Origin of the sequence: Nocardiopsis synnemataformans (assembly GCF_965343085.1) — a bacterium.
In the GTDB taxonomy this organism is placed as follows: domain Bacteria; phylum Actinomycetota; class Actinomycetes; order Streptosporangiales; family Streptosporangiaceae; genus Nocardiopsis; species Nocardiopsis alborubida.
In genome coordinates, this window is the sequence record NZ_CBDRFA010000029.1 from 1 (window position 1) to 56,327 (window position 56,327).

Below are 56,327 nucleotides of genomic sequence, written 5' to 3' on the forward strand. Positions count from 1 at the left end.
GCGGGGTCTTGGTGTGCCCTCGAGAAGCGGAGCGGCCCCCGCCGTCCTCTCGGGCTGCGGGGGCCGCTCTCGTCTGCGCTGGGCAGCCGCGAAGGCTAGGCGTCGAGCGGGATGCTCGGGCCCATGGACGTGGAGACCACGGCCTTCTTGATGTAGCGGCCCTTGGCGGCGGACGGCTTGAGGCGGTTCACCTCGTCGATCGCGGCCTGGTAGTTCTCCAGGAGCTTCTGCTCGTCGAAGGAGGCCTTGCCGATGATGAAGTGCAGGTTCCCGTGGCGGTCCACGCGGAACTCGATCTTGCCGCCCTTGATGTCGGTGACGGCCTTGGCGACGTCGGGGGTGACGGTACCGGTCTTCGGGTTCGGCATCAGGCCGCGCGGACCGAGCACGCGGCCGAGGCGGCCGACCTTGCCCATGAGGTCCGGGGTGGCCACGACGGCGTCGAAGTCGGTGAAGCCCTTCGAGACCTTCTCGATCATCTCGTCGTCGCCGATGATGTCGGCGCCAGCCGCGAGAGCCTGCTCGGCACGCTCACCGGTCGCGAAGACCAGGACCCGAGCGGTCTTGCCGGTGCCGTTCGGCAGGTTCACGGTGCCGCGGACCATCTGGTCGGCCTTGCGCGGGTCGACGCCCAGGCGCAGGGCGACCTCGACGGTCGCGTCGAACTTGACGGTGGAGGTCTCCTTGGCGAGCTTCACGGCCTCGGCGGGGCCGTAGAGCTTGTCACGGTCCACCTGCTGGCTGGCTTTGCGGTGGTTCTTGCTGCGCTTCACTCTGTTCTCCTGAGGAACGTGTGGTCACCGGGCCAGCGCCTGGCCCTGCCACGGTGGTTCTTGAACGTCGAGCGTCCCCGGTCGCTCCGGCCTCCTCGGGCCGGTGCCACCGTGCGGGGGCTACTTGACCTCGATGCCCATCGAGCGGGCGGTACCGGCGACGATCTTGGTGGCGGCCTCGATGTCCTCGGTGTTGAGGTCGGGCAGCTTGGTCTGCGCGATCTCGCGGACCTGCTCGGCGGTGATGGAACCGGCGGTGCTGCGGCCCGGGTCGGTGGCGGCCTTGTCCAGACCGGCGGCCTTCAGGATCAGCTTCGGCGCCGGAGGCGTCTTGGTGACGAAGGTGAAGGAACGGTCCTCGTAGATGGAGATCTCTACGGGGATGACGTTGCCGCGCTGGGACTCCGTGGCAGCGTTGTACTGCTTGCAGAAGTCCATGATGTTGACGCCGTGCGGACCGAGCGCGGTACCGACGGGCGGCGCCGGGGTCGCCTGACCGGCGGGGAGCTGCACCTTGACGAGTGCGGCAAGTTTCTTCTTCGGAGGCATATCGGGTCCTTTGCCTGATCTGCGTTGTGTTCTGGTCCCGTTGCCTCCCTGACGGCACCGCGCGGCCGAGGAGGCCGGGGAACCGCTGCCGAAGGAGGCGGGAACCCCGCGCACGACGGGCGCGGGGCGTCGGCCCGCCGGGGCCGGGCGGACCGGGGGCGCGTCCCGCCGGGGCGGGGCACGCGAGTGGGCCCGCCACGGGGCGGACCCACCAAGTCTATGCCGCTCTTGAGGGTGGACGTGCTAGATCTTGGCGACCTGGTTGAACGACAGCTCGACCGGCGTCTCGCGGCCGAAGATCGACACCAGCACCTTGAGCTTCTGGGTGTCGGGGTTGATCTCGCTGACCGTCGCGGGCAGGGTCGCGAACGGACCCTCCATGACGGTCACGGACTCGCCGACCTCGTAGGCCACGTCCATACGGGCCTCTCCGACGCCGCCCGCGGCACGGGCCTGCCGCGCCTGCTCCGGCTCCACCTCCGGCTCGGGGGCGAGGAGCTTGGCCACCTCGGTCAGGCTCAACGGCGCGGGCTTGTTGGACAGGCCCACGAAGCCGGTGACGCCCGGGGTGTTGCGGATGGCCGACCAGGACTCGTCGGTCAGGTCCATGCGGACGAGCACGTAGCCGGGCAGGACCTTCTCGGTGACCTGCTGGCGCTTGCCGCTCTTGACCTCGGTGACCTCGTGCTCGGGCACCTCGACCTGGAAGATGTACTCCTCCATGTTGAGGGACTGGGTGCGGCTCTCGACGTTGGCCTTGACCCGCTTCTCGTAACCGGCGTAGGTGTGCACGACGTACCAGTCGCCGGGCAGCAGGACGAGCTCGTTCTTGAACTCCTCGACGGGGTCCAGGCGGGGGGCCTCCTCCTCGGCGGCCTCACCCTCCTCCTCGGAGTCCTCCAGGACGCCCTCGTGGTCGTCGGCGGCGTCGGACTCGTCGGCGTCACCGGTCAGCTCCGGGCTGTCGGTGTCGGCCGCGTCGGTCGCGTCCTCCGGCAGCTCGCCCGCCAGGCCGGTCTCTTCCGCCGACGACTGAACCGGCTCCTCTTCGGGGAAGTCGTCAGAGGTCAGTGGGGACTCGGACACGGCTGCTCTTTCTCTCGTCGGATTCGCTCTCGGGGCGACGCACACGAGGCAGCGCTGTACGTCGAACCCGGTTCTGCCAGCTTACGGTCTCTCCGGGCGAACCGGGACCAACGCGCGGACGAGTGAGGCCGCGTCCCGACTCCTGCGGGAGAGGCGGCGCGGAAGGGGTGGTCAGACGCCCTGCGGGGTGCCGAACGTGCCGTACAGCCAGGTGACCGCCTCGCCGAAGCCCCAGTCCACGAGGGAGACGTATCCCAGGACGACCAGCACGAAGACGAGGACCACGATGGTGTAGGTCACCAGCTCGCGGCGCGTGGGCCAGCGGACCTTGCGCAGCTCTCCGGCGACCTGCTTGGTGAACGTCACCGGACCGGTACGACGCTTGGGCTCCTTGTCGGGCTTGGCGTCGGCGTCAGTCTGAGTCACCTGGGGTCCTTAGGGTCGCGGGCTGCTACTTGTCCCCGTAGTTTCGGTGCCCGTGACGGTGCGGCACCCGCCGGGGCGCCGCACCGCACGCGCGAAGGTGCAGGGCAGGAGGGACTCGAACCCCCAACCGCCGGTTTTGGAGACCGGTGCTCTGCCAATTGAGCCACTGCCCTTAGCGGAAACTGCGATCCCACCATAGCCGGTTCCGGTGCGCTACGCACACCGTGCGCCAGGTAACACCTGGGCCACGACCGGCCGACCCGCAAGAGTGTACGCGCTCGGGACGCCGTGACCAAACCGTTCGTCCCGCCGGGGAGGGGAAACGACCCCCTCGTCCGGTTGCGCCCTCCTTCCCGCCCGCCCCCGGACCAGGGGCGCATGACAACATGGGACACATGACTGATCGACCCCGTCTCTCTGCACGTATCAGCGCGATCTCCGAGTCCGCCACCCTGGCCGTGGACGCCAAGGCCAAGGCCATGAAGGCGGAGGGCCGTGCCGTCATCGGCTTCGGCGCGGGAGAGCCCGACTTCCCGACGCCCGACTACATCGTCGAGGCCGCCGTCGAGGCCGCCCGTGAGCCCCGGTTCCACCGCTACACGCCCGCCGGCGGCCTGCCCGAGCTCAAGAAGGCCATCGCCGAGAAGACCCTGCGCGACTCCGGCTACGAGGTCGACCCCGCCCAGGTCCTGGTGACCAATGGCGGCAAGCAGGCCATCTACGAGGCCTTCGCCGCCATGCTGGACCCGGGCGACGAGGTCATCGTCATCGCCCCGTACTGGACCACCTACCCCGAGTCCATCAAGCTCGCGGGCGGCGTCCCGGTCTTCGTCGTCACCGACGAGAGCACCGGCTACCTGGCCAGTGTGGAGCAGTTGGAGGCGGCGCGCAGCGAGCGCACCAAGGTCCTGGTGTTCGTCTCCCCGTCCAACCCGACCGGCGCCGTGTACCCGCGCGAGCAGGTCCGCGAGATCGGCCGCTGGGCGAACGAGCACGGCCTGTGGGTGCTGACCGACGAGATCTACGAGCACCTGGTCTACGGGGACGCCGAGTTCTCCTCGCTGCCCGTCGAGGTGCCCGAGATCGCCGACCGCACCGTCATCGTCAACGGCGTGGCCAAGACCTACGCGATGACCGGCTGGCGCGTGGGGTGGATCATCGGCCCCAAGGACGTGGTCAAGGCCGCGGGCAACCTCCAGTCGCACGCCACCTCCAACGTCGCCAACGTCTCGCAGGCCGCCGCCCTGGCCGCGGTCTCCGGCGACCTGGACGCCGTGGCGACGATGCGCGAGGCCTTCGACCGCCGCCGTAAGACCATCGTGCGCATGCTCAACGAGATCGACGGCGTGGTCTGCCCCGAGCCGCAGGGCGCCTTCTACGCCTACCCCTCGGTCAAGGGCGTGCTGGGCAAGGAGATCCGTGGCCGGACGCCGCGGACCTCCACCGAGCTGGCCGAGCTCATCCTGGAGCAGGCCGAGGTCGCCGTGGTGCCCGGTGAGGCCTTCGGCACCCCCGGCTACCTGCGCCTGTCCTACGCGCTCAGCGACGAGGACCTCGCCGAGGGCGTGAGCCGCATCCAGAAGCTGCTGGCCGAGGCCAGGTAGGCCGCACGGCCGTCGGACGCGCCCCGGGGACCGGTTCCCCGGGGCGCGTCCGCGTGTACGGGGCCGGTCCCCGCGCACCGAAGTGGGGCGTCCTGGCACCGGAGGCGCGCCGTATACGGCAGGCTTACGTCATGGAGACACCGACCAGCGCCCGCCGGTTGGACCGGCTGCCCAAAGCACACCTGCACCTGCACTTCACCGGGTCGATGCGCCATCCCACCCTGGTGGAGCTGGCCGCCGAGCACGGCATCCACCTCCCCCAGGCCCTGGTCGAGGAGTGGCCGCCCAAGCTCCGCGCCACGGACGAGCGCGGCTGGTTCCGCTTCCAGCGCCTGTACGACATCGCCCGATCGGTGCTGCGCAGACCCGAGGACGTGTACCGGCTGCTGCGCGAGGCGGCCGAGGACGAGCGCGCGGCCGGGTCCGGCTGGCTGGAGATCCAGGTGGACCCGAGCGGTTACGCGTCGCTCTTCGACGGGCTCACCGCCACCCTGGAACTGTTCCTGGACGCGGCCCGCGCCGCCGAGCACGCGACCGGCGTACACGTCGGCCTGATGGTGGCGGCCAACCGCACCAGGCACCCGCTGGACGCCAAGGTGCTGGCCCGCCTGGCCCGCCAGTACGCGGGCAGGGGCGTGGTGTCGTTCGGCCTGAACAACGACGAGCGGCGGGGCCGCGCACTGGAGTTCGAGGGAGCGTTCCGGATCGCGCGCCGGGCCGGGCTGCTCTCCGCGCCGCACGGCGGCGAACTCCAGGGACCCCGCAGCGTGCGCGAGTGCCTGGACGTGCTGGACGCCGACCGGATCGGACACGGGGTGCGGGCCGTGGAGGACCCGCGGCTGGTGGAGCGCATCGCCGAACGCGGGGTGACGCTGGAGGTCTGCCCGACCTCCAACGTGGGCCTGGGGGTGTACGACGACCTGGGGCAGCTGCCGCTGCGCACGCTCTTCGACGCCGGGGTGCCGGTCGCGCTGGGCACCGACGACCCGCTGCTGTTCGGGCCGCGCCTGGTGGAGCAGTACCGGATCGCCCGCGAGGTACTCGGGTTCTCCGACCCGGAGCTGGCCGAGCTGGCGCGGATGTCGGTCCGCGGCTCGGGCGCGCCGGAGTCGCTGCGCAAGGAGCTGTTGGCCGGGGTGGACGCGTGGCTGGCCGCCGAACCGGAGCCCGTCGGGGGCTGAGCCGCCCCGGCTCCGGTCGCTCGCGGCGGCCGAGGCCGTCCAGGGCGCGGTCCCGTGCCCACGGCCCGGCTCAGGGCTCAGGGCTCAGGGCTCAGGGCTCAGGGCTCAGGGCTCAGGGCTCAGGGCTCAGGGCTCAGGGCTCAGGGCTCAGCCGAGGAGCATCCAGGCGCCCTGGCCCAGCATGGCCGCGCCCGCGACGAAGAACAGGACGGCCGCACCGATCTGGATGGCGCGCTCGGGCAGCTTCTTGCCGAGCACGGCACCCAGCGCGATGGCGATGGCGTCGGCCGCGACCATGCCCACGGTGGAGCCGATCCACACGGGCAGCCAGTGGTGCTGGGTGCCGACGGTGATCGTGGCGAGCATGGTCTTGTCACCGAGTTCGGCGACGAGGAAGACGACGAAGACGGTCGCGAACGCGGAGCGGATGCGCCGGGAGGCCGCGCGGGCCTCGTCCTTGTCGCTCATCTCGTCGCCGCGCAGGGTCCACGCGCCGAAGAACAGGAACGCGACACCGGCGGCGAGGGTGAGCCAGTCGGTGGGCAGCGCGGCGCCCAGGACCTCGGACAGCAGAACGCTGCCCGCGTGCACGACGGCGGTGGCGGCGGTGATGCCGAGGATGACCGTGAGGGCCCGGTAGCGGGTGGCCAGGGACATCGCCACGAGTTGGGTCTTGTCGCCCATTTCGGCGATGAAGATGGCGAAGGCGCTGAATACCAGTCCGGCGGTGAACCCCGTCATGTTTCCCCTTCCGTCCGACGATGTCTGGGCAGAAGGCGGCGGACGCCACTTCAACCCGGTCTTTTCCGGGTCAAAGGTCTCATCCGCTCCTGGCTCGGCGCGTCTGGCCTTGCCGGGCTCGTACGACCGGGCCGCGGGGCGGCCAGTGTGTCGATCGCACGCATTGGGGACTACTCCCCTTCGACGTCTCCGACTTTATGGCAGAACGGAAGGGGAATGCAATTCATGGCTTTACTGAATTGTTTTATCAGCCAGCCCTGAAAAACAAGTTCGCCGCGCCCAACTTCGAAATTGGGCGCGGCTGGGGGCGGGGCGGAACGCCCCGGGTCAGAGCGAGACGCCGACCATCACCGGCTCGTTGACCAAGCGGACCCCGAAGGCCTCCTCCACGCCCGCCCGCACCTCGCGGGCCAGCTCCAGGAGGTCCTCGGTGGTGGCGCCACCGGGGTTGGTCAGGGCGAGGCTGTGTTTGCCGGAGATGCGCGCGGAACCGTCGCCGTACCCCTTGGTGAACCCGGCGCGGTCGATCAGCCAGGCCGCGGAGAGCTTGACGTCCCCCCGCGCGTCGGGGTGGCCGGGCACCTGCACGTCGGCGCCCAGGCGGGCGGCGGCCCGATCGCGCACGGCCGCGAACTCCTCGGCGGTGACGACGGGGTTGGTGAAGAACGACCCGGCGCTGCGGGTGTCGGGGTCGGCGGGGTCCAGGACCATGCCCTTGCCCCTGCGCAGCCCCAGGACGGTCTCGCGTGCCTGTTCCAGCGGCACCCGGGCGCCCGCCTCGGTCCCCAGGGCGCGGGCCACCTCGGCGTAGGCGACGGGACGGCTGAGCTTGGATCGGCGCAGCGCGAAGACCACCTCGCACACCACGTGGCGGTCGTCGCCCTTGAAGACGCTGTCGCGGTAGCTGAAGCCGCACTCGGCGTTGGTCATCCGGCGCCGCTCGCCGGTGCGCCGGTCGTGGACGAGCACCTCGCGGATGGTCTGGCTGACGTCCTGGCCGTAGGCGCCCACGTTCTGGATGGGGGTGGAGCCGACCCGGCCGGGGATGCCCGACAGGAACTCCAGCCCGCTGAGGCCCTCGGCGACGGCGCGCTCCACCAGCGGGTCCCACTCCACGCCCGCTTCGGCGCGCAGCAGCACGACCGGTTCGCCCGCGTCGTCGGTGCCCGCCTCCTCGAAGGAGACCCCCTTGGAGTCCACGAGGACCACGGTTCCGGGGAACCCGGCGTCGGAGACCACGAGGTTGCTGCCGCCGCCCAGGACGAGGACGGGCTCACCGGCGGCGTCGGCCCCGGAGACGGCGGCGACCAGCTCGTCGGTGGTGCCCGCGACCCGGAAGGTCCGCGCCGGGCCGCCCAGGCGCAGGGTGGTGTACTCGGAGAGTGCGGTCACGTCTACCTCGCCAGGCGCACGGTGGCCTTGGACTGCACCAGGACCTTGGCGCCGCCCGACCGCGCGGTCAGCAGCACCGTGACGGTGCCGTCGTCGTTCTTGGTCTTGACCTTGCCGCCGACGGTGATCTCGGCGCCCTCGTCGTCGTCGGGGACCACCACGGGCGCGGAGAAGCGCACCGAGTAGTCGACGACGCAGCCGGGGTCGCCCGCCCAGTCGGTGAGCACCCGCGCGGCCTCGGCCATGGTGAACATGCCGTGCGCGATGACGTCGGGCAGTCCGACCGACTTGGCGAAGCGCTCGTTCCAGTGGATCGGGTTGAAGTCGCCCGAGGCGCCCGCGTAGCGGACCAGGTCCAGGCGGCGGACCGGGAAGGTGCGCTCGGGCAGCTCGGTGCCGACCTCGACGTCGGCGTGGCGCAGCCTGCTCATTCCTCTCCTCCTCGCGCGACCAGCATCATCGTGGCGGTGACCACGTGCTCGCCGTCGGCGTCGTGGGCCGCGGTCTCCAGGGTGATCAGCTCGTTGCTGCCCAGGACCCGGATGGCCGTGATGCGGGTGACACTGCTGAGGACGTCTCCGGCGTGCAGCGGACGGCTGTAGCGGAAGCTCTGGTCGCCGTGCACGACCCGGGAGAAGTCCAGGCCGAGGCCGGGGTCGGCGATGGCCTGCGCCGAGCCGGCCATCCCCAGGATGACCGGGAAGGTGGGCGGGGCGACCACGTCGGGGTGCCCGGCCGCCCGGGCCGAGGCCTGGTCGGTGTAGACCGGGTTGGGGTCGTTGACCGCCTCGGCGAACTCCCGGATCTTGCCCCGGGTGACCTCGTAGGCCTCCGGCGCGGGGTACTCCCGGCCGAGGTAGTCAGGGTTGATCGCCACGCTCTCTCCTGTCGTGAAGGGGCCCGGACACGCGAACAGCCCGGTGAGCGGATCGCTCACCGGGCTGGAAGCCTTCGAGAACTGCCTCTGCGACGTCGCGGCGGAGACGATCGCGCTCGACAGGGACGCTCGCGCGGGACTAACGGGTCTCGCGGTGCTCGTTGTGCTTGCGGCAGTTCGGGCAGAACTTCTTGATCGCGAGACGGTCGGGGGTGTTCCGACGGTTCTTGCGGGTGATGTAGTTCCGGTGATTGCACTCCTGGCAGGCCAGGGTGATCTTCGGCCTCACGTCGGTGGCAGCCACTTCGGAGTGCCTTTCTCGCTGGAAACAGTGGTAAACGCCCGCGACGACCCCTGAGATGTGGGCTCAGGGGTCAGCGGGTTGGTAGCGGGGGCCGGACTTGAACCGACGACACAGCGATTATGAGCCGCTTGCTCTACCGACTGAGCTACCCCGCCCCGATCAACGGGTACAACCCTAGCAGGGCTGTGACCCGGTGCAGGCCGGCGGATGCTCCCTCCGGCCACCCACCTGAGTGGACCGTACCCCGTCAAGTGGTGGAGCCCCTTTACGGAATCGAACCGTAGACCTTCTCCTTACCATGGAGACGCTCTGCCGACTGAGCTAAAGGGGCGCGCTGGTGGGGCTTTCTCTCGTCCGCCCCGGGGGTGCTGCCCCCTTGCGCTGGTCATGACTATACAGGGATCCGGGGGTGCTCTGCCAAATCGAATGCCCCCGGCCCGCGCCCGGACTCCGAAACCCCTGTTCACAGCGGGTTCGGCACCACGGCTGTGACTCAGACCGCCTCGACCCACACGTTGGACATGGCGTCCCGGTTGATCGTGCGGATGTTCGCGGGCAGGCCCAGCCTGCGCAGGGCGTCGGACAGGCGGGTGTCGTGGGTGAACACGATCAGCTGCCGGTGCCTGCCCACCTCCGCCAGCACCGCGGACAGCCCCTCCACGGTCTCGGTGTCCATCGCCTGGACCGGGTCGTCCAGGACCAGGAAGCCGAAGGGGTTGCCCTCCACCAGGGTGCGCGGCAGGCAGATGGACAGCGCCAGCGCCTGGAACTCGCCCTGGCTCAGGAGTCCGGGCGCGCTGGTCTGGTCCCCGACGCCGTCGACCGACACGTCCACCTCGACCCGGCGCCTGGCGCCCCGGCCGATCAGCCGCATGCCCTGGAGGTCGATGTGGCGCTCCTGGCGCAGTCGGTACCAGACCTGCTCGGCCTGTGCGGCGACCGGTCCCAGCCGCTCCTCGCGCAGGATCCTCGCCTGCTCCGTCAGCCAGGTCAGCGCGGCCTCGGCCCCGTTGAGGGCGTCGCGCGCCGTGAGGGCGTCCTGGGCGTCGTCCAGCCACCCCGAGAGCTGCTCGGCCAGCTCCGACCAGCCGCCGGTCGGGTCCTCCAGCCGCTCGCTCGCGTCCCGGCGGGCGCTCACCGCGGCCGCGCGCAGCCTGCGGCCGACCGCCTCGACGTGCTCGGCCAGCTCGGCCAGGTCGTCGATGTCCGCGCCGGACTCCCACAGCGACCACACCTGGCCCAGTTCGCTCTCCGGCGGCAGCCAGCCCGGCGCCGGTGACATCAGGAAGCGGGCCTGGTCCCTGGCCGCGTCGGCGCGCTCGTAGGCGGCCGAGACGACGGCCGCCTGCGGCTTGAGGGCGCGCAGCTGGGCGTTGGCCCGGCGCACCCAGTCGGCGCCCAGCGGCGCGGTGCACGTGGGGCACTCGGTCTCCGAGGGGTGGCGCTGGTGGTGTTCGAGGGCCTGTTCCAGGAGCCTGACCACCCCGTGCGCACGGTCGCCCTTGCTGCCCGCGGCCATGGCGAGCTCCATGGAGGCGCCCCGGAGCTCGTTGACCACGTCGGACATCAGCGCCCGCTCGGGCACGGCCAGCCGCCGCAGGCGGCGCAGGACCGTGTGCAGCTCGGGGTCGCTGGGCCCGGTGTCGGACGCGAGCCTGCGCAGGGCGTCCATGTCGAAGTAGGAGGCGGTGAGGAGCTGGACGGCCTGGGCGGACCTGGGGTCGTCGGAGGCCCGGAGCGCGTCGAGCAGGTGCCGCAGCTCCCGCGAGGGCCGGTCGCGGCGCTTGGCGAGTCCGTCGCACACCTTGGCCAGGCGGCGCTCGGCCTCCGCCAGGCCGCTGAGCCCGAGCAGGCCGGTGAGCGTGTCGTACAGCTCGGCCGAGCGCCCGGTGACCGTGCGGCCGAGTTCGTCGTAGGACAGGAACGGGCGGTAGCGCACGAGGTTGTCGCCCCAGTCCATGGTCCTCAGGGGGGAGACCTCGCCGTCCGGGTGGACGACCTCGCCGCGCGCGGAGCGGACGCTCTCGCCCGTCCACCTGCGGCTGATGCGGGTGGAGCCCGCGTCCCCGGCGACGCGGACGTCGACGGTCGCCTCGGTGCGCTCGTCGTAGTGGAGGTTGCGCCAGCCGTCGCGCCAACCCGTGGGCATGGCGTCCCACCGGGGGTTGCGGCCGGTGAGGGCGGCCTCGGCCGCCTCGGCGAAGCTGGACTTGCCCGAGCCGTTGCGCCCGACGATCACGGTGAGCCCGGGGCCGGCGTCGAAGGTGAGTTCGGCCGGGCGTCCGATGCCCCGGAAGCCCTGGACCCTGATCCCCGTGAGGTAGGTCCGCCGGACCCTGCCCGCGGGCGGTTCGGCCTCGGGTTCCGGCTCGGGGACGCGCTCGCCCCTCAGACGGGCCTCCAGGGCGTCCTCGCCCCACAGGGCCGCGCTGACCCAGGAGCTGACCTCCCGGGGCAGCCCGGAGCGCGCCAGAGCGTCCAGGAGCGCCGTCCCACCCTCGAACGTCTCGGCTACCCGAGTCACTTCGTCACCCCGCTCATGTGTGGTCTCTGTACAAGCAGACTAGGGCGTGTCCGCCGGACACGCCCTGGGACAGGATGGGAGGAAGCACTCGCCGAATGCCGGTCTCCGTTGTGGGAGGAGACGACTGTCCTCCTCCCCCGCCGCGGACCCCCTACACCCCCACCAGGCGTCTCCTGCTCCCGTCCCACGTGAAGTGCAGGGTGGCGATCCCGGGTACGTTCGGGTCCCGCAGGCACTCGTAGATGTTCAGGCTGGGGACGCTGGCGAAGCAGCCCCACACCCGTTCCGAGGTCAGGACGAAGTCCAGGTCCAGTTCGACCAGCAGGCCCAGCAGGCGCCCGTGCGTGGGCTCGTCGACCTTGGCGAAGGCGTCGTCGAGCAGGATCAGCCTCGGCGCCCACGGCGCCCTGGCCGCCAGGGCGTCGAAGTGCGCGGCGGCGGCCGCGAACAGCACCAGGTAGGCCACCACGCGCTGCTCGCCCTGGCTGAGCGCCGTGCGGTGCCCCAGGCGCCGCTCGTCGCCCGCGCCGTCGGTGACGTACACGGTGAAGGTGAACCAGGAGCGGTAGTCCAGGGCCGCGCGCAGCTGCGCGCCCCCCGTGGCGCTGGGGTCCAGGCGGCGGATGGCCTCGATGCAGCGCCGGAGCGCGTCGCGCAGCCGGGTCGTCTGCACGCGGGTCCGCTCCCGGGCCGGGGTGGCCAGGAGCGGCACGACCGCCTCGATGTCCGCGCCCGCGTCGGGGGCCAGCCGCCAGTCCAGGCGCACCCCCAGTCCGGCCGAGGTGGTGACGTCCTTGAGGACGTCGTTCATGGTGGCGATGAGGGCCCTGGCCTCCTCGACCTGGCGCGCCAGGTGGCCGGCCAGCTCTCCGAGCAGGTGCCGCTCGAAGGCCTCCTCCTCCGCGATCGCGACGCTCTCCTCGGCCCCGGCGACCGCGGCGGCGATCCGCTCGGCGTAGGCGGTGACGTCGTGCGCGCCGTCCTCGTCGTGGACCGTGAGGCGCTTGACGCCCCGCGGTTCGCTCATCTCGGTGCGTACCTGCGTCCAGCCCGCCGAGGCGAGCACCCGGTCCAGGTCCTCGCGACTGGCCAGGACCGTGCTGTCGTCGACCCGCGGCACGTCCGTCGCGTCGTCGCCCTCCGGGGCGGCCAGGCCCTCCTCCATCCGGACGACGAAGGCCTCCAGCAGGGCGAGGCGGTCGTCGGGCCCCGGGGGCGCGGTCTCGGCGCGGGCGGCCAGGTAGGCGGCCAGGGGCGCGCCGTCCTCGGCGCACGCGCCCAGTCCGGCGGCGCGCAGCAGCACGGCGTCGGGGGCCTCGGCCCCGGACTCGTCGGTTCCGGTGACCGCGGAGACCAGCCCGTCCCCGGCCGCGAGCGCGCGGCTCACCAGCTCGGCGCGCTCGCGCGTGGCCGCGGCCAGGCGCGCCTCGGCGCTGACCCGCTCGTCCCGGGCGCGCTGGGCGTCGCGTTCGAGCTCGGGCAGCCGCTGGGCGGCCTCCTCGGCCCTGGCCCCGACCTGCTCGCGGGCGGCGTCGAGCTGTTCGTCGGCCACCCCCCGCGCCCGGTCGCCGAGCTCGATCTGGCGGCGGACGGTGATCATGTCGTCGATCGCCGCGGCGCGGGCGTCCTCGGCCAGCGCCCGGTCGGCACGGACGGCCCGCCAGGCGGCGACGTGGTGCTCGTGGTCGGCGAGCTCCCAGGCCAGGACGTCCAGGTCGCGCAGCGCGGAGGCGATGAGGACGCGCAGGTGGTCCAGGGCGCGCAGGGCGCTGTCCAGGTCGGCACGCGCGGTGGGCAGGTCCTTCTCCCCCGCGGCGGGCCCGCCCTCCTCGGTGCCCTCCACCACGGAGGAGCGGCGCAGCCTCTCACGGACGTCGAGCAGTTCGGCCCGGCAGTCCTCGGCCGTGTCGCGGGCCACGTCGTGGGCGCGGCGCGCGGCGGCCACGTCGTCCCGGGCGGCCTCCAGGGCGGCCCAGGCGCGGACCAGGGGGGCGGCGTCGGGCAGGTCGCGGGAGACCTCCAGGAGTTCGGCGTAGGAGTGCTCGACGGCCCAGCGGCGCTCGCCCGCCTCGGCGAGCAGGGCCTCGGCGATCGCCATGCGCCTGTCGGTGTTGGCGGTGGTGCGGTCTCGGGCCCGTTTGCGTGCGGCCTCGCCGATGTACTCGGGTTCGCTCTTGTAGTGGGCGCCGGAGGCCACGCCCAGGCGCCAGCCGCCGGAGAGGGACATGGCGCTGGAGAGGGCGACGAAGCCGGGGCTGTCCTTGCGGTGCCGGGGTTCGGCCTCGGAGTCCTCGGGGACGCGGGTCCGTTCCGCCTCGGAGTCCAGGGCGATGGAGGAGAGCAGGGCGCGCAGGGTCTCGGGGGCGACGCCGCGGCCGGTGGTGGGTCCGGCGGCCGGGACGAGCACGTCGAGCAGCGTCCGGCCGCGGACGGGGCGCGACAGCGCGGGGACCGGTACCGGGGAGACCATGAGGTCGCGCGTGGTCGGGTCGTGCAGGGCGCCGTCGGCGCGGACCCAGCCCGCCAGCAGTCCGCTGGCCTCCAGGGCGGCCTCCAGTCCGGCCTGCTCGCGCGTGCTGAGCCCGTCCGCGAAGTCGACGGCCAGGTAGAGCGGGACGCCGTCCCCGTCGGGGCGCGGGTAGGTGGCCCATCCGGGGCGCTCGGGTGCGTGCTCGGCGTTCCTGGTGCGCCGGTCCGCCAGTTCCGCGAGTTCGCCGGAGAGCTGGCCCTCCTCCCCGACGGCCACGTCGCGGCGGGCGCGCAGCTCCTCCAGGAGGGGGTCCACGGCGGCGTGCGCCAGGCGGGCCACCCTGCCGGGGACCGCGGGGTCCAGGACGCGCAGCGCGTCGTCGATGGGCAGCTCGACGCTGCCCTCCAGCTCGTGGATGGCCTCGCCCAGGGCGTGCGCGTGGCTGGAGTCGCGCAGCCGGGCGGACCAGTCCCGGACGCCCTCGGCGTAGGCGGCGCTCTGGCGCCGTACGAGGCCGATGGCGTCCTGCTCGCGCTGGTGTGCGCGTTCGAGTACGGCGTCGGCGGACTCGGCCTCGCTGGTCAGCGCGACGAGGCGGCGGTCGGCGGCGGCCTCGACGGCGGTGAGTCCGGTCAGGCGGGCGGCCAGGTCGGCGCGGTCGGCGGCGCGGTCGGCGGCTCCGGTGAGGCGGTCGTGGAGGCGGCCCAGGCGCTCGCGCAGGCCGTCCAGGTCCACGCCCTCGACGGGTTCGCGTTCGACGGCCTGTTCCAGCCCCCGCAGGTCGACCCGGGTGGTGCTCTCGCGGGGCGCGTGGACGGTGGCGACCGGGTCGGGGACGGTACCGAGGACGCCGGGGTCGATCCCCGCGGCGGAGGCGGCGCGCGCGGCCTCGGCGTGGGTCTGGCGCAGGACGTCGAGCGCGCGCTCGATCGTGGCGGTGTCCTCGCCGATCCGCTCGACGGTGTGGCGTTCTACCCGTTCGGCGTGCTCGGCGGCGACCCAGGCGGCCTCGGCCGCGCGGATGTAGGCGCCCACGGCGGCGTCGTAGGCGCGGCGCTCGCCGTCCGTGGCCGTGGCGGCGCCGCCCTGGGCCGCGGCGAGGGTCGTGTCGTCGGAGCGGGCGGTGTCGCGGGTGCGGCGGGCCTGGTCGCGTTCCTCGGAGATCTGGCTCTCCGCCGTGATGAGGCTGTCCAGTTCGGCGCGCAGCCGCGCGGTCTCCTCGGTCCGGTCCGCGGCGGCGTCGATCTGCTCGCGCACCTCGGCGGCCCGGGCGCGCAGGGTGTGGACGAGGTAGCCCCGGTAGTCCTCCAGGAACGCGGTGACTCCCGCGCCGGCCTCGGTGAGGGCGTCCTTGTCGGAGCGGGCCCGCTCCAGGTCGGCGATGTTGCGGGCGACCTCGTCCAGGATGGTCTCGTCCATGGGCGGCAGCGCCTCGGACAGGACGCCGACGAGTTCCCCGGCCTCCAGGCGGTCGCCGATGGTGGGGCGGCGCAGCCGGTAGAGCAGGTGGACGAGGTTGCGGTAGCGGACGGAGTCGTCGATGCCGAACAGGTCGTGCATCACGCGGGCCCGGTAGGGGACGGGGCTGGTGAAGCAGTTGTCGGCGCCGATCTCCGAGCGGAGGCGGTCGACGGGCTTGGGACGGCCGTCGGTGACGAGCTCGAGGTCGTGGCCGACCCTGCGGTCGGTGACGAAGAACACGCAGCGCGGGTCGGAGTCGCCGACCGCCATGACGGCCGCGCCCAGGGTCAGGTGGCTGGGCGGGGCGTCGGGGTCGCGGGGCTCCGGCTCCCGTGCCGCCGGGTCGGACTCGGCGGCGGTGCTGGCCGCCGCGCTGGCGGCGAGGAGGGCTGAGGCGCTGTTGGCGCCGGTCCCGGCGAGCAGCGCTGAGGCCCCCCGGCCGGTTCCGGGGCGGGCCGCGGCGTCGAGTCCGCGGTCGCCGCGGTCGGTGGTGAACTCCACCCACAGGTAGCCGAGCCGGGTGGCGGGACCGGAGTCCTCCTCCGCGGGGTCGCCGGACGCGTCGGCGCCGTGCTGGCCGTCCGCGGGTCCGTCCTCCGCGTCGGGGCCGCCGAGCAGGTCGGGGCCGCCCTCCTCGGCCCCGTGGAGGCGGCCCGGCCGCGTGTCCTCGGCCATGAGCCAGCGCAGGCTGGTGCGGTTGGTGCCCGTGGTGTCCAGGCGGCGCACGTCGCCGTCGAGCAGGAACGGGAGCAGCATCTCCAGCGCCTTGGACTTGCCCGCGCCGTTGCGGCCGCGCAGCAGCAGCCGCCCCTCGGCGAAGTCCAGGACGTGGTCGTCGTACTGCCAGACGTTGCGGATGCCCGCGCGTTCGAGCCGGTAGCGGGGGACGCCGTCGGAGGCGCCGGTACCGGCGGAATCAGCCGGACCCGTCGCCGCCGCCGCTTCCGGGGCCTGGCTGGTCTCCTGAGTCACCACTGGTCGCGCTCACCTTCTCGTTCGCCACCGCTTGCAGCACGGACGCCACCCGGCTCAGGTCGCCGCGGGGGTCGGCGGGAGCGTCGGGTTCACCCTCGTCGTCGCCGGGGGCACGCACCGGGTCGGGGTGTGTCCGGCTGTCTTCGTCATTGTCCTGGATCGGGGGGACGCGGACGTCCGTTTCGGCTCCGTAGCGGGCGGCCGCGGCGGTGAGCCGCCACCGCCCGGGGGCGCCCCGCAGCAGCCCGAGGTCGGTCAGCAGGACCAGGACCCGCTCGCGGAGCCGTCCGGGATCGGGGACCTCGGGTCCCGCGGTGCGGGCCCACTCGGCCCGCGCGGGTGCGTCGGCGCCGCAGAGGGCCTCCAGCGCGGCGTTCAGCTCCTCCTCCGGAACGGGGGAGGAGGTGGCGGGGCGACCGGGGTGCAGGCGGCCGGAGAGGTGGCGGACCAGGGCCAGGGCGACCTGTCCGACGGGGTCGTCGGAGGGGAAGGTGTGGCGGGTCCCCGCCTCGTCGGGCATCACGAGGGCGACGCCCTCGGCGCGGACCTCGGTGTCGCAGCCCAGGAGGTTGCCGAGGGCGGCGGCGGCCCGCCACTGGTGCGCGGCGAGGCGGTCGCGCTGGCGGTCGGGGAGCTCCTCGCGGTAGACGACCGCGGTCTCGGCGAGGAGCCTGCGCAGGGCGGTCTCGCCCTGGTGGTCGCCGTCGGGGTCGGTGTCGCGGGCGGCGGCGAGGAAGGAGTCGGGGTCGTCGGAGGCGCGGGGCAGGTGGGCGGCGACCGAGCGCAGGACCTGCGTGTGCGGGATCAGCTCCGCGTCGGCGGAGGGGTCCTCCCTGTGGTCGGCGATGGTGCCGAAGTCCTCGGTGAGGGCGCCGAGCGCGACCAGGTGGAGCAGGGCGGCGCAGAAGGCGCGGCGCTCGGCCAGGCCGCGTGTGGGATCGGCGTCGACCCCGGCCTCGTGCGCGGCGGAGCGGACGCGTCCGGCCAGGCCGCGGACGGTGGTGGGGCCGTGCTCCTCGACCAGGACAGCCAGGGACAGCGCCAGGTAGGTGTGCGTGCGCGGGGTGAAGGGGGCTCCGGTCCCGCGCACGAGGGGGCGCGCGACCTCGGTGACGAGGCCGCGTTTGACCAGGCGGGCGTGGTCCTCGGCGACGGTCAGGCGGTAGTCGAGCACGCGCTGGAACCGCTGGACGAGCCACTCGGTGTGGGAGCGCACGAGGGCGAGCTCGGCGGGGTGGGTGCGCTCGGTGAGCAGGGGGTGCGCCAGGAGGGCGCGGGCCGCGGCCTGGCGTTCGCCGATGAGCGCGGCGTCCTCGCTGTAGGTGTCCGTCTCCATCACTCCCACGATCGCGTCTCGGACGGGTTCGCGGACAGGTCGTCCGGACCGGGGGTTTCCGGGTCCGGTCCAGGGAGGTTACCGGTGGGTTCGGGGTCCTCGGGGCGGGGCGCGGGGGCGGCGGGGGCCGGAGGAAGCCCCAGGATGTCCGCGTAGGAGGGAGCGGCGGGGGTCCCGAGGATCTCCGGGGCGGGTGGGACAGCGGGGTCCGCGGAGTACGGCGGGATTGCCGGGGACTGGGGGAAGGAGGGTTCTGCCGAAGCCGCCGAGGTCTCGGAGGTGCCGGATACGGCCGGGGACGGTGGGGTCTCCGGACTCTCGGGTGCGACTGGAACCCGCGGGTCGAAAGGGGCCGCGGGGCCGCTGGGTGCGACCGGGGGTTCAGGGGCGCCCGTGCTCGCGGAGCGATCCGAGGCAGTCGAGAGCCGAGGGTCGAAAAGGGGTGCCGGGGCCTCGGGGTTCTTTGGGTCTGTCGGGACGGAGGGAACCGTCGGGGCCTCGGCGTCAGCGGAGCCAGCAGAGGCGTCTGCGCTCACGGAGCGATCCGAGGCGGCAGAGTACTGAGAGGCGGCGGAGTTCAGCGGGTCGTCTGAAGTCTCAGCGCTTTCGGGTGCGGGCGGGACATCGGGGTTCGCGGGGTACTGCGGGACTGCCGAGGAGGGTGGGGCCTCCGGGCCCTCGGATGTGGCCGGGGTGAACTGGGTCCGGGGGTCGAACGGTGCGGACGGGGCTGCCGGGACGTCCGTGCTCGTGGAGACGGCGGAGTCGGTGGGGGCCTGTGGGTCCTCGGACGGCTTTTCGGACCCCTCGGTGAGGTCCTCGTCGTTCCCGGTGGCGAGCGGGTCCGCGTCGGCACCGGCGGCGGAGGCGTCCTCCTCCGGAGAGCCGTCGGCGAGGGGGTCCGCGGCGCCCTCCTCCGGCTCCTCGGGGAGCGGGGCGAGGTCACCGGCGCTGTGCTGCTCGTAGGAGGTCACCAGCAGGCGCAGCCCCTCCAGGGTCAGTTCTCCGCCCTCGCCCCGGATGGTGACGTCGGCGCCCGGCGCGGCGACGACGTGCAGGCGCAGCGCGAACTCCAGGTCTCCGGCGGAGGTGGGGCGCCTGCTGGCGTCGCCGGACCCCAGGGCCGCGGTGAGGAGCTCCATCAGGACCTCCATACCGGCACCGGACAGGTCCAGGCGGGTGCGGCGGCCCGTGGGCTCGGTGAGCAGGGAGCGGATCTGCGCGGCACCGGCGCGGCGCCAGTGGGCGGAGGACTCGGCGGCGTCGCGCAGGCGCGCCTGCTGGGCGCGGTGGTCGCTCACCGGCTCGGGCGGGCGGGCGCCCGGGTGCTCGGTGACGGTGCTGCGGTCGGCCTCGGCCTGCCACCAGCTGGTGGTGGCGGCGACGCCCTCGTCCACCCTCCCCTCCAGGTGGAGCGCCGGGTGGAGGGCGTACGCGGCCGCGGAGAGGGCGTCGGCCCGGTCCGGGTCGGCCTCCTCGAACCAGGCGGCCAGGCGCAGCAGCGAGGCGCGGCCGTGCCGTGGCGTCGGCCGCCCGTCGGCGCCCCGTCCGTCGTCCGCGTGGTTGTCCGTCCACTGGTTGAGTCCCACAACTCAGCAGACTAGAGACCTCGCGGGCGCGCCACGCCCGTTTCGGCGCCGTCCGGTCCCGGGAAGAGTGCCGCGTCACCCGTTTTGATCAGGCGTTATGTTCTTTTGAGGAACTTTGGCATGATTCTGCGGAGGGAGGCGAAGCTCACCTCCACCGGATGCGACGGCGTGCCCTCGGCGGCCGGTCCGGATCACCCGGCGCTCGGCAGCGTCAGGGTCCCGCTGTCGACCTCCTCCAGCGTCCCGATCATCTCCTCGGACATCTCCTCGCCGTAGTCGGTGATCGTGTACGTGGAGAAGTACATGGTGCCGTCGACGTCCACCGGGTCGCCCAGCTCGACCTCGACCTCGTAGGGGTCGTCCTGGCACCCCTCCTGCATGCACCAGGTCCCCTTGACCCCTCCCTCGCCGCGCGCGACCTCGTCCGCCCACGTGCCCCACTCCATGTCGGTGAAGGTGGTGAACTCCGTGGCGACGTACTCGGTGGGGGTCTGGTCGTCGAACCCGTTCTCGTTCCCGTACCGGTTGAGGACGAAGGTCCCGCTGCTCTGGTTGGTGTCCTCCTCCGGAGCGGGCTGCGTCCCCTGCGGGCTGGCCTGCTCCTGCGGGTCGGCGGTCTCTCCCCGCGGGTCCTGTTCCGTCTCCGGGGCGCTGGTGCCCTCGGGCGGGTCGGGCGTGCTCACCTGCTCGCCGCAGCCGGTGACCGCCAACAGCAGTACCGCTCCCGTCAGGATCGTGCGCCTCATCTGGCATCTCCCCCCACGTCGGTTCCCTCAGATGTCCTACCTGCGACAAGGCCCTCCGGCAGGCTGCCGGAGGGCCTCGACGAACCACTCGCGTTCCGTCACTGCGGGATCGGGGATCCCGCCACTCGAAGGTGGCTAGTACCCGTTGTCCCCGTCCTCACCCTCGCCCTTGTGACCCTCCGGGGCGCCACTGTCGTGGCCCTCGGAGCTGTCGTGCCGGACGTTGGTGGTGGCGGGGCCGTTGATGCAGTCACCCGTCGTCTGTGGCGACAGGATGGGCACGTTGACCCCAGCCACCCCCACGGCCAGTTCGGCGTTGCAGATCTGGACCGGAACCAGCTGGAGGTTCTGGTTGAACTGCTGACCGCCGCCGTGCGAGCTGGCGAACACGGGCGAGGAGGCGAGCAGCGCGCCCAGGGCGACACCGGCGATGGCGGTGGCCGCCGTGAACTTGCGCAGCATGGGCCGTCCCCTAATCGATGTTGGTGCTGACCGGGCCGTTGACGCAGTCGCCCGTGGTCTGCGGCGACAGGACCGGCACGTTGACGCCGGCCAGGAGGCCGACCACCAGCTCGGTGTTGCAGAGCTGGACCGGAACCAGCTGGAGGTTCTGGTTGTACTGCTGGTCGCCGCCGTGCGAACCGTGCGCCCCACCCGCGGAAGCGGGCGTGGCGGCCAGGATGGCGCCCAGGGCGATCCCGGCGACGGCGGTGGCGGTGGTGAGCTTGCGCAGCATGTCGGGACCTCCTAGTCGATGTTGGTGCTGACGGGACCGTTGGTGCAGTCGCCGGTGGTCTGCGGCGACAGGACCGGCACGTTGACAGCGACCAGGCCGACGACGGCCTCCGTGTTGCACAGCGAGACCGGGATGGCCTGGAGGTTCTGGTTGTACTGCTGGTCGCCGCCGTGCGAACCACTGGCGGAGGCCGGGGAACCGGCGAGGACGACACCGAAGGCAGCACCAGCGACGAGGCCGGCAACTCCGAGCTTACGCAGCATTGAATTACCCTTCGAGAAAGTTTGAGATAGCGTTTCTTGCGGACGGATTGCCGGAACTAGCTGATGTTGGTGCCGACGGGGCCGTTCACGCAGTCGCCGGTGGTCTGCGGCGACAGGATCGGCAGGTTCACCGCAACGAGGCCGATGCTGGCCTCCAGGTTGCAGGACTGGATCGGAACCAGCTGGAGGTTCTGGTTGAACTGCTGGTCACCACCGTGCGAACCACTGGCGTGAGCCGGGGCTCCCATGAGGAGCGCGCCCATCGCGGCACCGGCGACCAGGCCAGCAGCGGCCATCTTCTTGAACATGACTTCCCCCGAGAATCGGTTACGAGGTATTGACAGAAAAAGACTCAGGCGCTTGTTGCACCTGTGTCGCGGTGGACTGGGGCAATCATCATCCGGCCCTCAGTTTTTGTCAACGCCGAAACTCGGAAAGCAATTTGTCCAGATTGTCGCAACCATTCTTTTCGTGCCGACCGCGAATGGCTGCATTCGCTTCCTTTTCGCTCGACACGCCCAAAGGTCCGACCCCGGTCCAAGACGGAGCCGGACCGGCGAAGCGGACACACCACCCGCTATCCGCACAGCCGGGACGGAACTCGCGCGCCAGCCCTCCGAAAGCGGCGGCGAAACCGCAGGTCAGCGCCCATTCGGGCAGGCATCTCGTCCTCAGCGCCCCCGCTGGGAGAGCGGGAATCCGCGTTATCCGCCCGTGTCCCGAACGCGATGGATCCGCGATCGGCCGAATCCGGAAAACAGCGCCGTCCGGGGTCCGGAACGCCCTCCGGCCCCCTGGCGGCGCAGGGAATGTGACCCGTGTCTCCCCACTGTGGGGCGACACGCCCGCCCCGGGGCGGAGGCGCGCCACGGCCGCGGCACGACGGCCCCGGACAGCCGCGGACGGCCCCGGGCGACAGCGGTCAGCCGTGGGTGGCTGCGGGTGCCCGCCCCCTGCCCGAGACGGCCGTGAACGACCGGGACGCGTGCGGCCTGAGAGTGTCCCGCGACTGTCCCGGGGAGACCCGTGAACGGCCGTGAACGCGAGAAGGCCCCGGTGTCCAGCGTCTCCGCTGGTCACCGGGGCCTTCTCCCCGTGTGGCAGGTCAAGGATTCGAACCTTGGAAGGCTAAGCCGACGGATTTACAGTCCGCTCCCATTGGCCGCTCGGGCAACCTGCCTGGGCTGCGGCGACGTGTTCGTCGCGGCGCATCACCGAGAATAGCGGATGATCCGCCCGAACCTGAAATCGGTTGTTCGGGCGCGCCCCGGACGGGCACGTCGGGCACCCGATCGGCGCGCGGCTAAGCTCTGAGGACCGTCCGCGCAGGATCCGGCGCGGACCGACGAGTAACCCACGCGGGCGTCCACGGACACCCGCGACCCATGAAGACCTAGCGGGGTGTGAGCGAACGTGGCCGCCGAATCCAGTTTCGACGTCGTGTCCAAACTCGACCGTCAGGAGGTCGACAACGCGCTGAACCAGACCGCCAAGGAGCTGGCCCAGCGGTTCGACTTCAAGGGCACCGGAACCACCATCGCCTGGCAGGGCGAGGACGGGATCGAGGTCAGGGGCAACTCCGAGGAGCGGGTCAACGCCGCCCTGGACGTCTTCAAGGAGAAGCTGGTCAAGCGCAAGCTCTCCCTGAAGATCCTGGACCCCGCCGACGAGCCCAGGCTCTCGGGCAAGGAGTACCGCCTTCCCGTCGGCCTCAAGGAGGGCATCACCTCCGAGGACGCCAAGAAGATCTCCAAGCTGATCCGCGACGAGGGCCCCAAGGGCGTCAAGGCCCAGATCCAGGGCGACGAGCTGCGCGTCAGCTCCAAGAAGAAGGACGACCTCCAAGTCGTCCAGAACCTCATCAAGGAGAAGGACTTCGACCTGGCGATCCAGTTCGTCAACTACCGCTAGCGGTGGCGGTGGCGGTGGCGGACCGGCAGGCGTAGCCAACGGCGAGAACACGACGGCCGCCCTCCCCCTCGGGGACGGGCGGCCGTCGCCGTCTCACTGCGCTGTCCCACCTGTTGGGCCGTCCCACCGGTGCTGGCTCACCGCACCGGCTCAGCGCGCCGTCCCACCGGCACCGCCTCAGTGGCCCAGGTCCCAGCCGCGGCGCAGCTCCCGCAGGCGCCGGACGCGCTCCGCCGTCGGCGGGTGCGCGGCGAACAGGCGGCCCACGCCGCTCGGGAACGGGTTGGTGGTCATCAGGTGCGCCGAGGCCAGCAGGCTGCGCTCCCGGGGCAGCGGGTACCGGAACGCGCCCACCTCCAGCTTGCGCAGGGCGTCGGCCAGCGCCAGCGGGTCGCCGGTCAGCCGCGCGGCCTGCTCGTCGGCCCGGAACTCGCGCTGGCGCCCCACCCCGCAGTAGACGACCATGGCCGCCAGCGGCGCCAGCAGCACCGTCATCAGGCCGCCCAGCAGGGTGGGCATGTCGCTCTCCTCGGAGTCCCCCAGCGGGACGAGGAGGGCGATGGCGGTCGTCGCCGTGATCACCGCGGTCAGGGTGGTCGCCACCGAGCTGATCAGCGTGTCGTTGGCCCGGATGTGCGCCAGCTCATGGGCGATCACGCCGCGCAGCTCGCGCTCGTTCAGCGTGCGCAGCAGCCCCGTGGTGCAGCACAGGGAGGCGCGGCGCGGGCTGCTGCCGGTGGCGAAGGCGTTGGGTGAGCGCACGGGCGACAGGTAGAGCCGGGGCATCGGCTGCCGGGCGGCCGTGGCCAGCTCGCGGACGATCCGGTACAGCTCGGGGCGCTCGATCTCGCTCACCGGCCGCGCGCGCATAGCGCGCAGCGCCAGGGACTCCCCGAAGAGGTAGACCAGGACCCCGGCGCACAGCACCAGGGCCACGGAGAACTGGGCGCCCTTCTCGGCTCCGCACAGCCAGCCGACCAGGACGACGAGCACCGCGGCGCCGACGAACAGACCGGCCGCGCGGGCCACGCTGACGTGCACGCCACCACCTCCTCGTTCAGCCGACGATGAATGCGTACATGGTGGCAAACGTGCGGGTCACCGCTCCGCGTTCCCGTTACGGGTCCAACGTCCGAGGCATCACTGATCTCCCTCTCATCTGCCGTCTCCCCCGCACCACCCGCGCCTCCGTCCACAGCCACACCCCTCCGAGTCCCCTCCGTGTGAGAATGGCCACCCGCGCGCGGTCTCGGCGCCCCCGACGACTTATAGTGCGAACGTGGCCCTCATCACTCCGCGTACCAGGCCGTCGGGACTCCAGCCCCTCGGTCCGGTGTGCGGGCGGCCGTGTCGTTGAAGGCTGGCCCCTTCACGACCCGGCCGTCGCGGCGCGGCCGCACCGCGCGAGACCGGGTTGGCGCATCCGGCGATCGCGAGGGCCGCGAACGCTGTCCCCACGTCCCCGAGCCAGACACCCGGACCGCGACGTCGCGGTCCGGTCGGGGGCGACACCCGAGCGCCGCCGCCCGTTACGACCGGCGGCTCACCAAGGAGGTCGTCGATCTCAGTGGCCAAACAGATCGAACAGCTCGACCGCGTCATCATCCGCTTCGCCGGGGACTCCGGCGACGGCATGCAGCTGACCGGTGACCGCTTCACGCAGGAGACCGCGTCGTTCGGCAACGACCTGTCGACCCTGCCGAACTTCCCCGCGGAGATCCGCGCTCCCGCCGGAACCCTGCCCGGGGTGTCCAGCTTCCAACTGCACTTCGCCGACCACGACATCATGACGCCGGGGGACGCCCCGGACGTACTGGTGGCGATGAACCCCGCGGCCCTCAAGGCCAATCTGGGCGACCTGCCCCGGGGCGCCACCGTGATCGTCAACACCGACGAGTTCACCAAGCGCAGCCTGGCCAAGGTCGGGTACACGGTCGACCCGCTGACGGACGGGACGCTGGACGCGTTCAAGGTGAGCGCGGTGCCGCTGACGTCCATGACGGTGGAGGCGCTGTCCGGCGCCGACATCTCCAAGAAGGACGCGCAGCGGGCCAAGAACATGTTCGCCCTGGGCCTGCTGTCGTGGATGTACAACCGGCCGACGGAGGGGACGACCTCGTTCCTGAAGTCGAAGTTCGCCGCCAAGCCCGACATCCTCGCCGCGAACCTGACCGCGTTCCAGGCGGGGTGGAACTTCGGCGAGACCACCGAGGACTTCGCGGTCTCCTACGAGATCAAGCCCGCGCGGCTCCCGGCGGGCACCTACCGCAACATCACCGGCAACCTGGCCACCGCCTACGGGCTGATCGCCGGGTCCGAGCGGTCGGGGCTGCCCCTGTTCCTGGGCTCGTACCCGATCACCCCGGCGTCGGACATCCTGCACGAACTGTCCCGGCACAAGCGGTTCGGGGTCCGCACGTTCCAGGCCGAGGACGAGATCTCCGGTGTGGGCGCCGCCCTGGGCGCGGCCTTCGGCGGCTCCCTGGGCGTGACCACCACCTCGGGTCCGGGCATGGTGCTCAAGCAGGAGACGGTGGGGCTGGCGGTGATGACCGAGCTTCCGCTGGTCATCGTGGACGTGCAGCGGGCCGGTCCGAGCACCGGCATGCCCACCAAGACCGAGCAGACCGACCTGCTCATGGCCCTGTACGGGCGCAACGGCGAGTCGCCGGTGCCCGTGGTGGCGCCCGCCTCCCCCGCGGACTGCTTCGACGCCGCGTTGGAGGCCGTGCGGATCGCGGTGCGCTACCGCACGCCGGTGGTCGTGCTCTCCGACGGGTACCTGGCCAACGGTTCGGAGCCGTGGCGGCTGCCGGAGGTTTCCGAGCTGCCGCGGATCGACCCGGCGTTCGCGACCGGGCCCAACGGGCCGGGTGAGACCTTCCTGCCCTACCTGCGCGACGAGGAGACGCTGGCCCGTCCGTGGGCGGTGCCGGGCACGGCGGGGCTGGAGCACCGGATCGGCGGTATCGAGAAGCACGCGCAGAGCGGCGACATCTCGTACACGCCCGCCAACCACGACCTGATGGTCCGCACACGCCAGGCCAAGATCGACGCGATCGCCCGCGACATCCCCGAGCTGGCGGTGGACGATCCCGGCGGGGAGGCGGACGTGCTGGTCCTCGGCTGGGGCGGCACGTACGGGTCGATCACCGCGGCGGTGCGCCGCGTGCGCCGCGCGGGCGGCCGGGTGGCGCAGGCGCACCTGCGCCACCTCAACCCGTTCCCGGCCAACCTCGGCACGGTGCTCAACCGGTACGAGCGGGTAGTGGTCCCCGAGATCAACCTGGGCCAGCTGTCCCTGCTGCTGCGCGGCAGGTACCTGGTCGACGTCATCGGCTACAACAAGGTCCGCGGCCTGCCCTTCAAGGCCGAGGAGCTCGCGGGCGTGCTTCAGGAGGTCATCGACCGTGACTGAGAACGTGACGGGTCCCGGCGGCAACGGCCACGTGCACGGGGCGCCGGAGGTCCCGGGCGGACTGCGCCTGGTGCCCAGGACCGACACCGCGTACAAGATGAAGGACTTCAAGTCCGACCAGGAGGTGCGCTGGTGCCCGGGCTGCGGCGACTACGCGATCCTGGCCGCCTTCCAGTCCTTCCTGCCCGAGCTGGGCGTGCCGCGCGAGAACATCGTGATGGTGTCGGGCATCGGCTGCTCCTCGCGCTTTCCGTACTACCTGAGCACGTACGGCATGCACTCGATCCACGGGCGCGCCCCGGCGATCGCGACCGGGCTGGCCACCAGCCGCCCGGACCTGTCGGTGTGGGTGGTGACCGGTGACGGCGACGGGCTGTCCATCGGCGGCAACCACCTCGTCCACGCGCTGCGCCGCAACGTCAACATCAACATCCTGCTGTTCAACAACCGGATCTACGGGCTGACCAAGGGCCAGTACTCCCCCACCTCCGAACCTGGGAAGATCACCAAGTCCTCGCCGGTGGGCTCGCTGGACCACCCGTTCAACCCGCTGTCGCTGGCGCTGGGCGCGGAGGCCACGTTCGTGGCCCGCACGGTCGACTCCGACCGCAAGCACCTCACGTCGGTACTGCGGGCGGCGGCCGACCACCCCGGCGCGTCGTTCGTGGAGATCTACCAGAACTGTCCGATCTTCAACGACGACGCGTTCGAGCCGCTGAAGGACCCGGCGGCGCGGGACGCCCGGCTGCTGCGCCTGGAGCACGGCGAGCCGCTGCGGCTGGGTCCGGACCGGGGCGTGATCGCCGGGGAGTTCGGCGGCCTGGAGGTCGTGGACGTGGACTCGGTGGGAGAGGAGCGGCTGCTGCGGCACGACGCGCACCGGGAGGACCCGGGGTACGCGTTCGCGCTGTCGCGCCTGGACCAGCCCGCGTTCGAGCACGTGCCGATCGGGGTGCTGCGGGACGTGCGCCGCCCGGCCTACGACGAGCTGGTGAACGAGCAGGTCGCCGACGCGCGCGCCGAGCGCGGCGACGGCGAGCTGGCCGCCCTGCTGGCCAGCGGGGACACCTGGAGGGTGGAGTAGGACCGTGTCCGGGCCCCGCCTGGTGCGGGGTCCGGACACACGGGGATCCGTGCGGCCGGGCCCTCCGCTGCTGGTGGGCGGGGCCGACCGTCACCGGCCCCGGACGCACGCGGCACCGCGCCACCCGCTGTCCGTGGACCGGGCCAGGACACACGGAAAAGCGGGATGTGACCCGGCGGACAGGGTCGCTACCCCGCTCACCGCGCCGCGAGGGCATACGCTCTCCCCCATGCGTATCGTCATCGCCGGAGGACACGGGAAGATCGCGCTGCGGCTGGCCAGGCAGCTGGCCGACCGAGGTGACGAGCCCGTCGCCCTCATCCGCAACCCCGACCACACCCAGGACGTCGTCGACGCCGGTGCCGAACCGGTCGTGATCGACCTGGAGAAGGCCACCGTCACCGAGCTGACGGAGAAGGTCATGAACGCCGACGGCGTCGTGTTCGCCGCGGGCGCGGGCCCCGGCAGCGGCACCGACCGCAAGAGGACCGTCGACCACAAGGCCGCCGTGCTGACCGCCGACGCGGCCTCCCTGGCGGGCGTGCGCCGCCTGGTCCAGGTGTCGGCCATCAACGTGGACGAGCCCGTGCCGGACGACACGGCCCCCGGCGAAGCATGGGCCGCGTACGTGGAGGCCAAGCGCGCGGCCGACGCCGACCTGCGCGAGCGCGACCTGGAGCTGGACTGGACGATCCTGCGCCCGGGCCGGCTGACCGACGACCCGGGCACCGGCAGGGTGGAGCTGGGCGGGGAGGTCGAGCGCGACGCGGTGACCCGAGACGACGTGGCCTCGGTGATCGTCGCCCTTCTGGACGAACCGGGGACGGTCGGCAGGGTTCTCAACCTGGTGAACGGGGAGACACCCGTCGCCGAGGCCGTCCGCGCCGCTGCCGCCTCCTCCTCCTGAGGGGGCGCCCACGGCTCTCTGTGGCCAGATACGCCTCCAGGGGGCATGATGGTTGCGGAGCCCGGCGGAGTCCCGCCACGGTGGACGCGGATGACCGGGTGTCAGCCCGACGAGTACGGCAAGCTCCACGCAGAGCAGATGGGTACGGTTATTCATGAGCGTCACGCAGGTCGTGAGGGACAGCACGGTCGTCGAGCACGCCAAGGTCGCCGCGCAGCAGAAGCGCCGGATGTTCATCATCCAGCTGGAGGTGAACGCCTACGACGAGGCCTCCAGCAAGCTGCGTCCCGGGCTGACCCGCATCCTGGAGGGGATCGAGGAGGCCGGGTGGCGCCTGGACCTGATCACTCCGGGCGACGAGGGTGACAAGCCCGCCCGCCTGTTCATCTTCCGCCCGGACCCCGACAGCAAGAAGGACGACGCCGCCAGGGCCGAGCACCAGCACCAGCAGGAGCCCTCGGGCCAGCAGCACGCCTACCCGCACCCGCCGACCGGCGCGCAGCCGCAGGACCCGTACGCGGGTTACGGCCAGCAGCCCGGATACGGGCAGCAGTACCCGGGCTACGACCAGCAGCAGTACCCGGGGTACGGGCAGCAGCAGCCGGGGTACGGCCAGCAGCCCGGTTACGGGCAGCAGTACCCGGGGTACGGGCAGCAGCAGGGCTGGTAGTCCCGCGGCGAAGCCAATCCCACAGCGAAGCACCAGGCCCGCACGGTCAGCCGTGCGGGCCTTTTTCGTGCGCCTGATATCGGACAAATCCAGGTTCCGATACATTCGCCGGTCATCGCCTCCGGCCCTGCTTTCGGTTGGGTAAAACCTTCACCCGGCGAAGCGGCTATATGTCCGGCATGTCCACCAGGAAGCCGAGGAAACTCCAGGGAAACTCTGGATTCTTCCCCGAAAGTACTCCGAGCACGTTCGTGACTACGCTAAGTTAATTCCGGCGGATGCAGCCACCCTGTTTGGAACCTCCGAAAGGTAAGAAGAATGTCCCGTATTGCCAAGGTTTCCGGATTCGTCCTCGCCACCGGCCTCGCCTTCGGTGCCTTCACCGGGACCGCCGCCGCGGACAACAACGCTGACGTCCAGAACGTGACCATCCCGATCTGCCTGGACATTCTCAAGGCCTCCGGCGTCAGCGGCAGCGACTGCAACGTCGTGAGCTGGAAGGACACGAGCGGCATCCACGTCGAGGACTAGGACTGGCCCGCCCTCGCACCCGGCTCCGTCGCAGCGGGACCCACGGGTCCCGTCAGCACCAACGATCACACCACGAACCGAAAAGGACCAACACCATGAAGCGCTTCGCCTCCGTCTCCGGTCTCATCCTCGCCACCGGCCTCGCCCTGGGCGCCATGTCCGGCACCGCCGCGGCTGACAACAACTCCAACATCCAGAACATCACCGTGCCGATCTGCGCCGACGTGCTGGCCTTCTCCGGCTTCGAGCTGGGCGGCGACTGCAACGTGGCCTCCGGCACCAAGACGTCCGGCATCTCCGTCGAGGACTAACCGGTCGACTCGACGAACCTCTTGCGTACGACCTTCTGTGGGGGTGGACGCGGGGCACGGCGCACGCCGCGCCCCGCGTTCTGTGTCCGCGCCGGGCGCGACGCTCAGGGCGCGCAGGGTCGCGGTTCGACGCCCTCCACCGGGTCGGTGGCCAGCCGGGCGTGCGCGCCCGTGTCGAAGCGCTCCGCGCCGTAGCGCAGCTTGCTCCGCTCGATCCCCTCCGGGCGGAACCCGGACCGGCGCGCCACCAGGCACGACCCCGGGTTGTTCAGGCGGTGCCCCAGCTCCAGTCGGAACAGGCCCGCCTCGGCGAATGCGTACTCGCTCACCAGCAGCGTCCCGGCCGTGGCCACGCCCCGGCCCCGCGCTTCGGCCAGGGTCCAGTAGGAGACCCAGCCGGTGTCGTGGTTCCTGCTGGTCACGGTGACCTGGACGTGCCCCAGCACCGGCCCGCCGTCCTCGACGACCGCGAAACCGAAGGCCGTGCCCTCCTCCGCCCGGGCGCGCTGCCGATCGATCCACACCGCGGCCAGCTCCGGGGTGTCGGGAACCTCGGGTGACTGCCAGGCCAGCTCCGGCTCGGCGAAGGCCTCCAGCACCCGGTCGGCGTCCCCCGGCTCCCACGTGCGCAGTCGGTACACAGCGGCTGCCCTCCCTCCTCGTCCGCGCTTCTGACCGCGCCACGTTACTGCTCCCGCCTCCGGGGAGGGTGCGCCGACGGGACCCGTTCACCGGCCGGGACGTCCCCGTCCACCGGACGGGAGGGTCCGTTTCGCGGGCGGGGGATGTCACGTACGGCCGGAGCTGGTACGTCTGCCTCTCATGGCCACCGATGTCTTCGAAGAGCACCGCTCCCTCCTGACCGGCGTCGCCTACCGCATCCTCGGCAGCGCCTCCGACGCGGAGGACGTCGTCCAGGAGGCCTGGCTGCGCTGGTCCTCCGTCGACCCGGCCGCGGTGGACGACCCGCGCGCCTACCTGGTCACCGTCACCTCACGTCTGGCCATCGACCGGCTGCGCAGCGCCCGGGCCCGGCGGGAGTCCTACGTGGGCGACTGGCTGCCCGAGCCGGTCAGCGACATCCCCGACGGGGCCGAGCACATTGACCTGAGAGGTTGGTGACGCGGGAAGCGGGAGGGCCGCTGATCGCGGTGTGGAACCGATGGTGATTGTAGTAGTGCAACCACCCGGCGAACGCCTCCCGCCGCTCGCTCTCGGGCTGGTAGGGGCACGGGGGTTCTCACTCACATGGCTCTGTAGGGGGTCCACCGTCCGTGGTCGAACGGTGGGAGCCCTCCGCACGTTACTGTCGACCGCTCCGCGCGCGCCTCCCCCCACCGGAGGACCCGACGGACCTCCCATGGTGGGGGCGGGCCGGGGCCGACGGGCTTCGGCCGGCCCCCCGCACCGGCTTTCGTCGAAGGTCGCCCGAGGCGGGGCCGGCACGGGGCGTCGGGGACCTCAGGCCCCCTGCGTGCCGATCCGGACGAACTCGTCCTGGTTGATGAGCAGGTCGTGGTCGGTGTCGACGTCGAGGGCGAAGGCGTGCAGCGCGCTCATGCGGTCGAGGCCCAGATCCTGCTCGGCGTACACCAGCCACTCGTGGATGTTGATGGAGCCGTCCTGGTCCGTGTCGAGCCGGGTGAACAGGTCGCGTGCTTCCTGCTCGGTCATGGTGCTGGGCGAAAACTTCTCGGGCATGGTGGTGCGCTCTTCTTCGTTCGTGGGATCGGCCGAGGTGGAACCGTCGGCGGTACGTGTGCTCATCGTCCCACCGGAAGGGGCCGCTCCGTCGCCGGAGTCCTCGGGTGCCGTCTCTGTGGTGGTGCGGGGGAGTCGGGGGTGAGGGTCACCGGATCTCATGGGGCCTCGCCTGCGGGGGGCCCTGTCGTGGTTGCGCGGTCTGCCCGCCACACCATGATCCAAACCCGGAACACGCCCTGGCGAGCCGCGGGGGCGGCGGGGGCGGCGGGGGCGGAGGGATCTTCGCCGCCCCCGTCGTCCGTGTCTCCGGGGGTGTCCGTCAGGCGGGGACGTGCGAGACGGCCTCGACGTTGTTGCCGTCCGGGTCGCGGACGAACGCGCCGTAGTAGTGCTCGTGGTACTCCGGCCAGACCTTCGGCTCGTGGAGCACCTCCGCGCCCGCCTCGACGGCCGCGGCGAAGAAGGCGTCCACCGACGCCCGGTCGGGCGCCGTGAAGGCGAAGTGCGACTCTCGGGCCTCACCGGTCGTGGGCGCGGGTCCGATCCAGAAGTCGGGATCGGACGTGCCGTAGCCGATGTTCTCGCCGAAGTCGAGGACGCGGCGCGCGCCCAGCGGGGCGAGGACCGCGTCGTAGAAGGCGGCGCTGGTCGCGGGGTCACTGACCTGGATTCCGAGGTGGTCCAACATGGGTCGAGTGTGACACGGACCACCGACACTTCCGGGGGTAAAGGGCCAGGTGCGGGGCCGGGTTTCGGACACCCTTGCGAGGCTTTCTCTGTGAAACTCGCCGGTAACCGAGCGTGCACCCGAATACTGGCCCTCATGAAGACAAGGAGGCATGATGTTGGTCATGGCTACCAGGCACCCGAAAGCACCCGGACGACGCCTGACCGTGGACGACCTGGAGAACACGCCGGACGACGGTCGGCGGTACGAGCTGGTCGACGGGCGGCTTGACGTGTCGCCAGCCCCCAAGCCCCCGCACACGCGCGTTTCCTACCGCCTGGGTTTTCACCTCGGTACCGTAGCTCCGGACGGGTTGGAGATCGGTGAGGGTCCTGGTGTCGACCTGAACGCCGACCGAACCCATCACCGTATTCCTGATCTGGCGGTCTTCGACTGCGAGTTGCCACCACAGGGCTACTTCGATGTTCCCCCGCTTCTCGCCGTGGAGATCGTCTCCCCGGAGAGCGTCCTGCGGGACAACCACACCAAGCGCCACGGATACGCGGCGTTCGGCGTCCCCTCCTACTGGATCATCAACCCCCTCGCCGACAAGGTCGGGCTCGTCGAACTCCGTCTGGAGGACGGCTGCTACCAGGAGGTCATCCAGGTCCACGGCGAGGACGTCTTCGAGACCGACTTCCCCTTCCCCGTAAAGCTCGTGCCGCACTGGCTCACCGCCAGCGGCGAGTGGAGGAAGCACATCGGCGGCGGCCCCGAGGAGGCTCAGGCCGTCCAGCGGTAGAGGTGTTCGGGGCGGCCCGCCGAGCCGTAGCGCATGCGCAGCTCGGCCCGGCCGTTCGCGCACAGGTGCTCCAGGTAGCGCCGCGCGGTCACCCGGGACACCCCGGCGCGCTCGGCCACCTCCGAGGCCGACACGTCCCCCTCCGCCTCCCGCAGCACTCCCGCCACCAGATCCACGGTGGTCGGGGTCAGCCCCTTGGGCAGCGACCGGCCCGCGGCCGGGCGCAGCAGCCCGAACAGCCGGTCCACCTCCTGCTGGGTGGCCTCCCCGTCGGCGTCCATCCTCCGGCGCGCCACGGCGTAGCGCTCCAGCTGGTCGCGCAGCACGCTGAGCGGGAACGGCTTGAGCAGGTAGTGGACCGCCCCGCCGTGCATGGCCGAGCGCACCTGGCCGATATCGCGCACGGCGGTGATCATCAGGAAGTCCGTCTGCTGGGGCGCGGCGCTGGTGGCGGCGGCGCGCAGGGCGCGCATCACCGAGATCCCCGAGGCGTCGGGCAGGTGCAGGTCGAGCAGCACCAGGTCGGGCTGGTGCCCCCGGATCTGGGTGAGGGCGGACGCGGCCGTGTGCGCGACCCCCGCCACGGTGAACCCGGACAGCGACTCCACCAGCTCCTGGTGGTTGCGCGCCACCCGCACGTCGTCGTCCACGACCAGGACGCGGATCATCGGACCGCCCCCAGCGGCGCCTCGGCCCCCGACAGGGGCAGGCAGGCGGTGAACACCGCACCCTCGTCGGCGTCGGGCGCCTCCATCTCCACGCTTCCCCCTCTTCCCTCGCAGACCTGCTTGACCAGTGCCAGGCCCAGCCCGCGCGTGCCGCCGTCCCGGGACGCCTTGGTGGTGAACCCGAGCCGGAAGATCTCCTCCGCCACGTCGTCGGCCACCCCGTGCCCGGAGTCGGTCACCCGGATCTCCAGCAGGTCGTGCGGCAGGTCGGTGCCGTCGGCTCGGTGCAGCCGCACCATCAGCTCCACCCAGCCGTGCGGGGACGAGGCCACCGCGTCGAGCGCGTTGTCGACCAGGTTGCCGAGGACGAGCAGTGCGTCGGAGCGTACGTCCCTGGCCAGGGCGGGGACGCTGGTGAGGGGGGACAGCCGCAGGTCGACGCCCAGCTCGGAGGCCTGGGCGGACTTGGCGATGGTCAGCGCGGCCAGCGCGGAGTCGTCGACGTGCCGGGAGATGTCCTCGCTGGTGCGGCTGTGCGTCGCGGACAGGTCGGCGAGGTAGGCGCGGGCCTCGTCGTGGGCCCCGAGTTCGAGCATCCCGGCGATGGTGTGCACCCGGTTGGCGAACTCGTGGGTCTGGGCGCGCAGACCGCGGGTGACCGTGCGCGCGCCGTCGAGCTCGCCGGTGAGCCGGTCCAGCTCGGTGCGGTCGCGGAAGGTGACGACCGCTCCGGCGTCCTGGCCGCGCACGTGGACCGGCATCCGGTTGGCGACCAGGATGCGGTGCCCCGCCAGAAGGAGGCGGTCGTCGCCGGGGTCGTCGCCGGAGACGATGTCGCGGACGCGCTCGGACAGGCCGAGTTCGTCGAGGCCGCGGCCCTCGGCGTCCTCGGGCAGGCCGAGCATCTCCCGGACGGGCGGGTTGGCCAGGACGAGGCGGCCCGAGCCGTCCACGGCGAGCACGCCCTCGCGGACCGCGTACAGCAGGGCCTCACGGCTCTCCAGCAGAGAGGTGATGTCGGCGGGTTCGAGGCCGTGGGTCTTGGCGCGGACCTGGCGGGAGAGGGCCCACGCGCCGGCCACGCCCAGGACCAGCACCACGGCCACCGTGCCCAGTATGGCGGGGATCGCGGCCCTGGCCTCGGTGGCGGCGCTGGAGGCGAGGATGCCCAGGGAGACGTAGCCGACCACCTCGCCCCGCGCGTCGCCGCCGTTGACCGAGCCGCCGCCGGAGAACACCGGGACCTTGGCGCGCACGGTGCGCCCCCGGGTCCCCTCCTGCACACCGGTCCACTCCCGTCCCTCCGCGGCGAGTCCGGGCGGGGTGGACACGGTGCGGCCGATGAGTTCGTCGTCGGGGTGGGAGTAGCGGATCCCCTCCGGGGAGGCGATGACCACGAACTCGGCACCGGTGGCGGAGTCGATCCGGTCGGCCAGGGGGGAGAGCTCGGCCGCCGGGTCGGCGGACTGGAGGCCCGCGACGACCTCCGGCATCACGGCCACGGAGCGAGCCAGGCTCAGGACCCGGTCGGCGTAGTGGCGGTCGGTGGCCCGGTCCATGTGGACGGCCCACAGCGCGCCCACGGCGGTGAGGGCCAGTGCCAGCAGGAGCACGTAGCCGATGAACAGGGAGCCGGTGAGCGACAGGCGAAAGCGCGCGGGGTACGTGATCATGTGTTCTCCAGGCGCCGTGGCGGGGGACGCGGAAGCCCCTGCCGGGCGAACGCGCAGGTGGGCGTTGCACGAACAATACGACCGAACGTGACGCGGGTGTTAACAGAATCCTGACACGCGCGTGACCCGTGTCACGATCCAGCCCGTTTCGCGGTACTCGGAGAGAGGGTCGGCGGGGGTCGGGACGCGCCGTTCGGGGCGGCGGACCTCAGGCGGCGACGCGCCGGAAGACCTGCTCGGAGTGCCAGTCGACATGGGCGGGTTCGACGGCGGGGCTCCCCGGGACCGGGCGGACGAGTTCGCGCCCGGCGAGGGAGAGGACGTTCGTCTCGGCCGCGGGAGAGCGGGCCTCGAACCGCGGGGACACCGCGACGGTGAGTTCGCCGGTGAGCCCGAGGACGCCGCGGTCGAACAGCAGGTGGTGCGTCGGACACAGGCACAGGCCGTTGTCCAGGTCGTTGGGGCCGTCGTGCGACCACCAGCGGATGTGGGCGGCCTCCAGTCCGACCGACACGTCGTCCAGCCGCCCCTCGTACCCGCAGAACGCGCACCGGTGCTCGTAGGCGGTCAGCACGGTCTCCCGGAACCGGGGATCGCGGACGCCGCCCTCCCCCGGTGCGGGGACCGGCCCCTGGCCCACGCTGAGACCGGTGAGGGCGATGATGCCCTCGTGCAGCGAGGGGGCGAAGTTGTCGTCGAGCAGGTGGCGGCCGATACGGGCGGCCAGGCCGGGGTCGTCCCGCAGGGCCGCGTCCAGGTCGGCGCTCAGCCTGCCCCGCGCCTCCTTCCCGCGCAGCAGGGTCACCCCCGAGCCCGGCGAACCCTCGCCGTCCACCGTGGTGACCCGCCAGAACCCGTCGGTCTCCAGATGGTGGAAGGGATAGCCGGGCTTGGTGTCGTTCGCGGGGCCGAACTCCCGCAGGAGCCTCGCCAGCCGGGCCTCGACCTCGCTGTAGACGATGGGGGCGTTGCCGTGCCGCTGGTGGTGCGCGAGCGCGTACAGCAGCAGGAGGGGCTTGTGGGGAGCGCGGACCCCGGCACGGGTCCACCGCTTGACGGATCCGAGCCGCTGGGTCCAGTCCATAACGGCACACCCTAGTACGGGAGGCCCCCGTCCACCACGCCCCTTCCCCCGGACCGAGGCCGACCCTGGCCCGGCAGGCCGCGGTACCAGGCACTATCGACGCGGGTCCCCGAAGCCCGGCGGACTACCATCTTCACCATGACAAGCGGGAGCACGGGTCGAAAGCGCCCCACGATCAGCGATGTCGCCCGTCGGGCGGGCGTGAGCAAGGGCGCTGTGTCACGGGCGTTGAACACCGGTACCGGTACCAGCGCCAGTACCCGTGAACGCATCCGCCAGGCGGCGGTCGAACTGGGCTGGAGCCCGAGTTACGTCGCACGCGCGCTCAACGGCAAGTCGCTGGGCACCATCGGCCTGGTCGTACGCCGCTCCCCCGAGATCCTCGACTTCGACGCGTTCTTCCCGTCGTTCCTGTCCGGTATCGAGTCGGTGCTCTCCGGCGAGGAGCACGCCACCGTCATCCGCTTCGTACCCGACGAGCGGACCGAGACCGCCACCTACGAGCGGCTGTTCAACGACCACTTCGTCGACGGTTTCCTGGTCACCGACCTGCGGACGGACGACGGCCGCCCCGCGATGCTGCGCCGCCTGGGCGCGCCCGCCGTCGTGGTCGGCGCACCGGAGGGCTCCTCCGACTTCCCCACCATCACCAATGACTCCAGGGAGGCGATCCGCGGTCTGGTCCGCGGCTTCGTCGAGGCGGGCCACCAGCGCATCGCGCACGTCCAGGGCGACCCCCACATGCTGCACGCGCTCCAACGCCGACGCCACTGGGAGCAGGCGGTGCGCGAGTTCGGACTGGAGCCGGGGCCGGTGGAGGAGAACGGCGGCTACACCATCGCGGGCGGGGCCCAGGCCACGGAGCGCATCATCGCCGGGCGCGACGGTGAACGCCCCACCGCCGTCTTCTACGGCAGCGACCTCATGGCCGTAGGCGGTTACTCCGTGCTGAGAGAGGCGGGTCTGACCATCCCCGACGACATGGCGGTGGCCGGGTTCGACGACATCCCCCTGGCCTCGTTCGTCACGCCACCGTTGACGACCGTCCGCAACAGGCACCGCGCGCTGGGCAGTGTCGGCGCCCGCATCCTGCTGGACATGCTCAAGGGACAGGAACCGCCGCTGTCGACCGTGCTCACCGGTGAGCTCCGCCTGAGGAAGTCGTCCGGACAGCCGGACCCCCGCTTGTAACGGTTCCACAACTGACTCTCCTGCCTTTCTGTGATCTCGCCTACACTGGCCAGGTAAACCGGTTTACCTGACCGTTGGGCTACTCAGAGCGACATGTGTGGCCCACGGTTTTCGATGCTCTCGCCCACAGGTCGACGGGCGCGTCCGACCTGCCCGTTCCGTCATCGCCGACGCTGACGACGGGCCCACACGGCACACAGAGAAACGGAGACGGCCGTGAAGACACCCCCCACAGCACTCCTGTCCGCTTCGACCGCGCTGGGACTGGCCGTCGCGCTGACCGGCTGCGGTTCCGGCGAGGACTCCGGGGACCAGACGCTGACCTACTGGGCCAGCAACCAGGGAGCGAGCGTGGAGGAGGACCGGGAGGTCCTCCAGCCCGCGCTCGACCGCTTCACCGAGGAGACCGGTGTCGAGGTCGAACTGGAGGTCATCCCCTGGAGCGAGCTGTACAACCGCGTCCTCACCGCGGTCAGCAGCGGCGACGGGCCCGACGTGCTCAACATCGGCAACACCTGGGCGGCCAGCCTCCAGGAGACCGGTGCCTTCGTGCCCTACGAGGGCGCTGACCTCGAGGCGGTGGGCGGCGAGGAGCGCTTCGTCAGCACCAGCTTCGCCACCGGCGGCGCCGAGGGCCAGCCGCCGACGTCGGTGCCGCTCTACGGACTGTCCTACGCGCTGTTCTACAACCCCACCATGTTCGAGGAAGCGGGCATCGAGGCGCCGCCCGCGACCTGGGAGGAGTTCGTCGACACCGCGGACGAGCTGACCAGGGACACCGACGACGACGGCGAGGTCGACCAGTACGGCTTCGTGCTGGAGGGCGGCAACGAGCGGCAGAACTCCCACATGGCCTTCATCCTCGGCCAGCAGCAGGGCGGACAGCTGTGGGGAGAGGACGGGCCCAGCTTCTCCTCCGACGAGCAGGTCACCGCGGTCAAGCAGTGGGTGGACCTGATGGCCGTGGAGGAGGTCGTCGACCCCAGCAGCGCCGAGTTCAGCGACGGCACCCAGGGCATCAGCGACTTCGTCGACGGGCGCGCGGCCATGATCATCGTGCAGGGCAGCGCCCGCACCAGCATGGCCGCCCGCGGATTCGATGACTACGAGGTCGCCCAGGTGCCCATGCTCGACCCGCTGCCGGGCGAGCCCATCCAGAGCCACGCGGCCGGGATCAACATCAGCGTCTTCAACGACACCGACGACAAGGAGGGCGCCCTGCAACTGGTCGAGCACCTGACCAGCCCGGAGGAGCAGGTGTACCTGTCCCAGGAGTTCCAGACGCTGCCGGTGGCCACCGAGTCCTACGACAGCGAGGAGCTGCGGGGCGACGAGTCGATGGAGACCTTCCGCACGATCCTCACCGAGCACTCCGCACCGATGCCGTTGATCCCCGAGGAGGGCCAGATGGAGACGGTGCTCGGCGAGGCGATCGGCGGGCTCTTCGCCGAGGTGGCGACCGGCGGCGAGGTCACCGAGGCCGACGTCCGACAGGCCATGGAGGAAGCCGAGACCCAGATGGACGCCGCGAACTAGGCGGTGTGTCCCTTCGGTCGCCTCGTCCCCGCGGCGGGGCGACCGTCTGATGGAGGCGCTAGATGTCGACTACAGAAGAACAGGGGCCCGGTACCGCTGAGGTCCCGCACGGGGCCGGCCCCGTGGAGGAGCCGGGCAGACGGCGCACGCGCCGCCCGGGGTGGTTCCTGCCGTACGGCATGCTGCTGCCGGCGGCGGTACTGGAGCTGCTGGTCCATATCATCCCCATGGGCCTGGGGATCTACATCGCGTTCACCTCGCTGACGCAGCTGACCATCCGGCGCTGGACGACGGCGCCGCTGGTCGGCCTCGACAACTTCGTCCGCGGTCTCGATCCCGGGAACGCCCTGGGCAGCGCCCTGTTCGAGAGCCTGTTCCGCACCACCGTCTACACCGTGCTGGTGGTGGGGGTGTCGTGGGTGCTGGGGATGGCCGCCGCTGTCGCGCTGAACACGAAGTTCCGGGGGCGCGGCGTACTGCGCACCCTGTTCCTCGTGCCCTACGCCCTGCCGGTCTACGTCGCCGCGATCGTCTGGGCGTTCATGTTCAACCAGCGCGACGGCATGGTCAACCGCCTGCTCGTGGAGGATCTGGGGCTACTGGACGAGCGTCCGTTCTGGCTCATCGGTGAGAACGCCTTCTGGGTGCTGGTGATCGTGTCGGTGTGGCGGCTGTGGCCGTTCGCCTTCCTGATGCTGCTGGCGGCGCTACAGAGCATCCCCGAGGACATGTACGAGGCCGCCGCCATCGACGGCGCCTCGACCTGGAGGCGGTTCACCGGCATCACGCTGCCCATGGTGCGCTCGGCGAACGCGGTCGTGCTGCTCGTCATGACGTTGTGGACGTTCAACGAGTTCAACATCCCCTTCCTGCTCTTCGGTGACACCTCACCCGAGAGCGCACGGCTGATCTCACCGCTGATCTACGAGCACTCCTTCGTCAACTGGAACTTCGGACTGGGCTCCGCGATGAGCGTGCTGCTGCTCGTCGCGCTGATCATCGCGTCGGCGGTCTACGTCCGGATGGTGCTGCCCAAGGGGAGTGGCAATGCATGAGACACGGGGATTCCGCTGGTTCCGCCGGATCGTCCTGACCTTCCTCACCGTGTTCACCGTGCTGCCCCTGTACGTGCTGGTGGTGACCTCGGTGAAGCCGCTGGAGAACGTCCGGGGAACGTTCACCTGGCTTCCGGACCGCGTCACCCTCCAGCCGTACGTGGACATGTGGACGACGATCCCGTTGGCCCGCTATCTCACCAACAGCCTGATCGTCACCACCACGGCGACGGCCCTGGCGCTGGTGGTGGCGGTGCTGGCCGCCTATCCGCTGTCACGGCTGCGCTTCCGCGGCAGACGGCTGTTCAGCATGACGGTGCTCTCAACGCAGATGTTTCCCGGCATCCTGTTCCTGCTGCCGCTCTTCCTGATCTTCGTACGGCTGGAGGACCTCACCGGCATCGAGTTCACCGGCTCCTACACCGGGCTCATCATCACCTACCTGACCTTCGCCCTGCCGTTCTCGATCTGGATGCTGGCCGGGTACTTCAGCGCCATCCCCGAGGGTCTGGAGGAAGCGGCGATGATCGACGGCACCAGCAGGATCGGCGCCCTGGTCCGGGTCATCCTCCCCGTGGCCCGCCCGGGCATCCTCGCCGTCGGGGTGTTCGCGTTCATCACCGCCTGGGGCGAGGTGCTGTTCGCCTCGGTGCTCACCGACACCGAGACCCGCACGCTCTCCATCGGGCTGAAGCTCTACACCAGCCAGACCGACACCCTGTGGAACGAGCTGCTGGCCGCGTCGGTGACCATCTCCCTGCCGGTGGTCGTCGCCTTCATGCTGGTCCAGCGCTACCTCGTGTCCGGGCTGTCGGCGGGCGCGGTGAAGTAGCGCGCGGGGCCCCGCCCGCCTTGTCCTCCCCGGGGAAAGGGGGCGGGGCCTCACCCGGCTCACCGATCGGTCCGGGGGACTCCCCGTACAGCCGTGGAGGCCTCCAGGCCGCTGAACTCGCGCGGGAAGACGTCGCCGGGGCGGTGCCGACTGACCCGCGCCCAGGTACCCCGTCCGGTCGGCATCCCCTGGGAGGGACGTGTTCCAGCCGGAGCCCGCCCCTCTTCGACGGGATCGGTACCGAGCCGGACAGCGACCTGTTGGAGCGGGTCGCGCCGGAACGCGGGTGAGGGTGACCGTGCAGGGCAGGGGGTGGGCCCGGTCAAGGGGCTTACCCTTCGACCAGCTCCTGGAGGTAGGAGGCGGCGGTGCCGAGGGGGGCGCGGGTCTGCTCGCCCGACTCCATGTCGCGGACGGTCACCTCACCGGACTCCTGTTCCTCAGGGCCGTAGAGGACGGTGAAGCGGGCGTGCTGGGCGTTGGCCCACTGGAGCTGCTTGCCGAGCTTGCGCGACGCCCCCAGGAACATGCCCACGCGCAGGCCGCCTGAGCGCAGGCCGCCCGCCAGGCGCATCAACTCGGCCTCCCCGCCCAGAACGGTCAGGGCGACGTCGAGGCCGCGCGGTTCGGTGTCCTGGGAGTCCTGCATGGCCAGGATGCGCTCGATACCGATGGATCCACCGCAGGCGGGTGCGTCGGGGCCGCCCAGGGAGGCGACCAGGCCGTCATAGCGTCCTCCGGCCGCGACCGCGCCGGGGAAGCCCTCGGCTTCGACCTCCCAGATGGCTCCGGTGTAGTAGTCCAGGCCGCGCACCATCCGGGGGGCGAAGACGACACGGTCGCCCAGGTCGGCGGTCAGTTCCAACAGACTGTCGATCTCGGCCAGCCCCCGTTGCCCGCGTTCGGTGGTGGCGAGCTTGGAGCGGATGAGGGCCGGGTCGTCGGCGGCCACGTCCTCGGCCAGGCTCTCGGCGACGGACACGTCCAGGCCGCGTTCGTCGACGAGTTCCTTCGCGACGGCCTGGACGCCGACCTTGTCGAGCTTGTCCAGGGTGGCCAGGACCCCGTCACCGCGGTCCTCGGCCACCTCGTAGACCTCCAGCAGACCGCGCAGGGCCTCGCGGCTGTTGACCAGGAAGCGGAAGCGCTCGACTCCCAGGGCGTCGAGGCCGTCGGCGATGGCGCGCACGATCTCGGCGTCGGCCAGCGGTGAGGTGGAGCCCACGGTGTCCACGTCGCACTGGACGAACTCGCGGAACCGGCCTTCCTGGGGGCGGTCGGCCCGCCACACCGGGCCGATGGCGTACCGCTTGAAGGGGGAGGGCAGCTTGGAGCCGTGGGTGCCGATGACGCGGGCCAGCGGCACCGTGTGGTCATAGCGCAGAGCCAGGTCGGGCTGTCCGCTGGCCTCGTGGACGCCCCGGCGCAGGATCTTGAACAGGAGCTTGGACGCCTCCTCGCCGTACTTGCCGGTGACCACCTCGATCCGCTCGAACGCAGGGGTCTCCAACGGGTCGAACCCGTAGCGTTCGAAGACCTCGGAGACGGTGGCGATGGCCGCCCTCCTGCGCCTCAGGTCGTCCGCGAGGAAGTCCCGCGTTCCTGAGGGTGCCTGCGCCTTAGCCATGTTGGTGCCGCTTCCCGTGCCGTGGTGAATGCGTGGACAGCGCCAGACTACTGCTGGTCCGCTCCGCCGACCGACCAGCCGGGAAAGTACCGGCTGAGCAGCCTCACCAGCACTTTCCTCTCGCCCGGGTCTCCGTGACCGGTGTGCGCGAGCGGCGTGCCGTCGATCTCCTCCAGGGCCTCCCACCCGTTGAGGGAGTCCATGAGGTCTCGCACCCCCGTCATCGGGGACAGGGACATCTGGGGGACGATCGCGTCCAGGGCATGGGCCTGGTAGTAGATCGAGGACCGCCGCGGGGCGGTGCCGTCGATCCGTTCGCTGTGGTTCGCTTCGCCCACCCGCGGACAGCAGGAGTCCAGCAGCACCTTGGGCACGTCCCGGACGGGCATGAAGCAGTCCACGTGGCCGATGCGGCGTGTGGGGCAGGGCAGCGGGCGACGTCCGTTCATCAGGCAGAAGAGCAGTTCCGCCATGACGTCCTCACGGTTGTGGCCCATCAGCAGGCAGGCGCCGCCGATCTCGCGGTTCAGCGCGTTGCCACCCCTCGCAGGGGCGATGAGGACGCCGGACACGGTGGGGCCCGCCGTCCGGCCGGGGGCGTTGCCACCCCTCGCAGGGGCGATGAGGACCCCGACGGTAAAGCCGCAGGTCGAACAGCCCGCGACTCAGCCAAAGCAGGGCCGTTTTTCAGCGGACCTCCGGTAGTGCGGCCGCCCCCGGCGCGTCGCTGAGAACACTCCCTTCCCCGCACGTCCCGTCTCCAGCACTCCCACCGCCCGCGCCGGGGCCGTGAGCGTCCCAACCATCGTCGAATGATGGCTGAGCCATCACCCAGCCATCATTCGAACGTGCGCGTGCGTACTCGCACGCACTCCGCCGTACTACCCGGCCGCGTGACCCGAGGACGCGTCATCCGAGGTCACGACACCGATCGGGCAGCTGGCGCCGGTTCCGCCGATGCCGCAGTAGCCGTTGGGGTTCTTGGCGTCGGACAGGTACTGCTGGTGGTAGTCCTCGGCGAAGTAGAACGCGCGCAGCGGCGCGATCTCGGTGGTGATCGGCCCGTAGCCCGCCCGGGCCAGCACCGGCTGGAAGGCGTCGCGGCTGGTCTCGGCCGCGATCCGCTGGGCGTCGTCGTGGTACAGGATCGCCGACCGGTACTGGGTGCCGACGTCGTTGCCCTGGCGCATGCCCTGGGTCGGGTCGTGGCCCTCCCAGAACACCTTGAGGACCTCCGCGTACGAGATGCGCTCGGGGTCGAACACCACGCGCACCGCCTCGGTGTGCCCGGTCAGGCCCGAGCACACCTCCTCGTAGGTCGGGTTGGGCGTGTAGCCGCCCGCGTAGCCCACCGCGGTCGTGATGATCCCCCGCTCCGCGCCCAGGCGCCAGAACATGCGCTCGGCGCCCCAGAAGCAGCCCATCGCCACGTCGGCGATCTGGCTTCCCTCCGGGTAGGGCGGGGTGAGGCTGGTGCCCAGCACCGTGTGCCCGAAGGGCACGTCCATCGGGGTGTCCCGACCGGGCAGGGCGCGTGCTGGATCGACCATGGTCGTCTTTGTCCCGAACATGCTTCCCAGGGTATCCACGGGCCTGGTCCGGCGCACGGACGCGATCGAACCTGTGGACGGACGCGGACGGCGGCCGTCACCGCCGCGTCCGCGGGGAAGACACTCCGGACAATTCGTCCTACCATTGCTGGCGTGCCGGAATCCAAGCGTGGCGTCGTCCTCGGGGCGGCCGCCTTCCTCCTCTGGGGCGTAGCGGCCCTGTACTGGCCCCTCCTCTCCTCCTCCGAACCCAGCGAGATCCTCGCCCACCGCATGGTGTGGGCCCTGCTCGCGATGTGCGTCGTCCTCCTCGTCACCCGGCGGGGCTGGTCCTGGTTCCCCTCGGTCCTGCGCAGCCCCCGCCGCCTGCTGCCGGTGGCCGCGGCGGCGGTGCTGATCTCCGTCAACTGGTGGGGTTTCATCTACGCGGTCTCCACCGAGCAGACCCTCCAGGCCTCGCTCGCGTACTTCATCAACCCGCTGATGTCGGTGTGCCTGGGGGTGATGCTGTTCTCCGAGCGGCTGCGGACCCTCCAGTGGGTGGCGGTCGGCCTCGGCGTCCTGGCCGTGGCCGTGATGACCGTCGCCTACGGCGTGGCCCCGTGGCTGTCGCTGCTCATGGCCTCCTCCTTCGCCGCCTACGGCGCGGTGAAGAAGTACGTGGACCTGGACGGCGTGCAGAGCCTGTCCATCGAGACCCTGGTGATGTTCCTGCCCGCGCTGGGCTTCGTGATCCACTTGGAGGCCACCGGCGCCGGGACCGCGTTCTCGGTGTCGGCGGGCCACACCGCCCTGCTGGTCGGCGGCGGCTTCGTGACCGCCCTGCCGCTGCTGCTGTTCGGCGTGGCCGCGCGCCAGGTCCCCCTGAGCGTCATCGGCATCCTCCAGTACATCGCCCCGGTCATCATGTTCTTCGTCGGCTGGCTGGTGCAGGGCGAGGACATGCCGCCCGCCCGCTGGCTGGGCTTCGCGCTGGTGTGGCTGGCGCTGTGCGTGTTCGTCGTCGACCAGGTCCGCGACGTCCGTTCCCGTCCCCGGCCACGGGCCTCCGACCGGGGCCGGGAAGGGGAGCAGGCCGGGGAACAGCCCGGAAAGCAGGACGAGGGCCCCGAGGACCAGCGACGACGGGAGCTCGGGCGGCCCCGGAAGCCGCTTCCGGGGGAGCCCACCCGGCCGGAGCCCGCGGACTGACCCGCCCTTCCCCGGTTGCGGAAAACCCAAACTACCCTCTGTGACTCTGTGCTAACGTCAGGTCGCGAGTCGGGGATCTCCCCCGGCTCGGACCAGGCCGCACGTCCCGGAGGGCCCTCCCATGCCTCGCACCAGCCGAACGGCACGCGCCACGCGCGCCGTCGCGGCCGTGTGCCCTGAGGCTCCCTCCCTGCTCCTGCTGCCGCTGCTGGCCGGGGCGCTGCTGGTCGGCCTGTGGCTGCTCGGCGCGGCCCCCGCCTCCGCCGACTCCGACTCCGGCACGGGCGCCTCCCGCTCCCTGCTCGGCGAGGGTTCGCTCACCGCCGGTCGGCTGTCGGACGGCTTCTCCGGCACCTCCGGGAGCCATGACCGCGCCTCCTCGGAGCGCACCGCCCCGCACCACACCCTGCGGGACCGCGACTCCTCCGACCGCGTCTCCCTGGACAGCGCGTCCCTGGACGCCTCCTCCCTCCGGCTCGGGGACTCCGGCCGCCTCGGCGAGGTCGTCCCCGAGGGCGTCGGCCAGGTGACCGAGCCGGTCGCCTCCACCCTCGGCACGGTGCACCGGCGCCTCGAGCACGGGGCCGAGCGCACCGCCGCCGAAACCGCCGCGGTCCTGCCCGAGGCCGCGTGGCCGGTCGCCGGGATGGGCGAGGGCGCACGGCGTGTGGTCCGCGGACTCGACCGCGACGGCCACACCGCCGGGGGACTCCTCTCCCCCGTGGCCTCCGCGGTCTCCGCGATCTCCGCGATCTCCGATCCCGCCCCGGAGCCTGACGGCGACGGCTCCGGAACCGGCCCGCGCGAGCGGTCGGAGGACGACGGCGCCGTTGGCGGGACCGCGCACGAGACCGTTCACGGGCACGGCGCCGCCCTCCCCGCGGACACCGCCGGGGCCTCCGCCGGTGAGGACCGGAGCGAGCGGCCGGGCCCCGCGGCCCCGGTCCCCGGTTCCTCCGCCCACCAGCTCACCACCGGTTCGGCCGCGCCCGCAGGGGGCTCCGCCCCCGTTCCCGCCGTCGCGGGCTACCTCACCGCGGCGCCCGTCACCGCGCCCTCCGCCGACGCCGTCCTGCTCGCCGCCCGGGCCCTGCTCACGGTGCCCGGCGGCCCCAGCGACGACCCCACGGTCTCGCCCGACTAGGACGCGCCCCTCCCGCGCGGACGCACGCTCCCGCGCACGGACCCGTCCCAGCCCGGCCCTCCGCGCGCCCTCTGGGAGCTGACCTGAGTCCCGTGCCCCGTTCACGGAATTCACGCCAGCCGGTGGTCCGCCCCGGCTCCGGCCGAGCGCGCCCCACGCGTTTGGCCCCCCGTATCCACTGATCCAGAGCACAACCTCCGAAGGGAAACCCATGACGCAGGTCAAGCGCATATCAGCCAGGGCCGTCCTCCTCGCCGCCGGAACGGCCGGCTTCGTCGCCCTCGGCGCCGGGGTCTCCGGTGCCGAGACCCTCTCCTCGCCCGTCCACGAGATCGCGCCCGTCGTCGAGCGCGCCCTGGTGGAGGGCGTCGCCCCCACCCTGAACAGCGTGGCGCCCGAGGGCGTCGGGCCGATCGCCGACAGCGCCCTGTCGGAGCTCCAGGAGACCGCGCACAACCCCGACAAGCCCGCTCCCGACCTGTCCGCCCCGCTGCCCGAGGGGGAGGACATCCGAACCCCGCTCGGCGAGGTGCCCAACCCGACCTCCGAGCTGGCCGACACCGTCTTCGAGGTCCAGGACGCCACCGGCCTGGACGGCGACCCCCACGACACCATCGGCCACGACGCCGGGCGGGCCCTGGAGCACGGCGGCCACCGGGCGGGCGAGGCCGTGGAGGAGACCGCCGTCACGGTGCTGCCGCACACCCTGGAGTCGGTCTACGGGCTGCGCGAGCAGGTGGACCTGCCCCGGGTCGACCAGGTCGCCCAGCTGCCGGACACCTCCCGGCTCCACGACGTCGCCAGGCTGCCCGACACCTCGGACCTGTCCTCGGTGACCGGCGGCAACAGCCTGGCGCTGGACGGCGCCGAGGCCCCCGCCCTGGAGGACGCCCTGGGACTGGGCGGCTCCTCCACCGTGCGGCAGAGCGCGTCGGCGCCCGCGACACCCGGCCTGGGCGACCTGGCCGACGCCCTCAAGAGCGGTTCCGAGAGCGGCGACCTCCGGGCCGCCGAGCTCCAGCCCCTGAACGTGGAGGGCCCCCTGGCCGAGTCCGAGGTGCCCCGCCTCTCCGGCACCGGCGTGCCCGTGGTCGACGACGCGGTGGACTCCGTCGTGCCGCAGCTCGCCGACGCCGGGGTGCCCGGGGTCGCGGAGGGCGTCAACACCGAGACCGCCGAGGACCTGGTGGCCGCGCTGAGCCGGGGCACGGACCTGCTGAACGACGTGGACACCAGCGACCTGCTGTCCGTCGAGGGCGGCACCGTCCCGCAGGAGACCCCCGCGGGCATGACGCAGCACCCGACCTTCATGGACCTGCCCGGTTCCGAGGCCCTGCCCGTCGTGAGCTAGGTGTCCTGACCCACGACCCCGCACAGCCGGCGGGCGCGACGGCTCTCCCCCGCCGCGCCCGCCGGTCCCGGGGCGGCCCGCCGGGCACCTGAACGGAATCCCACCGCGACACCGGCACGGCCTCCCCGCACGGCGGGACTGAGAGAACGGCGACGGCGCCGCCCCACCGGGCGGCGCCGTCGTCAGTCCTTGGGTCCCTTGTCCCTCGGTCGCGCGGGCGTCCTCGTGGACACCCGCGGGAGGTCAGCCCGAGCGCTCGACCACGTAGTCGCACAGCGCCTCGAAGGCGCCCCTCGCCGGGCTCTCGGGCAGGGTCGCCAGCTCCGCGCGCGCCTTGTCGGCCCAGCCGCGCAGGGTGGCCTCGGCCTCGGCCATCGCCGGGTGCACCCGCAGCAGCGCCAGCGCCTCCTCGGCCTCCTCGTCCCCCAGCGGGCGGCCCAGCAGCGACTTGAGCCGCTCGTCCGCCGCGTCCTGGGAGCGCAGCGCGTAGAACATCGGCAGGGTCAGCACGCCCTCGCGCAGGTCCGTCCCCGGGGTCTTGCCCGAGTCCGTGCTCTCGCTCGCCACGTCCAGCAGGTCGTCGGCCAGCTGGAAGGCCATCCCCAGCGCGTCGCACGCCCGCGTGACCGTCCCGATCGTCTCGGGGTCGACCTTGCCGAACATGCCGCCGAACTCCGCCGACGACGCGATCAGGGACGCCGTCTTGTCGCTGATCACCCTCAGGTAGTGGTCCAGCGGGTCGGTGCCCTCCTGCGGACCGGAGGTCTCCAGGATCTGCCCCTGCACCAGGCGCCCGAACGTGGTCGCCTGGAGCCGGACCGCCTCGGTGCCCAGGTCGGCGAGCATCTCCGAGGCGCGGGCGAACACGTAGTCGCCGGTCAGGATGGCGACGCTGTTGCCCCAGCGCTGGTTGGCGCTGGGCTCGCCGCGCCGCAGCTCCGCCTCGTCCATGACGTCGTCGTGGTAGAGCGTGGCCACGTGGGTGAGCTCCACCACGGCCGCGGCCGGGATGAGGTCGGGCACGGACGGGTCCCCGAAGTGGGAGGCCAGCAGCACCAGGGTCGCGCGGAAGCGCTTGCCCCCGGCCACCAGCAGGTGGGACGCCGCCTCGGTCAGCAGGGGGTCGCTCGACGCGACCGACTCCCGCAGCAGGTCCTCGACCTTCTCCAGGTCGTCCTGGACCTCCCGGGCAAGGGCATCGTCGACTCTCGGCAGAGCGAGAAACCCGCTCGGGACAGCACCGCTCACCGTACAGCTCCACCTGTCGAACGGCACGGAGGTGACCCCGGGTGAGGGGGCCGCCGCGTGCTCAGCACATGAACATGATCCGACTTGCCACGGTATCCGACCCGGAATGAACAGCCAAAGCCACACCCGGGTACGGAACCGGCAGGTGACCAATCCCAGGTCAGACCCGGTAATTGGTCACTCTGCCGGTCACTTGGGGTCAGCGTTCGCGCCCGCCTCGGACCCCGCGCCCGTACCCGCCGGTCAGCGCACGTCCACGGCCGCCGGTCACTCCGCGCCTCCGGCGGATCCGGTCTCCGTGGACGCCTGGTCCACCATCACCGAGGTCGGAGCCTGGTCGGCGTCGACCGAGGGCAGCAGGTTGTCGAGCACCGCGCCCGGGTACACGCCGAGCAGCAGCGTCGCCGCCACCCCGATCGCGATGACCCCGCCCGTGGCCGCGCCCGCGCGCACCACCGTGGGGCCCTCGCCCTCCGGGTCCCGGAAGAACATCACCACGATGATCCGCACGTAGAAGAACGCGGTCACCGCGCTGCTCAGCACACCCACCACGACCAGCGGAACGGCACCGGCCGCCACCGCCGCCTCGAACACCGCGAACTTGCCGATGAAGCCGCTCGTGAGCGGGATCCCGGCGAACGCCAGCAGGAACAGCGCCAGCGCCCCGGCCAGCGCCGGCGAGCGGCGGCCCAGCCCCGCCCACCGGTCCAGGTCGCCCAGCTCCTGGCCGCCGTCCTTGGTCCGCACCAGCGTCACCACGGCGAACGCGCCCAGCGTGGTGAACCCGTAGGCCGCCAGGTAGAACATGGCGCCCGCGAGCCCGTCCGTGCTGCCCGCCACGACCGCGGTCAGGATGAACCCGGCGTGCACCACCGACGAGTAGGCCAGCAGCCGCTTGACGTCGCGCTGGGTCACCGCGATGACCGCGGCCACGACCATCGTCAGGACGGCCACCGCCCACAGCATCGGCTCCCAGGTCTGGGCCGAGCCCCCGAAGGGCACGAAGAACACCCGCAGCAGGGCCCCGAACGCGGCGACCAGCGTGCAGGAGGCCATCAGGGCCGTGATCGGGGTCGGCGCGCCCTGGTACACGTCCGGCTTCCAGTTGTGGAAGGGCACCGCGCCGACCTTGAACAGCAGGCCGACCGCCACCAGGCCGATGCCCATGAGCAGCAGCGGCTCGCCGTCGCCGCCCTGGAAGATGTCCGCGCCGCCCGCCTCGACGGCCGCGCGGATCTCGCCGAAGTTCACCGAGCCCGCGTAGCCGTAGACCATGGCGGCGCCGAACAGGAAGAACGCCGAGGAGAACGCGCCCAGCAGGAAGTACTTGACCGCGGCCTCCTGCGAGAACAGGCGGCGGCGTCGGGCCAGTCCGCACAGCAGGTACAGCGGCAGGCTCATGACCTCCAGCGCGATGAACATCGTCAGGAAGTCGTTCGAGGCCGGGAACATCAGCATCCCCAGCACCGCGAACATCACCAGCGGGTACACCTCGGTGTGCTGGGAGCCCGCCAGGATGTGCGCGCGCTCCTCCTCGCTGCCGGGCACCGTCGCCGCCTGCGCGGCGAACGCGTCGCGCCCGTCCCGGCGCTCGGAGATCAGCAGCAGGCTCACCAGCGCCAGCACGGTGATGGTGCCCTGGAAGAAGATCACCGTCCGGTCCACCGCCAGCGCCCCGGCGCCGACCGTCACCCCCGGCGCGTCCTCGGGCAGCGAGCCCACCTGGAGCACCAGCAGGACGAACGCGGCCAGCAGCGCGAGCGCCGCGAGCCCGATCTGGATGCCGCGGCGCCGCCCCTGCGGGACGAACGCCTCGAACAGCACGCCCAGCACACCGGCGGCGAACACCGTGAGCAGCGGCGCGAGCAGCCACCAGTCCAGCTGCGGCGGCGCCTCGGTGATGACGGGAAGGTCCATGTGGGGGATCACTCCGCGTCTCCTTCCTCTTCCTGGGCGCCCGCGGCGCCCCCGGTCCCGCTGTCAGGGCCCGCGCCGACCTCCACGGTGCGCTCCACCGCGGGGTTGATCACGTCCAGCACCGGCTGCGGGTACAGGCCGAGCAGGAGGATGAGCGCGAGCAGCGGGGCCACCGCCCACGTCTCCCGCGCGGACAGGTCGCGCAGTCCGGTCAGGTCCTCCCTGGTGGGTCCGTTCATGGTGCGCTGGTACATCCACAGGATGTAGAGCGCGGCCAGGACCACGCCGACCGCCGCGATGATCGCGGGGGCCGGGCTGAACGCGTACACGCCGACGAACACCAGGAACTCGCTGACGAACGGTGCCAACCCCGGCAGCGCCAGACCGGCCAGGCCCGTCACCAGGAACACCCCGGCCAGCCGGGGCGCGATCCGCTGCACGCCGCCGTAGTCGCTGATGAGCGCGGAGCCGCGGCGGGCGATCAGGAAGCCCACGACCAGGAACAGCGCCCCGGTCGCGAACCCGTGGTTGACCATGTACAGGGCGGCTCCGGCCTGTCCCTGCGCGGTCAGGGCGAAGATGCCCAGGGTGATGAAGCCGAAGTGGGAGACCGACGTGTACGCCACCAGGCGCATCATGTCGTTCTGCCCGATGGCCAGGATCGCGCCGTAGATGATGCTCACCAGGCTCAGCGCCACCACCGGCCACACGAACCAGGACACGGCCGCCGGGAACAGCTCCAGGCAGTAGCGCAGCATCCCGTAGGTGCCGACCTTGTCCAGCACGCCGACCAGCAGCACGGCGGTGCCCGGGCGCGAGGCGCCCGCCGCCGAGGGCAGCCAGGTGTGCACGGGCCACATCGGCGCCTTGATCGCGAAGGCGACGAAGAAGCCGAGGAACAGCCAGCGGGCCGTGGCCGGGTCCACGGCGGCCAGGGCGCTGCCCTCGCCGACCAGGTCGCTCCACAGGAAGGTGCCGCCGACGACGTACACGCCGATCACCGCGACCAGCATGACCAGGCCGCCGGCGAGGCTGTAGAGCAGGAACTTGACCGCGGCTCTGGCCCGGTCGTCGCCGCGCCCGTAGCGCCCGATCATGAAGTAGACCGGGATGAGCATGGCCTCGAAGAACACGTAGAACAGGAAGACGTCGGTGGCGGCGAAGACGCCGATCATCATCGCTTCCAGGACCAGGATGAGCGCGAAGTACCCGCGCCCCCCGTCCTCGCGGTCGTCGTGCTCGCGCCAGGCGGCCAGGACCACCAGGGGCACCAGCACGGCCGACATCAGGACCAGCGCCAGGGCGATGCCGTCCACGCCCACGGCGTAGCTGACGCCGAAGCGCGGGATCCAGGGGTAGACCTCCTCGAACTGGAGGGCTCCCGCCCGGGAGGTGTCGAACTGGAGGGCCATGGCCCCGAGCACGAGCAGGGTGGCGAGCGAGAAACCCAGCGTGAGCCGCTTGGCGGTCTCAGCCGGGGCCCCGCCCCTGGCCGCGGCGGCGGGCCGCACGGCCGTCGCCGTGGTGGTGGCGCCTCCGGAGGAGGCGGTGGCGGACGAGGCGGCCGAGGCCGCGGCCGTCCGCTCCGTGGCGGCCTTGGCGGTGCGCGGCAGCGCCCAGACCAGGACCGCGCCGACCGCGGGGAGCGCGATCGCGATGGTGAGCCAGGGGATCATGTCAGAACCTCACAGCCAGCGTCGCGGCGACGATGACGGCGCCGAAGAGCATGGTGAGCGCGTACGTGCGGGCGAACCCGGTCTGGACCCGGCCCAACCCGCTGGAGGAGTCGCGCACCCCGGTGCCCAGTCCGTCGACCGCCCCGTCGATGACCTTGTCCTCGATGACGAGCAGGGCCCGGGTGAGCTGCTGGCCGGGCCGCATGAGCAGGCCCTCGTTGATCTCGTTGCCGTACAGCTCGCGGCTGGCGGCGACGGTGACGAGGTTGCCCCGGGGCGCGGTGCGCTCCACCGGCCTGCGCAGGTACACCGCCCAGGCGGCGGCCACGCCCAGGACCATGACGCCCAGGGCGGCCAGTCCGTAGGGCGCGGTGAACGCGTGCACGACGTCGAAGTGGTGCGGGTGGGCCCCGGTGGCCGGGGCCAGGAAGCCCGCGAACCGGTCGCCGAGCGTGAGGAAGGCGCCCAGCGCGACCGATCCGACGGCCAGCACCACCATGGGGGCGGTCATGCTGACCGGTGACTCGTGCGGGTGCACTCCCTCGTCCCACCGCTTCTTGCCGAGGAAGGTCATGAAGACCATCCGCGACATGTAGAAGGCGGTGAGTCCGGCGCCGACGATGACGGCGGTCCCGAGCACCATGCCCTGGGTGCCGCCCACGCCGAAGGCCGCGGAGATGATGCTCTCCTTCGTCCACCAGCCCGACAGCAGCGGGAAGCCGATGATGGCCAGGTAGCCGAGGCCGAAGGTGACGAAGGTGACCGGCATGACCCGGGCCAGCCCGCCGTAGCGGCGCATGTTCACGCCGTCGTTCATGGCGTGCATGACCGATCCGGCGCCCAGGAACAGCCCGGCCTTGAAGAAGCCGTGGGTGACCAGGTGGGCGATGGCGGCCACGTAGCCGACCGGGCCGAGCCCGGCGGCCAGGACCATCATGCCGATCTGGCTCATCGTGGACCCGGCCAGGGACTTCTTGATGTCGTCCTTGGCCGAGGCGATGATCCCGCCCGCCAGCATGGTCGCGGCGCCCACGACCGTGACCACGGTCTGGGCCACCGGGGCGCCCTCGAAGATGGGTCCGGCGCGCACGATGAGGTACACGCCCGCGGTGACCATGGTGGCCGCGTGGATGAGCGCGGACACCGGGGTCGGGCCCTCCATGGCGTCGAGCAGCCACGCCTGGAGCGGCAGCTGCGCGGACTTGCCGCAGGCGCCCAGGAGCAGCAGCAGCCCGATCGCGAGCAGCACGCCGTCGCTCGCGCCCGGGACGGCCGCGAACACGTCGCTGAAGCTGACCGCGCCCAGCACCGCGAACATGATCATGATCGCGATGAGCAGGCCCATGTCGCCGACGCGGTTGATGAGGAACGCCTTCTTGGCGGCCACCGCGGCGGAGGGCTTGTACTGCCAGAACCCGATGAGCAGGTAGGACGCCAGGCCCACACCCTCCCAGCCGAGGAAGAGCAGCACGAAGTTGTCCGCGAGCACCAGCACGAGCATGGCGGCCACGAACAGGTTGAGGTAGGCGAAGAAGCGCCGCCTGCCCGGGTCCTCGGCCATGTAGCCGACGGAGTAGATGTGGATGAGCGACCCCACGAAGGTGATCAGCAGGACAAAGCTGATCGAGAGGGGGTCGACGAGCAGGTCCACCCCGGCGGAGAACTCGCCGACGGAGAACCACTCGTAGACGGGGACGGAGACGCTGCGCGCGTCGGCCGCCCTGCCGAGCAGGTCGAACAGGACGAGGAGCGCCCAGGCGAAGGAGGCGACCGGCAGGGCCGTGGCCAGCCAGTGCCCCCACTTGTCGGTGCGCCTGCCGCCGAGCAGCAGGATCGCCGCGCCCGCGAGCGGCAGGGCGATGAGCAGCCATGCGCCCGACAGCACGGCGCTGTCGGCCGCGGTCGCCACCACGGGTTCGGCGGCGAGGTACGCGTGAGATGTCACAGCCACGTCGCCTTCTAGTGCTTGAGCAGGTTGGCGTCATCCAACGACGCCGACCTGCGGGTTCGGAAGATCTGCATGATGATCGCGAGGCCCACGACCACCTCCGCGGCGGCGACGACCATCACGAAGAAGGCGATGACCTGCCCCTCGATGTCCCCGTGCATCCGGGCGAACGCGACGAACGCCAGGTTGCAGGCGTTGAGCATCAGCTCCACGCACATGAAGACGATGATCGCGTTGCGCCGGACCAGGACGCCGACGGCGCCGATGGTGAACAGCAGCGCCGCGAGGACGATGTAGTTCATCGGGTCCACGAGGACTCGACCTCCTGTCCGTTGCCGTTGCCGTTGCGCGGTCCGTCCGCGTCGTCGGGACCGCCGGAGCCCCCGGCCTCGCCGGGGCCGTCGCCCTCGTCGGCGTCGCCCTCGACCCGCGTGCCGGTCTCCACCTGGCCCCCGGGCGCCTCCGCGGCGGGCCGGGCCCGGTCGTCGGCGGCCGGCTCGGCCGTCTTGGAACCGGCCGAGGCCGAGGCCCCGCCGGGCAGCGCCGCCTGGCCGGTGCGCACGGTCTCGGGCACCCTGGACTGGTACTCGGGGTCGCGCGCGGTCAGGACGGGGTTGAGCGAGAGCTGGGAGACCGAGCCGTCCGGCAGCAGCGCGGGCATGTCGATCGCGTTGTGCCGGGCGTAGGTGCCCGGTCCCGGCAGCGGTGTCGGGTGGTCGCCGCGGATGCGGTCCTCGGCGATCTCCCGCTGTGTGCGGCGCTTCCTGGTCCGGGCGGTGTGCGCCAGGACCATCGCGCCCAGGACCGCGGTGATGAGCAGCGCGCCGGTGGCCTCGAAGGCGATCACGTAGCGCAGCAGCAGCTCGCCCGCGATCCACGGGATGGTGCCCCCGGCAGCCGCGGCTCCCTCGGTGAGGCCGACCGGGTCGCCCACGGCGATGCGGGTGATGCCGGTGGCCAGGGCGCCGACGAAGGCCAGGGCGACGACGGCCGTCATGACGCGCTGTCCGCTGATGGTCTCCACCAGGGAGTCGGCCGAGCTGACGCCGATGAGCATCAGCACGAACAGGAACAGCATGAGGACGGCGCCGGTGTAGACGACGATCTGCACGACCATGAGGAAGGGCGCCGCGTTGATGCCGTAGAACACGGCCAGGCCGAGCATGGTCAGCGCCATGGACATCGCCGAGTGCACGGCCTTGCGGGAGAAGACCACGCCCAGGGCGCCGAGGAGGACCACGGCGCCCAGGATCCAGAACGCGGTCGCCTCGCCGCCGCCGATCGGCGCGGCCAGGTACAGCGGCTGGTCGGACGGCGGGGCGGCGGGGACGCTGGTGAGCGGGTTCAACGGACCGCCTCCGGAGTCTCGGGCGCCTCGTGCCCGTCCTGTGAGCCGTGCTGGCCGCGCCCGGTGGCGTAGTAGTCCTGCTCGGTCTCGCCCAGGCGCATGGGGTGAGGCGGCTGCTCCATCCCCTCGCGCAGCGGGGCCAGCAGCTGCTCCTTGGTCCAGATCAGGCTCTGCCTGCTGTCGTCGGCCAGTTCGTACTCGTTGGTCATCGTCAGGGCGCGCGTGGGGCAGGCCTCCACGCACAGCCCGC

General features: G+C 71.8%; 52 protein-coding genes, 4 tRNA genes and 1 pseudogene (1 of these 57 running past the window's edge). 18 read left to right on the forward strand and 39 right to left on the reverse strand.

Annotation, left to right across the window (positions count from 1 at the left end):
- Nucleotides 1-95: 95 nt before the first annotated feature.
- From rplA to ACSIH6_RS17890, 5 genes are all read right to left on the reverse strand, one after another.
- On the reverse strand, nt 96-773 hold the full coding sequence (gene rplA, locus ACSIH6_RS17870) for a 50S ribosomal protein L1 (protein ID WP_017567290.1): 678 nt from the start codon (nt 771-773) through the stop codon (nt 96-98).
- Between the two features lie 120 nt (nt 774-893).
- The gene (rplK, locus tag ACSIH6_RS17875) at nt 894-1,322 is read right to left on the reverse strand and encodes a 50S ribosomal protein L11 (protein ID WP_150249531.1); all 429 of its coding nucleotides are present in this window, start codon (nt 1,320-1,322) and stop codon (nt 894-896) included.
- A 243-nt stretch (nt 1,323-1,565) separates the two neighbouring features.
- Nucleotides 1,566-2,408, reverse strand: coding sequence for a transcription termination/antitermination protein NusG (gene nusG, locus ACSIH6_RS17880; RefSeq protein WP_435109447.1), 843 nt, complete (start codon nt 2,406-2,408; stop codon nt 1,566-1,568).
- Nucleotides 2,409-2,579: 171 nt separating this feature from the next.
- Nucleotides 2,580-2,834 (reverse strand): preprotein translocase subunit SecE, encoded by a 255-nt coding sequence (gene secE / locus ACSIH6_RS17885; RefSeq protein ID WP_013156096.1) that lies wholly within the window; start codon nt 2,832-2,834, stop codon nt 2,580-2,582.
- A gap of 100 nt (nt 2,835-2,934) precedes the next feature.
- A tRNA-Trp gene (locus ACSIH6_RS17890) sits at nt 2,935-3,007 on the reverse strand.
- Between the two features lie 222 nt (nt 3,008-3,229).
- On the opposite strand from ACSIH6_RS17890, the gene ACSIH6_RS17895 reads away from it, so the two are divergent.
- Both ACSIH6_RS17895 and ACSIH6_RS17900 read left to right on the forward strand, forming a co-directional pair.
- The gene (locus tag ACSIH6_RS17895; RefSeq protein ID WP_435109448.1) at nt 3,230-4,438 is read left to right on the forward strand and encodes a pyridoxal phosphate-dependent aminotransferase; all 1,209 of its coding nucleotides are present in this window, start codon (nt 3,230-3,232) and stop codon (nt 4,436-4,438) included.
- A gap of 131 nt (nt 4,439-4,569) precedes the next feature.
- Nucleotides 4,570-5,619, forward strand: a complete 1,050-nt coding sequence (locus ACSIH6_RS17900) for an adenosine deaminase (protein ID WP_435109449.1) — start codon at nt 4,570-4,572, stop codon at nt 5,617-5,619.
- Between the two features lie 147 nt (nt 5,620-5,766).
- On the opposite strand, the gene ACSIH6_RS17905 is transcribed toward ACSIH6_RS17900, so the two are convergent.
- The 17 genes from ACSIH6_RS17905 to ACSIH6_RS17985 all read right to left on the reverse strand — a co-directional run bounded on the left by ACSIH6_RS17905 (nt 5,767) and on the right by ACSIH6_RS17985 (nt 22,213).
- On the reverse strand, nt 5,767-6,360 hold the full coding sequence (locus ACSIH6_RS17905; protein WP_435109450.1) for a TMEM165/GDT1 family protein: 594 nt from the start codon (nt 6,358-6,360) through the stop codon (nt 5,767-5,769).
- Nucleotides 6,361-6,687: 327 nt separating this feature from the next.
- The gene (locus ACSIH6_RS17910) at nt 6,688-7,752 is read right to left on the reverse strand and encodes a UDP-N-acetylmuramate dehydrogenase (protein WP_435109452.1); all 1,065 of its coding nucleotides are present in this window, start codon (nt 7,750-7,752) and stop codon (nt 6,688-6,690) included.
- Between the two features lie 2 nt (nt 7,753-7,754).
- Entirely contained in the window at nt 7,755-8,183 is a 429-nt protein-coding gene (locus ACSIH6_RS17915) for a MaoC family dehydratase (protein ID WP_097636072.1), read from the reverse strand.
- Nucleotides 8,180-8,629: a MaoC family dehydratase N-terminal domain-containing protein gene (locus ACSIH6_RS17920; protein ID WP_435109453.1), complete on the reverse strand. Its 450-nt coding sequence runs from the start codon at nt 8,627-8,629 to the stop codon at nt 8,180-8,182. The genes ACSIH6_RS17915 and ACSIH6_RS17920 overlap by 4 nt, the downstream gene beginning before the upstream one ends.
- Nucleotides 8,630-8,768: 139 nt before the next feature.
- Nucleotides 8,769-8,933 (reverse strand): 50S ribosomal protein L33, encoded by a 165-nt coding sequence (gene rpmG / locus ACSIH6_RS17925; RefSeq protein ID WP_013156089.1) that lies wholly within the window; start codon nt 8,931-8,933, stop codon nt 8,769-8,771.
- Between the two features lie 79 nt (nt 8,934-9,012).
- A tRNA-Met gene (locus tag ACSIH6_RS17930) sits at nt 9,013-9,088 on the reverse strand.
- Between the two features lie 100 nt (nt 9,089-9,188).
- Nucleotides 9,189-9,264: transfer RNA gene (locus tag ACSIH6_RS17935), tRNA-Thr, on the reverse strand.
- A 162-nt stretch (nt 9,265-9,426) separates the two neighbouring features.
- The gene (locus ACSIH6_RS17940; RefSeq protein ID WP_435109454.1) at nt 9,427-11,457 is read right to left on the reverse strand and encodes an AAA family ATPase; all 2,031 of its coding nucleotides are present in this window, start codon (nt 11,455-11,457) and stop codon (nt 9,427-9,429) included.
- A gap of 151 nt (nt 11,458-11,608) precedes the next feature.
- Entirely contained in the window at nt 11,609-16,363 is a 4,755-nt protein-coding gene (locus ACSIH6_RS17945; protein WP_435109455.1) for a TIGR02680 family protein, read from the reverse strand.
- Nucleotides 16,305-17,699, reverse strand: coding sequence for a TIGR02678 family protein (locus tag ACSIH6_RS17950; protein WP_435109456.1), 1,395 nt, complete (start codon nt 17,697-17,699; stop codon nt 16,305-16,307). The genes ACSIH6_RS17945 and ACSIH6_RS17950 overlap by 59 nt, the downstream gene beginning before the upstream one ends.
- Nucleotides 17,699-19,288: a DUF2397 family protein gene (locus ACSIH6_RS17955; protein ID WP_435109457.1), complete on the reverse strand. Its 1,590-nt coding sequence runs from the start codon at nt 19,286-19,288 to the stop codon at nt 17,699-17,701. The genes ACSIH6_RS17950 and ACSIH6_RS17955 overlap by 1 nt, the downstream gene beginning before the upstream one ends.
- Before the next feature lie 191 nt (nt 19,289-19,479).
- Nucleotides 19,480-20,034, reverse strand: coding sequence for a hypothetical protein (locus ACSIH6_RS17960; protein WP_435109458.1), 555 nt, complete (start codon nt 20,032-20,034; stop codon nt 19,480-19,482).
- Between the two features lie 135 nt (nt 20,035-20,169).
- Nucleotides 20,170-20,496, reverse strand: coding sequence for a hypothetical protein (locus ACSIH6_RS17965; protein ID WP_435109459.1), 327 nt, complete (start codon nt 20,494-20,496; stop codon nt 20,170-20,172).
- Between the two features lie 10 nt (nt 20,497-20,506).
- Nucleotides 20,507-20,770: a hypothetical protein gene (locus ACSIH6_RS17970; RefSeq protein ID WP_435109460.1), complete on the reverse strand. Its 264-nt coding sequence runs from the start codon at nt 20,768-20,770 to the stop codon at nt 20,507-20,509.
- 11 nt (nt 20,771-20,781) lie between these two features.
- Nucleotides 20,782-21,033 (reverse strand): hypothetical protein, encoded by a 252-nt coding sequence (locus ACSIH6_RS17975; protein WP_435109461.1) that lies wholly within the window; start codon nt 21,031-21,033, stop codon nt 20,782-20,784.
- A gap of 56 nt (nt 21,034-21,089) precedes the next feature.
- The gene (locus ACSIH6_RS17980) at nt 21,090-21,341 is read right to left on the reverse strand and encodes a hypothetical protein (protein ID WP_435109462.1); all 252 of its coding nucleotides are present in this window, start codon (nt 21,339-21,341) and stop codon (nt 21,090-21,092) included.
- A gap of 790 nt (nt 21,342-22,131) precedes the next feature.
- Nucleotides 22,132-22,213: transfer RNA gene (locus ACSIH6_RS17985), tRNA-Tyr, on the reverse strand.
- A gap of 233 nt (nt 22,214-22,446) precedes the next feature.
- On the opposite strand from ACSIH6_RS17985, the gene ACSIH6_RS17990 reads away from it, so the two are divergent.
- Nucleotides 22,447-22,944, forward strand: coding sequence for a YajQ family cyclic di-GMP-binding protein (locus ACSIH6_RS17990; RefSeq protein ID WP_435109463.1), 498 nt, complete (start codon nt 22,447-22,449; stop codon nt 22,942-22,944).
- A 177-nt stretch (nt 22,945-23,121) separates the two neighbouring features.
- On the opposite strand, the gene ACSIH6_RS17995 is transcribed toward ACSIH6_RS17990, so the two are convergent.
- Nucleotides 23,122-23,985 (reverse strand): M48 family metalloprotease, encoded by an 864-nt coding sequence (locus ACSIH6_RS17995; RefSeq protein WP_435109464.1) that lies wholly within the window; start codon nt 23,983-23,985, stop codon nt 23,122-23,124.
- Between the two features lie 526 nt (nt 23,986-24,511).
- Between ACSIH6_RS17995 and ACSIH6_RS18000 the strand changes: the two genes are divergently transcribed.
- The 6 genes from ACSIH6_RS18000 to ACSIH6_RS18025 all read left to right on the forward strand — a co-directional run bounded on the left by ACSIH6_RS18000 (nt 24,512) and on the right by ACSIH6_RS18025 (nt 29,865).
- Nucleotides 24,512-26,362, forward strand: coding sequence for a 2-oxoacid:acceptor oxidoreductase subunit alpha (locus tag ACSIH6_RS18000; RefSeq protein ID WP_435109465.1), 1,851 nt, complete (start codon nt 24,512-24,514; stop codon nt 26,360-26,362).
- Nucleotides 26,355-27,446 carry a 2-oxoacid:ferredoxin oxidoreductase subunit beta gene (locus ACSIH6_RS18005; protein ID WP_435109466.1) on the forward strand — a complete coding sequence of 364 codons (1,092 nt, stop codon included), beginning with the start codon at nt 26,355-26,357 and terminating at the stop codon, nt 27,444-27,446. The genes ACSIH6_RS18000 and ACSIH6_RS18005 overlap by 8 nt, the downstream gene beginning before the upstream one ends.
- A gap of 229 nt (nt 27,447-27,675) precedes the next feature.
- On the forward strand, nt 27,676-28,353 hold the full coding sequence (locus ACSIH6_RS18010) for an SDR family oxidoreductase (protein WP_435109467.1): 678 nt from the start codon (nt 27,676-27,678) through the stop codon (nt 28,351-28,353).
- Nucleotides 28,354-28,507: 154 nt separating this feature from the next.
- Nucleotides 28,508-29,023 (forward strand): hypothetical protein, encoded by a 516-nt coding sequence (locus ACSIH6_RS18015; protein WP_435109468.1) that lies wholly within the window; start codon nt 28,508-28,510, stop codon nt 29,021-29,023.
- 318 nt (nt 29,024-29,341) lie between these two features.
- A complete protein-coding gene (locus tag ACSIH6_RS18020; protein ID WP_435109469.1) occupies nt 29,342-29,554 on the forward strand; it encodes a hypothetical protein in 213 nt (70 codons plus the stop codon).
- Between the two features lie 95 nt (nt 29,555-29,649).
- Complete coding sequence (locus ACSIH6_RS18025; RefSeq protein WP_435109470.1) at nt 29,650-29,865, forward strand: hypothetical protein; 216 nt, start codon at nt 29,650-29,652, stop codon at nt 29,863-29,865.
- Nucleotides 29,866-29,969: 104 nt separating this feature from the next.
- On the opposite strand, the gene ACSIH6_RS18030 is transcribed toward ACSIH6_RS18025, so the two are convergent.
- A complete protein-coding gene (locus ACSIH6_RS18030; protein ID WP_435109471.1) occupies nt 29,970-30,506 on the reverse strand; it encodes a GNAT family N-acetyltransferase in 537 nt (178 codons plus the stop codon).
- Nucleotides 30,507-30,687: 181 nt separating this feature from the next.
- Between ACSIH6_RS18030 and ACSIH6_RS18035 the strand changes: the two are divergent.
- Nucleotides 30,688-30,975 (forward strand): annotated as a pseudogene (locus tag ACSIH6_RS18035) (sigma factor); the annotation flags it as partial.
- Nucleotides 30,976-31,326: 351 nt separating this feature from the next.
- Here ACSIH6_RS18035 and ACSIH6_RS18040 read toward each other — a convergent pair.
- The gene (locus tag ACSIH6_RS18040; protein WP_435109472.1) at nt 31,327-31,632 is read right to left on the reverse strand and encodes an EF-hand domain-containing protein; all 306 of its coding nucleotides are present in this window, start codon (nt 31,630-31,632) and stop codon (nt 31,327-31,329) included.
- Between the two features lie 256 nt (nt 31,633-31,888).
- Complete coding sequence (locus ACSIH6_RS18045; RefSeq protein WP_435109473.1) at nt 31,889-32,257, reverse strand: VOC family protein; 369 nt, start codon at nt 32,255-32,257, stop codon at nt 31,889-31,891.
- Between the two features lie 163 nt (nt 32,258-32,420).
- Here ACSIH6_RS18045 and ACSIH6_RS18050 point away from each other — a divergent pair, with 163 nt between their 5' ends.
- Nucleotides 32,421-33,038 (forward strand): Uma2 family endonuclease, encoded by a 618-nt coding sequence (locus ACSIH6_RS18050; protein WP_435109474.1) that lies wholly within the window; start codon nt 32,421-32,423, stop codon nt 33,036-33,038.
- On the opposite strand, the gene ACSIH6_RS18055 is transcribed toward ACSIH6_RS18050, so the two are convergent.
- The 3 genes from ACSIH6_RS18055 to ACSIH6_RS18065 all read right to left on the reverse strand — a co-directional run bounded on the left by ACSIH6_RS18055 (nt 33,020) and on the right by ACSIH6_RS18065 (nt 36,463).
- A complete protein-coding gene (locus ACSIH6_RS18055; RefSeq protein WP_435109475.1) occupies nt 33,020-33,706 on the reverse strand; it encodes a response regulator in 687 nt (228 codons plus the stop codon). The genes ACSIH6_RS18050 and ACSIH6_RS18055 overlap by 19 nt on opposite strands.
- On the reverse strand, nt 33,703-35,379 hold the full coding sequence (locus ACSIH6_RS18060) for an ATP-binding protein (protein ID WP_435109476.1): 1,677 nt from the start codon (nt 35,377-35,379) through the stop codon (nt 33,703-33,705). Before ACSIH6_RS18060 ends, ACSIH6_RS18055 begins: the two co-directional genes overlap by 4 nt.
- A gap of 208 nt (nt 35,380-35,587) precedes the next feature.
- Nucleotides 35,588-36,463, reverse strand: coding sequence for a phosphorothioated DNA-binding restriction endonuclease (locus tag ACSIH6_RS18065; protein ID WP_435109477.1), 876 nt, complete (start codon nt 36,461-36,463; stop codon nt 35,588-35,590).
- Between the two features lie 138 nt (nt 36,464-36,601).
- On the opposite strand from ACSIH6_RS18065, the gene ACSIH6_RS18070 reads away from it, so the two are divergent.
- From ACSIH6_RS18070 to ACSIH6_RS18085, 4 genes are all read left to right on the forward strand, one after another.
- Complete coding sequence (locus ACSIH6_RS18070) at nt 36,602-37,654, forward strand: LacI family DNA-binding transcriptional regulator (protein WP_435109478.1); 1,053 nt, start codon at nt 36,602-36,604, stop codon at nt 37,652-37,654.
- Between the two features lie 216 nt (nt 37,655-37,870).
- On the forward strand, nt 37,871-39,190 hold the full coding sequence (locus tag ACSIH6_RS18075) for a sugar ABC transporter substrate-binding protein (protein WP_435109479.1): 1,320 nt from the start codon (nt 37,871-37,873) through the stop codon (nt 39,188-39,190).
- A 62-nt stretch (nt 39,191-39,252) separates the two neighbouring features.
- On the forward strand, nt 39,253-40,245 hold the full coding sequence (locus ACSIH6_RS18080; protein ID WP_435109480.1) for a carbohydrate ABC transporter permease: 993 nt from the start codon (nt 39,253-39,255) through the stop codon (nt 40,243-40,245).
- Entirely contained in the window at nt 40,238-41,077 is an 840-nt protein-coding gene (locus ACSIH6_RS18085; protein WP_435109481.1) for a carbohydrate ABC transporter permease, read from the forward strand. Before ACSIH6_RS18080 ends, ACSIH6_RS18085 begins: the two co-directional genes overlap by 8 nt.
- Nucleotides 41,078-41,408: 331 nt before the next feature.
- Here ACSIH6_RS18085 and hisS read toward each other — a convergent pair whose 3' ends face one another.
- The 3 genes from hisS to msrA all read right to left on the reverse strand — a co-directional run bounded on the left by hisS (nt 41,409) and on the right by msrA (nt 44,275).
- Nucleotides 41,409-42,704: a histidine--tRNA ligase gene (hisS, locus tag ACSIH6_RS18090; RefSeq protein ID WP_435109482.1), complete on the reverse strand. Its 1,296-nt coding sequence runs from the start codon at nt 42,702-42,704 to the stop codon at nt 41,409-41,411.
- Between the two features lie 47 nt (nt 42,705-42,751).
- The gene (locus ACSIH6_RS18095) at nt 42,752-43,276 is read right to left on the reverse strand and encodes a hypothetical protein (RefSeq protein ID WP_435109483.1); all 525 of its coding nucleotides are present in this window, start codon (nt 43,274-43,276) and stop codon (nt 42,752-42,754) included.
- A gap of 309 nt (nt 43,277-43,585) precedes the next feature.
- Nucleotides 43,586-44,275 (reverse strand): peptide-methionine (S)-S-oxide reductase MsrA, encoded by a 690-nt coding sequence (msrA, locus tag ACSIH6_RS18100; protein WP_435109484.1) that lies wholly within the window; start codon nt 44,273-44,275, stop codon nt 43,586-43,588.
- A 132-nt stretch (nt 44,276-44,407) separates the two neighbouring features.
- Between msrA and rarD the strand changes: the two genes are divergently transcribed.
- From rarD to ACSIH6_RS18115, 3 genes are all read left to right on the forward strand, one after another.
- Nucleotides 44,408-45,445, forward strand: a complete 1,038-nt coding sequence (gene rarD / locus ACSIH6_RS18105) for an EamA family transporter RarD (RefSeq protein ID WP_435109485.1) — start codon at nt 44,408-44,410, stop codon at nt 45,443-45,445.
- 121 nt (nt 45,446-45,566) lie between these two features.
- Complete coding sequence (locus ACSIH6_RS18110) at nt 45,567-46,589, forward strand: flagellar associated protein (RefSeq protein ID WP_435109486.1); 1,023 nt, start codon at nt 45,567-45,569, stop codon at nt 46,587-46,589.
- A 211-nt stretch (nt 46,590-46,800) separates the two neighbouring features.
- Nucleotides 46,801-47,940, forward strand: a complete 1,140-nt coding sequence (locus ACSIH6_RS18115) for a hypothetical protein (protein WP_435109487.1) — start codon at nt 46,801-46,803, stop codon at nt 47,938-47,940.
- Between the two features lie 243 nt (nt 47,941-48,183).
- On the opposite strand, the gene ACSIH6_RS18120 is transcribed toward ACSIH6_RS18115, so the two are convergent.
- The 7 genes from ACSIH6_RS18120 to nuoI form a co-directional block, all read right to left on the reverse strand.
- Nucleotides 48,184-49,188: a polyprenyl synthetase family protein gene (locus ACSIH6_RS18120; RefSeq protein ID WP_435109488.1), complete on the reverse strand. Its 1,005-nt coding sequence runs from the start codon at nt 49,186-49,188 to the stop codon at nt 48,184-48,186.
- 267 nt (nt 49,189-49,455) lie between these two features.
- Nucleotides 49,456-51,105, reverse strand: coding sequence for an NADH-quinone oxidoreductase subunit NuoN (gene nuoN / locus ACSIH6_RS18125; RefSeq protein WP_435109511.1), 1,650 nt, complete (start codon nt 51,103-51,105; stop codon nt 49,456-49,458).
- An 8-nt stretch (nt 51,106-51,113) separates the two neighbouring features.
- Complete coding sequence (locus tag ACSIH6_RS18130) at nt 51,114-52,781, reverse strand: NADH-quinone oxidoreductase subunit M (protein WP_435109489.1); 1,668 nt, start codon at nt 52,779-52,781, stop codon at nt 51,114-51,116.
- 1 nt (nt 52,782) lies between these two features.
- Nucleotides 52,783-54,726 (reverse strand): NADH-quinone oxidoreductase subunit L, encoded by a 1,944-nt coding sequence (nuoL, locus tag ACSIH6_RS18135; RefSeq protein ID WP_435109512.1) that lies wholly within the window; start codon nt 54,724-54,726, stop codon nt 52,783-52,785.
- A 14-nt stretch (nt 54,727-54,740) separates the two neighbouring features.
- A complete protein-coding gene (gene nuoK / locus ACSIH6_RS18140) occupies nt 54,741-55,040 on the reverse strand; it encodes an NADH-quinone oxidoreductase subunit NuoK (RefSeq protein ID WP_013156051.1) in 300 nt (99 codons plus the stop codon).
- Entirely contained in the window at nt 55,028-56,077 is a 1,050-nt protein-coding gene (locus tag ACSIH6_RS18145; RefSeq protein WP_435109490.1) for an NADH-quinone oxidoreductase subunit J, read from the reverse strand. The genes nuoK and ACSIH6_RS18145 overlap by 13 nt, the downstream gene beginning before the upstream one ends.
- A protein-coding gene (gene nuoI / locus ACSIH6_RS18150) for an NADH-quinone oxidoreductase subunit NuoI (RefSeq protein ID WP_013156049.1) crosses the window boundary here: on the reverse strand, nt 56,074-56,327 show its final stretch. Its footprint extends 304 nt past the window's final position; 254 of the gene's 558 nt are visible here — the last part of the coding sequence; its start codon lies off the right edge, out of view — the gene reads right to left on this strand; it ends in the stop codon at nt 56,074-56,076. The genes ACSIH6_RS18145 and nuoI overlap by 4 nt, the downstream gene beginning before the upstream one ends.

Coding starts and splice junctions, on each gene's coding strand:
- ACSIH6_RS18015 (WP_435109468.1), top strand. CDS start 28,508: ATGAGCGTCACGCAGGTCGTGAGGGACAGCACGGTCGTCGAGCACGCC.
- ACSIH6_RS18040 (WP_435109472.1), bottom strand. CDS start 31,632: ATGAGCACACGTACCGCCGACGGTTCCACCTCGGCCGATCCCACGAAC.
- ACSIH6_RS17895 (WP_435109448.1), top strand. CDS start 3,230: ATGACTGATCGACCCCGTCTCTCTGCACGTATCAGCGCGATCTCCGAG.
- ACSIH6_RS18025 (WP_435109470.1), top strand. CDS start 29,650: ATGAAGCGCTTCGCCTCCGTCTCCGGTCTCATCCTCGCCACCGGCCTC.
- ACSIH6_RS18060 (WP_435109476.1), bottom strand. CDS start 35,379: ATGATCACGTACCCCGCGCGCTTTCGCCTGTCGCTCACCGGCTCCCTG.
- ACSIH6_RS17950 (WP_435109456.1), bottom strand. CDS start 17,699: ATGGAGACGGACACCTACAGCGAGGACGCCGCGCTCATCGGCGAACGC.
- ACSIH6_RS17915 (WP_097636072.1), bottom strand. CDS start 8,183: ATGAGCAGGCTGCGCCACGCCGACGTCGAGGTCGGCACCGAGCTGCCC.
- ACSIH6_RS18020 (WP_435109469.1), top strand. CDS start 29,342: ATGTCCCGTATTGCCAAGGTTTCCGGATTCGTCCTCGCCACCGGCCTC.
- ACSIH6_RS18055 (WP_435109475.1), bottom strand. CDS start 33,706: ATGATCCGCGTCCTGGTCGTGGACGACGACGTGCGGGTGGCGCGCAAC.
- nuoN (WP_435109511.1), bottom strand. CDS start 51,105: ATGGACCTTCCCGTCATCACCGAGGCGCCGCCGCAGCTGGACTGGTGG.
- ACSIH6_RS17965 (WP_435109459.1), bottom strand. CDS start 20,496: ATGCTGCGCAAGTTCACGGCGGCCACCGCCATCGCCGGTGTCGCCCTG.
- ACSIH6_RS18130 (WP_435109489.1), bottom strand. CDS start 52,781: ATGATCCCCTGGCTCACCATCGCGATCGCGCTCCCCGCGGTCGGCGCG.
- ACSIH6_RS17905 (WP_435109450.1), bottom strand. CDS start 6,360: ATGACGGGGTTCACCGCCGGACTGGTATTCAGCGCCTTCGCCATCTTC.
- ACSIH6_RS18045 (WP_435109473.1), bottom strand. CDS start 32,257: ATGTTGGACCACCTCGGAATCCAGGTCAGTGACCCCGCGACCAGCGCC.
- ACSIH6_RS18115 (WP_435109487.1), top strand. CDS start 46,801: ATGACGCAGGTCAAGCGCATATCAGCCAGGGCCGTCCTCCTCGCCGCC.
- ACSIH6_RS18110 (WP_435109486.1), top strand. CDS start 45,567: ATGCCTCGCACCAGCCGAACGGCACGCGCCACGCGCGCCGTCGCGGCC.
- ACSIH6_RS17970 (WP_435109460.1), bottom strand. CDS start 20,770: ATGCTGCGCAAGCTCACCACCGCCACCGCCGTCGCCGGGATCGCCCTG.
- ACSIH6_RS17980 (WP_435109462.1), bottom strand. CDS start 21,341: ATGTTCAAGAAGATGGCCGCTGCTGGCCTGGTCGCCGGTGCCGCGATG.
- ACSIH6_RS18010 (WP_435109467.1), top strand. CDS start 27,676: ATGCGTATCGTCATCGCCGGAGGACACGGGAAGATCGCGCTGCGGCTG.
- msrA (WP_435109484.1), bottom strand. CDS start 44,275: ATGTTCGGGACAAAGACGACCATGGTCGATCCAGCACGCGCCCTGCCC.
- ACSIH6_RS17900 (WP_435109449.1), top strand. CDS start 4,570: ATGGAGACACCGACCAGCGCCCGCCGGTTGGACCGGCTGCCCAAAGCA.
- ACSIH6_RS18070 (WP_435109478.1), top strand. CDS start 36,602: ATGACAAGCGGGAGCACGGGTCGAAAGCGCCCCACGATCAGCGATGTC.
- ACSIH6_RS18080 (WP_435109480.1), top strand. CDS start 39,253: ATGTCGACTACAGAAGAACAGGGGCCCGGTACCGCTGAGGTCCCGCAC.
- rplK (WP_150249531.1), bottom strand. CDS start 1,322: ATGCCTCCGAAGAAGAAACTTGCCGCACTCGTCAAGGTGCAGCTCCCC.
- ACSIH6_RS18050 (WP_435109474.1), top strand. CDS start 32,421: ATGGCTACCAGGCACCCGAAAGCACCCGGACGACGCCTGACCGTGGAC.
- ACSIH6_RS18085 (WP_435109481.1), top strand. CDS start 40,238: ATGCATGAGACACGGGGATTCCGCTGGTTCCGCCGGATCGTCCTGACC.
- ACSIH6_RS18065 (WP_435109477.1), bottom strand. CDS start 36,463: ATGGACTGGACCCAGCGGCTCGGATCCGTCAAGCGGTGGACCCGTGCC.
- hisS (WP_435109482.1), bottom strand. CDS start 42,704: ATGGCTAAGGCGCAGGCACCCTCAGGAACGCGGGACTTCCTCGCGGAC.
- ACSIH6_RS17960 (WP_435109458.1), bottom strand. CDS start 20,034: ATGAGGCGCACGATCCTGACGGGAGCGGTACTGCTGTTGGCGGTCACC.
- ACSIH6_RS17975 (WP_435109461.1), bottom strand. CDS start 21,033: ATGCTGCGTAAGCTCGGAGTTGCCGGCCTCGTCGCTGGTGCTGCCTTC.